A 57671-nucleotide genomic window follows, 5' to 3' on the forward strand; every position below is an offset into this window, starting at 1 on the left:
AGGCGCCGCCCAATCTTGTGGACGCCGAGTACGCCCTGCTGATCGGCGCCGGCATTGACGACTGGGGCGGTGTCTCGCCGCTGACTCCGGACCATGTCAACCCCGAGCGTCCCTGGCCGCATATCGATGAACTGGCCGCGAAGACCGCCGAGTCCGGTTTCGAGCTGCGTGAACGCCTCACGATCTACCCGGAGTTCATCCAGCGCGGCGAGCCCTGGCTCGATCCACGGCTGCTGCCGCATGTACGGGCGCTCGCGGACCCGGAGACCGGCCTCGCGCGCGAGGTGAACCCGGCCGGGCTGCCCTGGCAGGAGCCGGACGAGGGCTTCACGGCGAGCGGCCGGACCGATCTGCACCGCACCATCGACACCGAGGGCCGCACCGCCGACCGCCGTGACGACTTCGACGAGGTGTACGGCGACTGGGAGGCGCTGCGCGAGGCGGCGGCGCCCGGCATGGTGCCCTCCCGTATCGACACCGACGTACGGACAGCCCTCGCGCAGGCCGCCGACGACCCGACGAAACTCACCGACGACGAGGCGCTCGCCCTGCTCCACGCGGACGGTCCCGCGCTGGACGCGCTGACGCGGATCGCCGACGAGCTGCGGCGCGATGTGGTCGGCGACGATGTCACGTACATCGTCACGCGCAATATCAACTTCACCAACGTCTGCTACACGGGCTGCCGTTTCTGCGCCTTCGCGCAGCGCCGTACGGACGCCGACGCGTACACGCTCTCCCTCGACCAGGTCGCCGACCGCGCCGAGCAGGCGTGGGAGGTGGGCGCGGTCGAGGTCTGCATGCAGGGCGGTATCCATCCGGATCTGCCGGGCACGGCGTACTTCGACATCGCCCGCGCGGTGAAGAAGCGCGTCCCGGGCATGCACATCCACGCCTTCTCGCCGATGGAGGTCGTCAACGGCGCCTCGCGCACCGGTCTGTCGATCCGCGAATGGCTGACTGCCGCCAAGGAGGCCGGACTCGACTCGATTCCCGGCACGGCGGCGGAGATCCTGGACGACGAGGTCCGCTGGATCCTCACCAAGGGCAAGCTCCCGACGGCGACCTGGATCGAGGTCGTCAAGACGGCCCATGAACTGGGCATCCGCTCCAGCTCCACGATGATGTACGGCCATGTGGACCAGCCACGCCACTGGCTCGGCCACTTCCGTACGCTGGCCGCGATCCAGCAGGAGACGGGCGGCTTCACCGAGTTCGTCACCCTTCCCTTCATCCATACCAACGCACCCGTCTATCTGGCCGGTATCGCCCGTCCCGGACCGACGGACCGTGACAACCGCGCGGTGATGGCGATGGCCCGGCTCCTGCTCCATCCGCACATCACCAATATCCAGACGAGCTGGGTGAAGCTGGGCACGGAGGGCGCGGCGGAGATGCTCCGCTCCGGCGCCAACGACCTGGGCGGCACGCTGATGGAGGAGACCATCTCCCGGATGGCGGGCTCCAGTTACGGCTCGTACCGCTCGGTGAAGGACCTGGTGGCGATCGCCGAGGCGGCGGGCCGTCCGGCGAAGCCGCGCACGACGCTGTACGGCGAGGTCCCGGAGGAGCGCGTACGCACGGCGGCGGCCTCGGACGGCCATCTGCCGCAACTGCTGCCGGTGCTGCCCGCGTAGCTCGCGGGGCTGCGGGCCCGGGGCCGCAGGGTCGCGGGCCCGGGGCGGCTGCGGGGCCCGGGGCGGCTGCGGGGCCCGGGGCGGCTGCGGGGCCCGGGGCGTCCGTGCCGGTCCGGGCTGTCCGAACTGCCTGTACTTCCCCTTGTACCGAAGAACGACGGCCGCTGAAAACCGCTCGGTCGGTGTCAGTGGCGGTTGTTAGTCTCCTGGTCCCGTCAAGATCGGCGGGGCCTCACAGGGGAGGGGACACGTGGCCATGCGCAGGCGTGGAAGACGCTTCACGACGGGATCACTCGTCGTGGCGGCGGTTTTAGGGGCTCAGGGGACGGCGGTGGCGGCTGTCGCGGCGGTCGCGGCGGAGAATCTGCCGCCGCGACAGCCGGTCCTGGCGGATCTGCTCACCGACTCGAAGCCGTGTGGCGCGGGGGAGCCCAGGACGTATGTCTCCGGCGCGCCGGTGCTCAGCGCGGTGCTGTACGACCCGGTGGAGGACGACCGGCCTGCGGAGGGCAACCGGGTCAAGGGGCAGTTCGAGGTGTGGTGGCAGGGCGCGGACGGCGCCGAGCAGCGCCTGACCTATGTATCCAACGCGCGGTCTTCGGGAGACGTCACCCGCTGGCAGCTTCCGTCCGACATCCCGGCGGACACCGTCGTCTCCTGGCGGGTCCGCGCGGACGACGGTACGGCCGTGTCGCCCTGGAGCTCGGACGCCGGGGGATCGGTCTGCGAGTTCGTCCGCGATGCGGTGAGTCCCCAGAGGCCCGTGGTGCGTTCGGACGAATACCCGGACGACGACACATGGTCGGACGGCGTCGGCAACTACGGCACCTTCACCGTCGATTCGCCCTCCGACGACGTGGTGGAGTACCGGTACAACTTCACCGGTGGCCCGCTCAGGACCGCGAAGGCGGAGACCATGGGCGGTCCTGCGGCCATCCGGTTCCTTCCGCCGAGCGAAGGCGTGTACGTGCTGGAGGTCTCCGCCATCGACCGGTCGGGACGCAACGGCCCGCCGGCCAACTATGTGTTCCGGGTGGGCGACGGTCGTATCCCGGTCGCGCGGTGGAAGCTGGCCGACGCGGTGGGTTCCGGGACGGCGGTGGCCGAGACCGGCCCGGCCGCTCCGGCCGGCGCGGGTGTCACGTTCGGCGAGGCCGCGCCGGACGGTACCGCTCTGACCTCCACGGCCCGGCTGGACGGCACGGGCGACGGCTTTCTCACGCCCGGCACGCCGGTCGTCGACACCACGAAGACCTTCGCGGTCGGCGGCTGGGTACGCCCGGAGCGGCTGGACGGGGACATGACGGTCGTCAGCCAGGACGCGGGCACGGCGCCCGGGTTCACACTCGGAGCACGGACGGAGGACGGCTCGTCGGAGGACGGCCCGTCGGACGACGGAGAGTCCGCCTGGTCGTTCGCGTACGGCGGCGCCCGGGTGTCCGGAGGCACGCCGCAAGCCGGCGAGTGGGCGTACGTCCTCGGCCAGTACGACGCGGAGACGGGCATGACGCGGCTGTATGTCAACGGCCAGGAGGTCGGTGAGCAGCAGCGGGCGACCGCAGTGGAGAGCGCGGGGGACCTCCAGATCGGCCGGGCACGAGGCGCGGCCGGCTACGGCGACCGCTGGCAGGGCGAGATCGGTGACATACGCGCGTACGACCGGGTCGTGGTGCCCGAGGAGGTGGCCCGGCTCGCGCACCGTACGCCGCGGCTACGGGGTCACTGGTCGCTGGAGAGCGCGCAGGACGGCGCCAGCCCGGAGCTCTACGGTGGCGCACCGCTGAAGCTGGGCGCGGGAGCGACGATCCACCGCGGTCCCGACGGCTCCTGCCTCCCGGAACTCGACCCGGACTGCCCGGCGGTCGAGTACGCGCTCGTCGGTGACGGGCATCTGGTGCTGGACGGCGACACAGGCTTCGCCGCCACGGACGCTCCGGTGGTCGACACGGACGACAGCTTCACGATCGGTGTCGTCCTCAAGCTGGCGGACAGCGAGCCCGAGCGTCCGATGACCGTGCTGTCCCAGGGCGGTGCGAACGGCGACGCCTTCAAGGTGCGCTATGTGCCGTCGACGTACACCTGGGAGCTGGTGATGTCTCACGCGGACGAGCACGGTTCCGCGGAAACGGTCGTGGGACAGCAGGCGGGATGGCCGGACGACACCGTGAGACTGGCCGTCGTCCACGACAACGCGACCGATCAGATCAGGCTCTATGTGAACGGCTCCGTCAACGCCGACGCGACGGCGACCTTCCGTCACCCGTGGAAGAGCACCGGCGGGCTTCAGGTGGGACGGGCTCACACGGCCGACGGCTGGGGAGAGTATCTGCGCGGTGCCGTGGACGAGGTGCACGCTTTCTCCGGTGTCCTGAGCGGGACGGAACTCAACCAGCTCGGCTTCGGAGGGGAGCCCTGCCTCTGCTGAGGGATTCCCACTGAGGCGGGCGGCCGTTCACCCGCGCACCGCCACGGGTGAACGGCCCACGCCCGGCTGCCCTCGACCGGCTCCCGCCTGGCCCCGGCCCGGCTTGTCCGTGTCGGGCTGCCCGGCTCGTTCGGGTCAAGTGCCGTGCCAGACTGACGCCATGGGAGCCACGCGACCGTCCATGCAGGAGCGGATACGGCGGCGCAGGCGTGCGGCCTTTGTCGGGCGGCGGCGGGAGCTGGCGTTGTTCCGGGAGAATCTCGATCTTCCGCCGGACGACGAGCGGCACCGGTTCCTGTTCCATGTCCGGGGCAACGCGGGAGTCGGCAAGACCTCGCTGGTACGGGAGTTGGAGCAGCTCGCCCGGGAGCGCGGGGCGCTGACCGCGTATACGGACGAGGCCGTGGCCGGTGTGCCGGAGGCGATGGCCGCGATCAGTGAGCAGTTCGGGCGGCAGGGCAGACCGCTGAAGGCGCTGGACCGGGTGCTCGCGAACTACCGGCAGCGGCGGTTCGAGGTGGAGTCGGCCGCGATGTCGGTTGGCCCGCCTGCCGAAGCCGCCGGGCCGTCGGCCGGTTCGCGGGCCGTCGCTGCGGCCGGGCTGGCCGGGCTGGGCATGGTGCCGGGCATCGGCGCGCTCGCGGGCGCGGCCGATCCGGCGCAGGTGGCCGAGGGCGCGGACCGGTTACGGGCGGCGGTCGCGGCGCGGTTGCGCGGCCATGAGGACACGGAGCTGGTGCTGTCGCCGCTGCGGGTGCTCACTCCCGTACTGGTCTCGGAGATACGGCGGGTCGGCGCCGACGCGCCCTGGATCGCCCTCTTCTTCGATACGTACGAGCGCACCGGACCGTATCTGGACATCTGGTTGCGCGATCTGATCACGACCGAGCGGTACGGAGCGCTGCCCGACCATGTCGTGGTCACGCTCGCCGGACAGCGCCGGCTCGACCTCGGCTGCTGGGGCGACTATCTGGACGCCGTGACGGATCTGCCTCTCGATCCCTTCACGGAGAGCGAGGCGCGGCGGCTGCTCGCCGACAAGGGCGTCGTGGACGAGCCGGTCGTACGGGATGTGCTGCGCCTCTCCGGCCGGCTGCCCGTCCTTGTCTCCACGCTCGCCAGCAACCGGCCGGCCGGCTCCGGCGATCTGGACGATCCCAGCGCGACGGCCGTGGAGCGTTTCCTCAAGTGGGAGCGGGATCCGGCCCGTCGGGCGGTGGCCCTCGCCTGCGCCCTGCCGCGCCGACTGAACGAGGACATCCTGCGGGCGGCGGTCGGCGAGCGGGCGGGGGAGCGGGCGGGGGAGCGGGCCGGGGACGCGGAAGGGCGGGCCGGTGACGGGCAGGCCGGTGCGGGACGGGCTGGTGAGCGACGGGACTTCGCCGGTGAGGACGAGGCGGCCGGGCTCTTCGGCTGGCTCTGCTCCCTGCCCTTCGTCAGCGGCCGGGCGGACGGCCGGGTCCACTACCACGATGTCGTACGGGATCCGATGCTGCGGCTGCAACGCGCCACCTCCCCGCAGCGGTGGACGGCGGCGCACACCAGGCTGGCCGAGGCGTTCGCGCGCGAGCGCGAGGCGGCCGACGCCGGACTCGGGCCGGGCGAGGAAGCCGGGAGGCCGAGCGAAGGGATCGGTCCCGACCGGCGATGGGCCCAGGAGAGCTGGCGCGAGTCGCGCCTCGAAGAGTCGTACCACCTGCTCTGCGCCCGGCCCGGCGCCGCCCTGCCCGCCGTGCTGCGCGACGGGATCGCGGTCTGCCGGCTGGGCCCGGTGGAGGTACGCCGCTGGGCGCGGATGCTCGCCGACGCGGGCCGGGACAGCGGTTCGGAGCCGATCGGCGCCTGGGGTACGGACTGTCTGGCGGCGCTCGCGGACGAACGGCGGTACGCCGTCGACGTACTGGCCCTGCTGCTCGCCCGGGCCGAACTGACGGACGAGGACCGGACCGCCGCGTACACCGCCCGTGGCTGGAACCACTTCCGCGCCGACGCGCACGAGGAGGCCCTCGCCGACTACGGCCGGGCGCTGGTCCTCGATCCCGCGCATGTGCCCGCGTACCACGGCCGCGCGCTCACCCACCGGGCGCTGAACGACTTCACGCACGCCCTGGCCGATCTTGACCGCGCCGAGGAACTGGCTCCGGGGACGGCCTGGGTGCCGCGCGAGCGAGGCGAGACGTACCGCAGGGCGGGCAGGTACGAGGAGGCCGTCGCCGAACTCGACCGCGCGCTCGCACGCGACCCGCGCGATCCGCTGATCCTGGGCAGCCGGGGACAGGCCAAGTTCCAGCAGGGCCTTGAGCGCGCGGCGCTCCAGGACTTCGACCGCGCCATCGAGCTGTCGGGCGACTACATCTGGGCCCTGAGCCGCCGCGCCCATGTACGCGGCCGGCTCGGCGATGTCGCCGGAGCGCTGGCCGACCTCGGCCGCGCCGAGCGGCTGGCTCCGGACATGGCACGGGTCCTGGGCGAGCGCGGAGAGGTGTACCGGTTCGCCGGACGGTACGAGGAGGCGGTGGCCGAGTACACCCGAGCGCTCGCCCTTGACCCCTCGTACACCTGGGCGCTGGGCAGCCGCGCCATGGCCCTCAAGGCCCTGGGCAGAACGACCGAGGCCCTGGCCGATCTGAACCGGGCACTGACCCTGGACCCGGCCTACGCCTGGGCCGCCGCCCGCAGAACGGAACTCCTGACGGAACTGTCCGGGAACGGCGAGGCTACGGGCGGTACGGCCACGGGTACGGGCGCCAGCTCGGCCGGCACCACATAACCGCCGCGCAACTGAGCCACCGAGGCCCGAACCCGGAGCTCCCGGGGAGCCGAGAGCCGGGTCCGGCCCCGGGACTGAACGGGAGCCCCGGGGCCGGGCACTGGCCCTGGGCCCGGAGCCTCAGGGGCCCGGGCCAAGATCCGAGGGGCGGGCACGGGCCCCAGAGCCCTCGGGCCTGGAACCGGGGCCTGGTTCGGGCCGGGCCCGGAACCCGGGACCGAGCCGCGCGCGGGCCCGGGGCCTCTGGGCGCCAGGACTCGGTGCCCGCCGTCCGGCCGGGCGCGGCTCCGGCCCGGCAGGGGGTCGGCGCCCGAACGGTCCGGCGCGCCGCGCCCGAACGGTCCGGCGCGCCGCGCCCGGACGGCCGGCCCGTCCGCAGGCCTCGATGGCAAAAGTGATCTCACGGGCGACCGGTCCCATACCGACCGGACTGCGCCCGTGATCCCTCCGCGCGCCCTCAACTCCCTGTTCCCGGTCGACTACAGTGCTGCGCAGTCTGCGGAGTCGCTGCGAGGCTCATGAGGAGGGAGGGACTCGTGAGCTCACCGTCCGGGGCCGTCTGGGGCCGTGCCGAGCAGCAGGACTTCCGGAGCAGAGTGCGGGGCTCGCTGCTGGGAGGAGCCATCGGGGACGCCCTCGGCGCGGGCGTCTCGGCCCTCACCCTGGAGGAGATCAGGGCCGCGCACGGCCCCGACGGCGTCACCGACTTCGTTCCTGCGTACGGCCGCCGAGGCGCCATCACCGCCGCCACCCAGCTCACGCTCTTCACCGTCGACGGACTGATCCGCGCCCAGGTCCGCAGGGACACCGGCGCCTGGCATCCGCCGACCGATGTGCACCGCGCGCATCTGCGCTGGGCCGCGACCCAGCGCGACTGGGGCCCGGACGTACGCCGCAAGGACAACGGCTGGCTCGCCCAGGAGGAGTGGCTCTACGCCCGCCGCGGCCCGGCCCTCTCCTGTCTCACCGGCTTCGGCGACGACATCATGGGCACGCTCGACAAGCCCAAGAATCCCACCGCGCGCGACGCGGGCGCGCTGGTGCGGTCCGCGCCCTTCGGGCTGCTCGTCGGCTGGGAGCCGCAGCTCGTCTGCCAGCTCGCCGTGGAGTGCGCCGCCCAGACGCACGGTCACCCGGCGGCGTATCTCTCGGCCGGCGCCTTCGCCGTGATCGTGCACGCGCTGGCGTGCGCGGAGAGCCTCGACGCCGGCGTACAGCGCGCCCTCGCCCTGCTCGCGCCGCGTCCCGGGCACCAGCCCGTCACCGAAGCCCTTCAGCGGGCGCTCGGCACCGTACGGCAAGGGATTCCGGGCCCCGGACGGATCTCCGCGCTCGGCGACGGACGCGCCGCCGAGGACACGCTCGCCGTCGCCGTCTACTGCGCGCTCGTCAGCGAGGACATCCGCCACGGGCTGCGCCTCGCCGTCAACCACGACGGTCCCTCGTGCGCCACCGCCACGCTCTGCGGCTCCCTGCTCGGCGCGCTCCACGGCGAAACCGCGCTGCCGCCCGCCTGGCTCGCCGAACTGGAGGGCCGGCCCACGCTCCTCGAAATCGCCGACGACTTCGCGATGGAGATGACCCAGGGCCCTGCCCTGCACAGCCCTGGCGTCACCGCGTCGGGCTGGCTGGTCCGCTACCCGCGCGGCTGAGCGCCCGTACGGATCCGTACGTATACGGAGCAGGCCCGGCGGCACCAACACGTACGGGCGTACAGGCCCGCACCGCACCCGTACGCCCGTATCCGCCACGCGTCACCGGCCCGACCGGCCCGGGTCCGACCAGCCCGGATCGGCCCGAGCCTGCTCAGCCCGCTCAGCTGTCCGAGCCCTCCCGGCCCGGGAGCTTCGCGTCCGTCGGCTCCGCCTGCGCCGGCACCCGCAGCGACGCCGCCGTCAGGCCGGAACCGTCGCCGTCGCCCTGGCCGTTGATCCGCGCCAGCAGCACATCGCGCTCGTCGCTGGGCTCCGGCTTCAGGAAGCCGATCACGATGTACAGCACGAGGGAGACCGCGAGCGGGATCGAGACCTGGTAGTGGAGCGGCACACCGCCCTCGACGTTCCAGTTGATCGGATAGTTGACCAGCCAGAAGGCCAACAGCCCCAGCGCCCAGCTCGTCAGCGCCGCCGTCGGACCCGACCTGCGGAACGGCTTGAGCAGGCCGAGCATGAACGGGATCGCGATCGGACCCATCAGACCGGCCACCCACTTGATGACGACGGTGATGATGTCCTTGAAGGTCGGCGAGTTGACCTGGGTGGCGACCGCCATCGACAGCGCCAGGAACGAGATCGTGGAGAGCCGGGCCGCCAGCAGCCCGGCCCGCTCGGACCAGCTGCGCGCCGACTTCGACAGAGTGGGCGCGATGTCCCGGGTGAACACCGCGGCGATGGCGTTGGCGTCCGACGAACACATTGCCATGGTGTGCGAGAAGAAGCCGACGATGACCAGGCCCAGCAGACCGTGCGGCAGGAGCTGCTCGGTCATCAGGGCGTACGAGTCGGACGCGTCCGGCTTCTGCGCCTTCACCAGCAGCGGCGCGCACCACATCGGGAAGAAGAGGACCAGCGGCCAGACGAGCCAGAGGATCGCGGAGAGCCGGGCCGAGCGGGTGGCCTCCCGGGCGCTGGCCGTCGCCATGTAGCGCTGCGCCTGGTTCCACATACCGCCGTTGTACTCGAACATCTTGATGAAGAGGAACGCCAGCAGGAATGTCACGGTGTACGGCCCGGCCGTCGGGTCGGCATGGCCCTCGGGCAGCTTGTCCCAGACCGTCCACAGCGCGCTGAAGCCGCCCAGCTCGCCCATGACGGCGACCAGCATCGCGACCCCGGCGAAGAGCTGGATGATGAACTGGCCCAGCTCCGTGAGGGCATCGGCCCACAGCCCGCCGACCGTGCAGTAAATGCCGGTGATGACACCGGTGATGAGGATGCCCTGGTTGAGGGAGATGCCGGTGAAGACGGAGAGCAGGGTGGCGATGGCGGCCCACTTGGCGCCCACGTCCACGATCTTCAGCAGCAGTCCCGACCAGGCGAGGGCCTGCTGGGTCTTCAGGTCGTACCGGTTCTTCAAGTACTCCAGCGGGGACGCCACATGCAGCCGGGAGCGCAGCCGGTTGAGCCGAGGCGCGAAGAGCTGAGCGCCGATCCCGATCCCGATGGCGATCGGCAGCGACCAGGTCACGAACGAGGTGACACCGAAGGTGTACGCGATGCCCGCGTATCCGGTGAACATCACCGCGCTGTAGCCGGACATGTGGTGCGAGATGCCCGACAGCCACCAGGGCATCTTGCCGCCGGCGGTGAAGAAGTCGCTGACATTGTCTACACGCTTGTGCGACCAGAGGCCGATCGCGACCATCACACCGAAGTATGCGATGAGCACGATCCAGTCGAGGCTGTTCATGTGCCCCCTCCAGGGGTCCGCCTTGTGAACGATCGATGCTCTTCGTCAGTACGTCCGGTCAGCGGTGCCCCGTGCGGGAGCGGGGACTTCGGGGATTGAACCGCCTGGCGCTGCGGTGGGTCAAGGGTTTCTCCGGTCATAAATGTGAACTCAGATCAGAAAGCCGAACGATTTTACTTGTTCTTGACCTTCCTGGGCGTTGTCGTGATCGTGACGACGACCACACGATGAGCGAGCACTTCGTCAGGCTCCGGGCATGGCCCGGACATCCGGACATACGGAAATGACCGCACGGGATGCGGGTCCCCTGCGGTCGGGAAAGGAGCTGGGAAACGAGGCGGGAGGAAGGCTGGCGCGGAGTGGGCGCCGAGCGGCTCCGGACATGGCCGAGCCCCCTCGGCCAGGACGGCGGACCGGTCGAGAGGGCTCTATCAGTGGTGCGGGTGCGGAGGCAGGGCGTTGAGCGACCTCAGCCGAGGTCGAAAGCGCCCTTGTTCATTTCCTGCACGAAGGCATTCCACGACGTGGGCACGAAGGAGATCGAGGGGCCCTCGGGCGCCTTCGAGTCCCGGACGGCGATGGACTGGACGACGGGGGACCTGACCTCTACGCAAGCGCCGTTTCCGCCGGAGTACGAGGACTTGGTCCACGAGTCCGTAGCGCCCTGAAGAATTGCCATGTTCGCTCCGGTTCAGCGAGTGGTGGGAAATCGCGCCAACATCTTTGCTGGCATGATCGACGCTACTCGCCTCACTCGATGGGCGGGGCGGGCGTTCACTCGTCCTGGTGGCTTCTCCGTCGAGGCCTTACGCGCCAAGGCAGTTGAGGTGTACGGTGCCCGCGCTCCGGGCCGGGGCGGCGCGGGGCGGTGCGGGGCGGCGCCCCGTAGGGTCCCGAAGGCCCCGAACGAGGGGTCCCGCACGAAGGGTCCCGAAAGGTTTCAGCGGGCGTATTCCTTGGCGATCTCCGCGATGAACTGACGGGTCTGATCGACATTCAGGGCTTGGGCGCGCAGATGCTCGTACATCACGCTGTACCGCTGCACATCATTGGCCTTCTCCAGATAGAGATCGCTGGTCACGCCCTCGATGTAGACGACGCTGGAGTCCGAGGCGTCCGGGAATTCGAGAACCGCGTAATGCCCGCTGATCCCGGGATGCGCGCCCATGTCGAAGGGCAGCACCTGCACGGTGACATGCGGGAGCTGCGACTGTTCGACGAGATGCTCCAACTGCTCGCGCATGAGCTGCCGGTTGCCCACGACCCGGCGCAGCGCCGCCTCGTCCACCACGGCCCAGAGCCGCAGCGGGTTCTCCGTGGAGTTGATCCGGTCCTGGCGCCTGAGCCGTACTCCCACGCGCTTCTCGACATCGGGTGCCGCCGACTCCGGCAGCGCGCCGTTGATCAGTGCCTCGGCGTACGGGCGGGTCTGGAGCAGTCCCGGGACGACCTGCGGCTCGTAGACGCGCAGCGAGGCCGCGTCCGTCTCCAGGCCGATGTAGACGCTGTACGGGATGTCGCCGAAGGCATGCCACCAGCCCTGCTGACGGGAGTCCTTGGCCATTTGCATCAGCGAGTCGACGATGCGGTGGTCCTGGACCTCGTACACCCCGCAGAGATCACGGACATCGCGCTGGCTGATGGAACGGCGGCCGTTCTCCAGGCGGCTGATCTTCGACTGCGAGACCAGCAGCCGCTCCGCCACCTCCTCGGCCGTCATGCCCTTGAGTTCACGGAGCCGGCGCAACTCCTGTCCCAATCGGCGTCGCCTGACGGTGGGGTTGACGTTGGACGCCACGGAAACTGCACCTCCGACTGCGTAGCTGTACGTATCTACTGCTCAGCAGACTGCCACCAATGGTCCCAACTGCGCTGGGAAATGGCCACAGAGGCAAATGCGCCGTTGTGCGCCCTCGGCTGTGCCGGACCTGTCACCGGCCTCTCGCCGGCCCGTCGTCGGCTTGTCGTCGGTCTGTCGCCGGCCCGTCGCGTCGGCCGGTCCGGGCTGTCACAGGGCTGTCACGACGTCGCTACGGGGCCGCTACGAGTCCGCGAGAGGGACGCGCGGGACGGGGGCGCGGGACAGGGGCGCGGACGGCGCGGAGGCCGGGAGATGGCCGTCAGGCGACCGCCAGGGGGCTGTCAGGAGGCGACCGGGGGGCGTCCAAGGGGCCGCCGGTGATTGCGAGGGCGTCGGCGCGGGGCCAGGGGGCCGTGGGTCGTGGGTCGTGAGGGGCCCGGACGCGGCGCGCGGGGCAGCCTGTGAAGTCAGGCTGCCCCGCGCGTCTCTATGCGGCTCCCGAACCGGCTCTGGGGACGTCGGTGCGACGGCGTTCGGTGGTTCGGTGATGCTTGTGCAGTTGTCCTCGGCTGCCGTCCGTCGGCGGTTCAGTGCGCCGCGACGCGGGCCATGCTCCCGCGGTGCGGCTGCATCGGTACGCCGGCCGGCCGGCCGCCCTGGGCGCTGGGTGGGGCGCCCTGGGCGGGGTTACGGCGCTGCTGAGCGCCCACGCCGTTCTGGACGTCCATCACGGCGTGCGCCACGAGACCGCCCATCGGGTCGTGCCGGATCAGGTCCCGGAGCCGGGAGCGCGACGAGCGCCCTTCGTTACCGGGATAGAGGTGCTTGCCGAGTCCGACCGCGTGGGCCAGTGCGGCGAGCGCCGCGGTCCGCGGGTCCGGCGGTACGCCGGTGCGGATCGCACTGTCCAGCCGGGCCCTGATTTCCCGGCTGATCGCTGTGTCCGTCGCCTGATAGCGCGTCGTCGGCAGCACTCCGCACATCTGGCCCGCCACGGCATGCACCATGCCGCACCGCTCCAGATGCGAGAGATAGGTCTGGCGCAGCCCCAGTCGGGGCCCGCCAATCCAGTGGACGGCCCGGACCGGGCTGCCGCGTCTGCGCAGCAGCTCCAGTGCGGAGTCCAGAGTCGGATCTCCGGTCGGCCGTGGCATCACCACGGCGATACGATCCCCGTCAGGGGCTATCCGTCCTGCCAGAGCCAGCTCCACTAGCTGTGCTCCGGCCAGGCCGAGGTCGAGCGACTGCGGCTGCGCTGTGGTACCCGTGGCCGGGTCCAGAGCGAGCAGCAGAAGCTCCTCCGGAATTGTTCTGCGGCTCCTGCCCATCCATGCCTCCCCGCGTGGATGAATGACAGGGTGACCCCTCTCACATTGGTCTGTCGAGAGTGCCTGGGTGCTTTGTGCGGGAACCGTTATGTATGTCGTTCTCGTCTAGCACCGGGGCCGAGGTCCCAGAGCAGGACACTGGCAGATGGTTCGGACAGTCCGGTACGTCGGATGAGACACGAAGGAGACACGGTGGCGGGCGAGTCCCCCGGCAAGTCGGAGCAGCGGAATTCCTCGGGGGAGACGGCTCCGGGTGAACGTGACCCGAGGCTCGCGGTCTTCCGAGAATCGTCGCCGGAGGCGAGGCCGTCGGCCGTCGCAACCGCAAATCGCACGGAGGAATCCGAGGACCGGGACGCCCGGCGGTCCGCGTCTCCCGACCGCACGCTGACTCTGACGTCAGGGACCGCGCCTAGGCCCGTCGCGCCGACCGAATCCGAGAAGCCTGAGAAGGCCGAGGACGGCAAGGACGAGACCGAGGCGCCGGACAAGCCTGCCGGTACCGCCGGCCGTGACGTCCAGGACAGCTCGGACTCCGCCAAGGGCTCCGGTGCCGCTGCCGGAGTTGGTGCCGACGCTGGTGCTGCTGTCGCTCCGTCAGGGAGTGGCGAGGGCGGGGACGGTGACACTCCGGCGGCCGACAAGGCCGAGCTGAAGAGCGAGGGCGCACCCACGCGGTCCCGCCCGGCCTGGGCCAAGGGCGACGGCGAGGACCGGAAGAGCGACGGCGAGGACAAGAAGGCCGACGGCGGGGACAAGCAGGCCCACGGGAAGAGCGACGGGAAGAGCGACGGGAAGGACGACGGCGGGAACGGGAAGAAGGGCGAAGAGCCCGTCGACCAGCCGACCGCCGTCTTCAAGGCGCTCCCACGGGAACAGGTCGATCAGCCCACCACCATGCTCAAGCTGCCTCGCGAGCTGAAGGCGAAGTCGTCCACGGAGCCGTCCCCCGAGACGTCTGCCAAGGCGACCGCCGGCCCGACCGCCGGCTCGACCACCGAGCGGAACGCCGAGCCGTCCGCCAAGGCCGCCACGGCCGGTTCGACCGCCGCGCCGGCCGTCCAGCCGTCCGTAGGGCCGACCGTCCAGCCGTCCGCCGTGCCCTCCGCCGAGCAGGCCAGTACGTTCGTACCGCTGCGCAGGACCGACGTACCGCTGCCGCCCGCCGAGGCCGAGCGGACCCGGCAGCAGCCCATGCCGCCGCTGCCGCCGCTCGATCTGCTCGCCGAGCTGACCAACACTCCGCCGCCGCCCGAGACTCCTGTCCGTACGGCCGTCCGGCGGGTCAAGATCTGGACGCCGCTCGTCCTGCTCCTGCTGATCGTCTTCGCGGTCGTACAAGCCCTGCGGCCTCTGCCCGCACCCGGGCTGACGCTCTCCGGCGACCCGACGTACACCTTCGAGGGCGGCAAGCTCGATCTGCCGTGGCCCGGCGAGGGTCAGGGCGGTGTCGAGGTCGAGGGCGTCGGCACGATCGGTATGTACGGCGAGCAGAAGCCCGCGCCGATCGCCAGCGTCGCCAAGGCCATGACCGCCTATGTGATCCTCAAGGACCACCCGATCAGCGGCGACGAGGTCGGCCCGAAGATCACGGTCGACAAGCAGGCGGGCGAGGAGTCCGACCGTCCGGACGAGTCGACGGCGCCGATAAAGGAAGGCCAGCAGTTCACCCAGAAGCAGATGCTCCAGCTTCTGATGATCCCGTCCGGCAACAACGCGGCGCGGCTGCTCGCCCGCTGGGACGCCACGTCCGAGGAGGCCTTCGCCGAGAAGATGAACGCCGCCGCCAAGGACCTCGGCATGACGAACACCACGTACACGGATCCGAGCGGCCTGGAGGCCAGCACCGTGTCCACCGCCGCCGACCAGCTCAAGCTGGGCAAGGCGGTCATGCAGAACGATGTGTTCCGCGAGATCGTGAACACGCCACAGATAAAGATCCCGGGCGTCGAGCCGATGATCTACAACAACAACCGGATCCTGCTGGAGCCGGGCGTGAGCGGAATCAAGACCGGTTCCTCGACGCCGGCCGGCGGCAATCTGCTCTGGACCGCGGACACGATCATCGACGGCAAGAGCCGGCGGATCGTCGGTGCGGTGATGGGCGCCCAGCAGGGTGCCACGCTGGACGACAAGCTCCAGCTCTCGATCGACAACAGCCTCAAGGTGATCAAGGCCGCCCAGGAGGGCGTCACCTCCGCCGCCGTCGTCAAGAAGGGCGAGGTCGTCGGGTATGTCGACGACGGGCTCGGCGGCCGTACGCCGGTCGTCGCGACGAAGGACCTGAGGGCGGTCGGCTGGGCCGGTCTCGAAGTGAAGCTCAAGCTGGGTGTGGGCGCCGGCGGGCAGGTTCCGCACTCGGCGGAGGCCGGCACGGTGGTCGGCGAGCTGACCATCGGCTCGGGCACCGGCAAGGTCTCCACGCCGGTCGCGCTCCAGAAGGACCTGGCCGAGCCCGGCTTCGGCGCGAAGCTGACGCGTATCGGCTGAGCCGCGGCTCTGCCCGTACCACCCGAGGAGGGTGTCCGCACCGGCGTGAGGTGTTCCTTACGGCGCCGGTGGGGGCACCCTCCTCGGCCGTTGTCACGTGCTAGCGTCCCGAAACGGACATCTGGCCGAACGACATATGGCGGCCAGGCAACTGCGGGACGTGGGGACGGCGTCCTCGCAGACGACGAACACGCCGAACAGGGCGGCATGCCGGAGGGCGGTCGGGGCCGGTACACCGGGCGGGTGGGCAGACGGACGGTGAGACGGACGGACGGTGAGACGGAAAGACGTGGAGAGCCGCAGTGACGACCACTGAGCCGACGCACGCCGACGGCGACACCACTCCCGGGGAGCCTCCGGGAGACCGGGCCCCGGAAGAGGAAGGGCCGCGAATAGGGCTGCCCGCGCCGGAGAACGGCGCGGAGCCGACGCCGACGCCGGCTCCGGCGCGGGGAACTGAGCCCGGTACGGAGCCGGAGCCTCGGCCGAGGTCCGGCGCGGAGTCCCGTCCGGAGCCGGTGGAGCCCGGTACGGAGCCCGGTACGGAGCCCGGCGCGGCGAGCGGCCCGGCGAGCGGCACGGAGTCCCGGTCCGAGCCGCAGAAGTCCCGGCCGGAGCGTCGCGGGTCCGTCGATCCGGAGCCCTGGCCGGAGCCGATGGAGCCCGGCTCGGAATCCGGCCCGGAGCCCCAGCCGGCGCCTTCCTCCGGGCCCCACCCGGCGCCCCACCCGGCGCCCAGTGCCGGGCCGCGCGCGTGGGTGGAGCGGCATCCGGTCCTCTGCACCACCCTGGTCGCCGCGGCCGTCCACGTACTGTGGTTCGTCTTCTTCGCGAACAGCGGCGGCGACATCGCCGCCCAGGACGCCTGGGCCGAGTTCGTCGGCCGCTATCCCGACTCCGCGTACAACCTCGCCTGGTACGGCGGCATGCATCCCGTCTCGTACAGCGTGGTCTCGCCGTATTTGATGTCCGTCCTCGGTGTCCGTACGACGATGATGGTCGCCGGGACCGTGTCCGCCGCGCTGACCGCGCTGATCCTGGTCCGCGTCCGTGCCGTGCGCAATCCGGTGGCGTGTTCGGTCGCCGGGATCTTCGCGTTCCTCTGCAACGCCCTGTCGGGGCGGGTGACCTTCGGCCTCGGTGTGATGTTCGCGCTCGGCGCGGTCGCGGCGGTGTTCTGCTGGCCGCACCGCTGGCGTACGAAACGCTGGGCCAAGGCGGTCGCCGCCGCGCCGCTGGCCGGTCTCGCGACGGCGGCCAGCCCGGTGGCAGGACTGTTCCTCGGAGTCGTCGCGGCGGCGCTCTTCCTGAACAAGCGGCGCCCTGGAGCGTACGCGCTCGGCCTCGCGCCGGCGGCCGTCGTGGCGCTCTCCGCGTGGCTGTTCCCGTTCTCCGGGACGCAGCCGATGTCCGTGGGGACGGCGTCGCTGCCCTTCCTGTTCGCGGTGTCCGTGTTCGTGCTCGTACCGAAGGAGTGGCGTACGGTACGGGCCGCCGCGGCCGTCTACGGCATCGGCGTGCTGCTGACGTATGTGATCGACTCGCAGATCGGGTCGAACGTGTCGCGGCTCGCCATGATCATCGGCGGTGTGGTGCTGTTCGCGGCCCTGCCGTACACCCTGCCGCGCAGCCGCCGCAGATACGCCCTGCTGATCGCCTTCGTCGGACTGAACGTCTGGATCGGCTTCAAGGGTGTGGACGACATGGTGCGTACGGCGCCGACGGCGTCCTGGGCGCGTGAGCTGGCGCCGCTGGTCCACCAGTTGCAGCAGGCGGGAGCGGAGAAGGGCCGGGTGGAAGTGGTCCCGGCGCGAAGCCACCGCGAGGCCTCGGCGCTCTCGCCGTACGTCAATCTCGCCCGCGGCTGGAACCGGCAGGCGGACATGGAGCGCAATCCGCTCTTCTACGACGACACCCTGACCGCCGACAGCTACCGCGGCTGGCTCGACCGCTGGGCTGTGCACTACGTCGTACTCCCCAAGGGCAAGCCCGACTCGGGCGCCGGGCTGGAGGCGGCACTCGTACAGCGCGGCCAGCCCTATCTGGAGCACATCTGGGGCGACGCCAACTGGCAGCTCTTCGCCGTCAAGGACCCCAAGCCGCTGGCCGACCCGCCGGCGACGGTGGACCGCGCGGGCGCGGGCGAACTGACGATCCACGTGAAGTCGGCGGGCCGGGTGCTGATCCGGATCCCGTACTCGCCGTGGCTGGGGCTGGTGGACGGGAACGGCAAGAGCGTCGTGCCTCCGCAGGAGACGGAGGCGTCGAAGGCGGACGAGGACGGCCCGAAGGTCTTCACCAACCCCAACGGCTGTCTGATGAAGGCGGAGGAGACGGTGGAGGGCGACGAATGGACCGAACTCCTGGCCCCACGCCCGGGCGTCTACCGCCTGGCGGCGCCGTACCAACTGCCACGGGGGACGGCGTGCCCGGAGGAACTGAGGTAGGACGTCCTCCAGTACGCCGCGACGGCGTCCCCGGGCCGAGGTCAACTCAAGGTCGGCGAATCGTCGGCTTCTGCTGCCGGGCGCCCTCGCGATCCCCCATAGTGAGGCGGCATGAGGTGCGAACGGTGCGGGAGTGGCCGGGGAGGCCCGCTGCCGGGCATGGCCTGTCCGGTGTGCGGTGCCACCGGCCGTGCCGTCACCGGTCGGGCCGCCACTCGTACCGCCGCGGGCGGCTCCCATATCGGTATCCGCCCCGGGGCGCCAAGGCATGCGGCGTCCACGGCGTTTTCGGCGTCGGCGGCGGCCTCGGCCGATGTCTCCCACGTCTCCCAGTCGCGGAGGCGCGTGCGCGTAGTGGCCACGGCGGCGGTGCTCGCCCTCGGCTGTGTGGGTGCCACGGTCGTGGCGGTGGCCGGTTCCGGCGGCGGGAGCGGCGGGAGCGCGGTGGAGGACACCGAGGTCGCCGGCGTACCGACCGGATTCGGACCACCGCAACTGCCGGGCCTGGGCGGTACGGGCGAGCCGAGCGGGAGTGAGGGCGAGGCCGAGGGCGATGGGCCTTCTCCGGACGATGACGGGACCGCTCCGTCCGACACGACCGCCGGGTCCGATCCGGACGGCGGCTACACCGCCTGGGCAGGTCCCGGCTGCGCGACCGGCGAGTACCGCGAGCACGGCCGTTTCGAGAACGGCGACGCCGCCTGGTACACCGTCACCTCCGGCGGACACCAGGGCGACACCTGCGACGGCCGGTTCTCCGCCGTACCGATGTCCGGCAGCCCGGACCACGACCGCGGCTCGACCGCGGTCTGGTCCTGGAAGCTCGGCAAGGGCTACGCGAAGTGCGCCCTCGCCGTCTACGTACCGGACAGCGGCCGGGACCGCGACACCGCCGGCCATCCCACCGTCTACCGCGTGCTGACCGATCCGGCGGACACCACGTCCGTGTACGCGGCCTTCGGCGTACGCCAGACCGCGCACCGCGGCAGCCTGGTGAGCGTGGGCAGCTACCGGGTCGAGGGCGAGTCGTTCTCGGTACAGCTCCTCGACCGGGGACGGGACTGGGGAGGCGTGGAACGGTACGGCGCACACCACGCGGCGGCCCAGATGAAGGTCGACTGCGCCTGACGCGCCGGGTCCCGCCGCAGGAGCGCGCCGGGACCCGGCGCTTCTCATTGAGTCTGACGTCTGAGGTCTGAGGTCACTGACCGGGGTGGGGCGGGGATGGCGCGTTGCCGACGTACGCCATCGAGCCACCAGGGCCGCTGAGTCGCTGAGTGCCGACTCGCCGGGTGCCGAGTCGCCGACTCGCCGAGTCAGCGAGTCAGCGACCGAGGGCCTTGGCGAGCTGGTCCTTGCTCATCGACGAACGGCCTTCGACACCGCGCTTCCTCGCCTCGGCGTACAACTGGTCCTTCGTCGGTCCCTGCGCACCGCTGTGGGACCGCTGCCCACCGCGCTGCGAGGCGGACTTCGGGTCACGGAGGGCGGTACGGCTCGCCGTCTTCGCCTCTCCGGAGCGCGCCCGCTCCTTGTTCACCGTGCGCGACGCCATCTCCTTCGCCCGGCCTGCGGGCATTCCCTGGTGTTCCGCGCTCTCCTTGATGTGCTCGTACTGACGGTCCCGCTTGGGACTCGAACCTCGCGGCATGGCACTTCTCCTTGAACCAGGCTCCGCCCCTCGTGGGCCGAGCGCGCTCGGCATCGGCGCGTACCCGCTGAACCACGGTCCTCACATCCGGACCGCCGCGACACGCCCGCCGTTCCCACTGCACGCCCGGAACCGGCCCGGCGCGACACGAACTGAGCCGTACGGGCGACAGGGCCGGTTCAGCCACTTCAGCCGGTTCAGCCGGCGCTCCGGTCTTTGACTTCGACGGTCAGATCTCGCCACGACATCGCCAACCGCACCAACTCGCCCGCCGTCAAGCCGTCATCCGTCAAGCCGTCATCCGTCAAGCCGCCCGTCGTCAATCCGCTCGCCGCACGCAGAGGCTCGTCCGGGCAGAAGTGAACAACCGTCCCGGTCGTGCCGTCACCGGCGACGGGTTCCAGACCGGTCACGGGAACGCCGTGTTCGTAGCGCTGAGTCCAGGCTCCGTCCTGGCGGCGGTTGGTGTGGACGAGCCATTCACTCAGTGCCGCGACGACGGACATGCCCCGGCGCGGATGACGGTCAGGAAGCAGTTGCGCCTCGGGGAAGTCGAAGAACCGAAGGTCTTTCGATGCCATGATCGGCTTCTTCACGGCCCGGCCGTGCTCGTCCAAGCGCGTGTCCGTACCTCGCCCGTCATCCGCGACGGACACAGAACCGTCGGGGAGCAGAGTGACGACACAGCGTCCTCCGTCGTTGCACTCCGCCTCGTCGGCCGCGTACGCGTCGACCTCAAGGATCAGATGCCCAGCACCGCCAGGTGCGAACGCGACGGGATTCCGCCGGATGCGCGCGAGGTGGTCCAGATCCACGGCGCCGGCCCAATCGTGCGTCGTGTTACGCCAGGAGGCCCTTGAAGTGTCCACCTGAGAAGTATCCAACCGGCCGCGCCACGGCGCGTGTCGGCTGTCCGTGGTGAGTGAACGGCCGGTCTCGCCGTCAGGATCGGCGTCTCGCCGCCAGTACCGGCGATCTTCTGGAGGGCGCCGGGGCTCAGCCCGTACGGTGGCTCTGCGGAGGCCGGACGAGCGCAGGGGGCTTGGTGGAAGCGGAGTTGGCGGCTTTGGCCGTATCGGGTGCGACGGCTCTGGTCGGGGCGCTGGTCACCGACGGCTGGGCCGCGCTGAAGTCGCGGGCCGCCGCGCTCATGAGGCGTGGCGGCGGCCAGGAGGGCGACGAGGCGCTGCTGCGTGAGCTGGAGGAGCTTCGCGCGCGTCTGCCGCGTCCGTCGGCGGCGGTTACGGCGTCAACGGCGGAAACGGAGCGACGGCTGCGCGACCGGCTGCTCAGGCTCCTTGCCGACGAGCCGTCAGTTGCGGGCGAACTGCGGGCGCTGATCGGCCAGACGCAGGAGACGGTCATCAACCACGGCACCATGGTGGTGACCGAGCAGGCTCATGTGTCCTCGTCCGTCGTGCACCACAACTATTTCGCGGCCCCTGCGGCCGTACCGGTGCCCGTGCTGCCTCGTATCGTCGCACCGCCGGTCCGGCACTACGAGAACAACGAGCGTCTGCTCCAGCGGATGGACGAGACATGGGCGGCCTGCCGGGCAGCCCGCGTCCAGGCGCTGATGTATGTCGTCGGTGTGCCCGGTATCGGCAGGACCGCCCTGACACACCGCTGGCTGGACCGGCGCCGCGACGAACTGACGGGGCCTCAGCTCCACGCCTCCCTCGCCAGGGACGTATGGGGAAATCCGGCCGCTCCCATGGCGGTGCTGGAGCGCTGGTTCCGCGAGCTGGGAGTGCCGGCGCAGGACGTGCCCGCCGATCCCGACAGCCGTACGGCGTACTTCCGTACGCTCACCGCGAACGGCCCGGTCGTGGTCCTGCTGGACGATGTCGTGCTCGCCTCGCAGGTCATTCCGCTGCTTCCGGGATCGCCGGACAGTGCGGTGCTCATGACCAGCAACATCATCCTTCCCGGTGTGATCGGCGGTCTGGACGCCGAACTGCTGCGCATGGAGCCGCTGGAGCATCCGCACGGCAGGCGTCTGCTGGCCAAGGTCGGCCGGATGGGCGACGACACGGCGGAGTACGCGGCATACGCGACGGAACTGGGCCAGATCGCCGACGCGTGCCAGGGTCATCCGCTGGCCCTGCGCGTGGCCGGCGCGCAGCTCGCCGTCGGACATCCCGGCAGGATCCAGGAGCTCGCCCGCGAACTCACGGACCGTGCCACGAGGTTGAGGGCGCTCGACATGGACGACGAGCTGTCGGTGACCGTCGTCTTCGCGCCGGCGTACCGCGGCCTCGCTCCCGAAGCGGCCCATCTGTACCGGTGTCTTGGATTGCATCCCACGGCCGACTTCGACATGGACGTCGTACGCGCCGTGGCGCCGGGAGGCGAGGCTGGGGCCGGGGGAGCGGCGGACGTGGACGCGGAGGGGGGAGCGCTCAGGGCGCTCAGGGCGCTCGTCCTGGCGAACCTCGTCGAACAGACCGGTCCCGGGACCTACCGTATGCCCCACGCACTCATCCATGACCACGCCCTCGCCTGCGCCCGCTCCGACATGGCGGAGGAGGACCGCGAAGCGGCACTGGACCGGCTGCTCCAGAGCTACGTGGACATCGCGGAGCGCGCGGACACGGCCCTGTCCTCGCGCTACCGGCACGATCCGACGGGCGCGTACGCGGCTCATGCCGCTGCCCGTGCCGCAGCCCGTGTCTCTGCTTCGGTGGAGGACATGGAGGACATGGAGGACAGGGCGGCGGTGCTCGCGGGCCTGGAACGGCGGCGTGACGCGCTGCGGTACGCCGTACGCCTGGCCTGCGACACCGGCCGGTACGAGATGGCCTGGCGCCTGGCGCAGGCGCTGTGGACGTTCTATCTCCGGTGCGGATATCACACCGACTGGATCGAGACGTATACGTGGGCGTGTGACGCGGCTCAGGAATGCGGCGACCTGACAGCCCTCGCCCGGATGCGTTACGGGCTCGGCTTCGCCCATCTGGACCGGTGGAGCGCGGCCGAGGGAGATCCGCGGGCCGCCCGCGAGCGGTTCGAGCAGGCGCTCGATCTCGTACGGCCTCGGAACGGCCCGGCGGCGGAGGGACAGCGGCGTACGACGGAGGGACAGCGGCGTACGGAGTCCAGTGTCCTGGAAGGCCTCGGCCTGATGGAAAACCGGTTGGGCAACGCCGAACAGGCCCTGGAGAACCTCACGGCCGCGCTCCGGGCGCTCGACGGGATCGACCATCCGCGTGGCCGTGCCCTGCTCGCCTTCCACCGTGGTCCCGTCCTCACCTCCCTGGCGCGCCATGACGAGGCCGCCGCCGAACTGCTCTCCGCCCGCGCGCAGTTCGCGGCCCTGCCGGAGCCCGACCGTTACAACGAGGCGCGGGCGCTGGCCCGTTACGCCGAGGCCCGGCAGGCCGCCGGACAACCTGCCGAGGCCCTGCGGGCCTTCGACGAGGCGTCCCGGCTCATGAGCGAGCACGGTCCCGCCTACCAGCAGGCCGTCATCCTGCTGCTCCGCGGCGATCTGCTGTACGGCGAGGGCGACGGCGACCGGGCAGCGGTCGACTGGAGCGCGGCGGTCGACTTGTTCCGGCAGGCGAGGAGCCCTCGGGCGGAAGAGGCGGAAGGACGGCTTACGGGCTTACGGGCTCCAGGACAAGGCGATTGAGGACACAGCGACTCAGGAACGCGGCGATTCAGAGCTCAGCAGTTCAGAACACGGCGATTCAGAACACGGCGATATCGAGCAGCCCAGGTTCCGCTTCCGGCCCGTCGCTGACGGACACCTGAACGCGGGCCGGTTCATCTCCGCCGGGCCCGGACACCGTACGGTCGTACGCTACCGAGGCCGCGATCGCGGCCGACGCCCACCACGGGCGTCGGCCGACCCAGCGGGCGCGCCGCCGAACGCCCTTGCGCGGCAACGCGAGTACGCCGTCGTCGGGCTCCTCGACCGCGAGCAGCGCGCATCCGGGAAATCGCGCGGTGACCTCCGCCGCGTCCTCCCAGCTCCGCAGGTCACCGGCGGGACGGGAGCGGCCGTACGGCATCAGCAGCACATCCGCCGACCGGGACCACCGGCTGTCCGGATCGTCGATGTCGGCGACCAGATGCGCTTCCGCGAGGTGCCGTTCCTGGCCGCGGCGCTGCGTGGCCGCGTGGTAACGGCGTACGGTGGCCGCGCCGCCGGCACCGTACGCGCGGTCCGTGCCGTCCGCCGCACGGACCGAACGGACCGAACGGACCGAACGGACCGATACGTACATCGCGGGCGTGACCGGGGACAGCGGCCGGACCTGGGCCGGGACAGGGACCGGTACGAGGCGCGGGCCCGCCGTGGCCGCCGGTTCGGGCAGGGCGAGCCGTTCGTAGAACAGCTTCCGCAGCAGCGCGGCGGCTTCGCCGGGACGCGAGGTGACGGTGGCGCGCAGGCGCTCCACCTCGGTGTCACCGGGCTGGGCGGCCATGGCCTCGTGGAGCTGTGCTGCCAGTGGCCGATGCGACGACATGCGCGGCAGCACTTCGCCGAGACGTGCCATCGGTGAGTCAGGAGCCACCTTGGACGCGGCGAAGGAACCGAGAAGGGTGGGGATGCCCAGGGACACTCCGTACATCGTCAGCGAACCGTGATCGCCGACGAGTCCGTCCGCGGCCAGGAGCGCGGCCTTCCAGGTCTCGGTGTCCGGGACGGGAAGGAGCAGACCGCAGTCCATGAGCGGGGCCAGCCAGTTCTGGACCTGCCATGCGCCGTGGCCGTACCAGGCGTTGGGATGGACGGCTGCCAGAACGCGGTACTCATCAGCTGGAAGCTCGGCCAGCACACGGCGGAGAGCGTCCGTCCCGTCCCGGTCCGACGCCAGTATCGAGCCGCCTCCCCAGGTGGAGGAGACGACGATCAGCTTCTGGCCCGGCCGTATGCCCAGCGCCCTGCGGTAGTCGTCACGGAACGGTCTGCTCGCCCACAACTGGTCGTAGCACGGATCACCGGCCACCACGCTCACCGGGACGGCCTCGGGACAGCTCACCGCGAGCCGCTCGCGCTGCTCGTCGTGGGACAGCACGATCGCCGACGGAATCAGACGCCCGTCATGCATCAGCCATTCCGGCGTCAGGCCGAAGGCTCCCGGCTCCCGGCTCCCGGCTCCCGGCTCCCGGCTCCCGGCTCCCGGCTCCCGGCTCCCGGCTCCCGGCTCCCGGCTCCCGGCTCCCGGCTCCAAACGCTTATTATATCCCGCGCCGTGGGGAGCGTTGATCGGTGCGGTCCGCAGATTGTGCAGATCGCCGCCACGACTGGTGGCCACGGCGATATCGAATTTCTCCTCCTTGGCCTGGCCCCAGGGTATGCACAGCATTCCTCTCGCCGTAAGGAATTCGAAGGTGCCGCCGTCGAGCGCCGATGACTCGGTGCAGCTGAATACGGTCTGGACTCTCTTGTCGCCTTCGAAAACGGTAAGCAGATCGAGCAGCCGGGTCGCGGACGTGATGTTGTGCACGATTCCCAGGACCGTGCGCTCGGCCGCGACGCTGACCCACCGCCCGCTGTCCTTAGCCAGCGGCAACGCCGGCGCCGACCGCTGCCCTCCCTCACCCTGCATACCTCAGCCCTTCCCGCCCACGGTCACTGGCCAAGACGATAGTTCGCCGATGCGCCCGTACAGCGAGCAGCCCCGCAGCCGAGGTCCTCAGCAGGTGTTTCAAAGTCGGTTCCAGGTTTCCCCAAGGTCTCCCGGGAAGAGTGGTTCTCGCATCCAGCGAATACCAGCAGCAATCAGCAAGTAGCACCGGAGGAGAGACCTATGTACATCCGTCGTGCCCTCACCGCCACCGCCGTCGGTAGCGCCCTGGCGCTGGCCGGCATGGCCGCACCGAGCTCAGCGGTCGCCGCCGCCAAGTACCCGGGCCAGGCCAAGTGCCCTACGGGCGACTATCAGCTCTGTATCGACGGAGGCCCTGGCGGTTTCACCATCAGCGGCAAGAAGTTCTCCGGCCACGACAACGCCATCCTGCTCAGGAATGTCAAGAACGTCACGGTCTCCGGGAACCAGTTCACCAACCTCAGTGGCTCCACCGGCTACGCCGGGGTCCATGTCAAGAACTCCTCCGGCATCGTGATCAAGAAGAACACCTTCTCCAACTTGCGCAACGGCGGCAACATGCACGGGATCTACCTGGTCAAGACCTCGGGCAGCAGCATTACCGGCAACAAGTTCTCGTCGATCACCGGCGATCCGGTGCGGATCAGGGACGGCAGCAAGAACAACACCGTCAGCGGAAACACCTTCACCGGCTCCGGCCAGTACGGGCTGTTCAGCGAGTGGGGCCGGCTGGAGAAGGGCGAGACCTGCGGCAGCGGCAACGTCTTCAAGAGCAACAAGTACAAGAGCGGCGGCTACGGCGGCAAGAAGATCTCGCTGATCAAGTGGGGCGGCAAGGGCGGAGGCAGCACCGGTCTGAAGCTCACCTGGGGCAACTGCAAGAAGGCGAGCATCACCAACAAGGGCGGCAACACCAAGCTCTGAGCGTGTGGTTCGACGCCGGGCAGCGGCCGGGTGGCGCGGCAGCCCATGGCTGCCGCGCCAAAGATGCGTTGCTTCCTCAGACCGTTCCCGGGGCGTCAGGTTGTGGTGCAAGTGACGGTTGGCCAGGTCCGATTGCCGTTGTGCTGGATGGTGACGCCCCAGTTGTTGCCGCTGCCGTTGGGTTTGGCGGTCAGTACTTGGGTACTGGGATAGGCGGCGTTGATGTTCCAGGTGGAGAGGATCTTTGCCGGGGACGGTACGTTCATCGTCACGGTCCAGGTGTTGGAGCCAGAGACCGAGACGTTGAGGTTGTACCGGTCGTTCCACTGCTGTCCGGCGGACAGAGTCGCGGTGCATCCGCTGCCACCGCCACCGCCACCGCCGCCATCACCACCACCGGCGCCGTCGGGAGCCACGGCGCGGCCGGTCTGCGGAGAGATCATTCCGGCGCACAGGCCGCGGGCCGCCAATCCCTGGGCGATACGCGGGATCGCCGCGACCGTGTTGGCGGGCCAGTCGTGCATGAGGATGATCTGGCCGTTGGTGAGCCGGCCGGCGGCCTGGACGATCGCGTCGGTGCTGGCGTTGTTCCAGTCCTGCGAGTCGACGTCCCAGATGATCTCGGTGAGGCCGTACTTGGCCGCGACCGACTTCACCGTCGCGTTGGTCTCACCGTACGGCGGCCGGAACAGCTTCGGCGTGCCGCCGCCCGCGCCCGCGATGGCCTGCTGGGTCCGGGAGATCTCCGAGTCGATCTGCGCCTGGCTCTGCTGGGTCAGGTGGGGATGGGTGTAACTGTGGTTGGCGACCCACATGCCGGCGTCGACCTGGGCCCGGACCTGGGACGGATTGGCCGCCGCGTACTGGCCCTGGTTGAACATCGTGGCCCGCAGCCCGTTCTGCCTGAGCGCGTTGAGCAGGCTCGACGTGGTGGCGGACGGGCCGTCGTCGAAGGTGAGCCCGACGTACCCGTTGCAGGCGGCGGCTTGCGCGGGGGCGGCGGTGTTGACGGTGAGGGCGCTCGCCGCGGCCAACGCTACGACGGCCAGTCTCGTGACCAGGTTGCGTAAGGAGAGATGTGCTCTGGCTTTCATGAGGAGTGGTCCTCCAGCCTGGGGTGGGGGATTCGGGGGTCGGTCAGGATGCGCTGCACGAGACTGTGGGCCAGGTTTGGTTGCCGTTGTGCTGGATGGTGGCGCCCCAGTTGTTGCCGGTGCCGTTGGGTTTGGCGGTGAGTGTCTGGGCGTTGGGGTAGGTGGCGTTGATGTTCCAGGTGGAGAGGACCTTCGCCGGGGACGGTACGTTCATCGTCACGGTCCAGTTGCTGGAGCCGGTGACGGAGACGTTGAGGTTGTAGCGGTCGTTCCACTGCTGTCCGGCGGACAGGGTCGCGGTGCATCCACCGCCGCCACCGCCCCCACCGCCGCCGCCACCTGAACCGGCTTCGCCCACGGTGATGTTGGAGTTCCCGCTGCTCTGGTAGCCCTCGGTGGCGAGGATCATGTAGTTGAAGGTGCCCAGGCTCATACCGGCGCGGGCCCAGGCGTCGAAGTGGTTGCCGGTGGTGATGGTTCCGCCGGTCCTCTTCGACTGCCTGACGCTCCAGTACTGGTTGAAGGTGCGGATGCCCTCGATGGACGGGGCGTTGTAGCGCGTCGTCTGGTAGATGTCGTACGTACCGCCGTCGCTGGTGACGGTGCCCTTGTACGTTCCCGTGGGCCGGTACGTGCCCCAGTTGTCGACGACGTAGTACTCCACCAACGGGTTCGTCGACCATCCGTAGAGCGCCAGATACGCGTTGCCGGACGGGTTGAAGGTGCCCGAGTAGGTAACGGTCCGGCGTCCGCCGGTGCTCCAGCCCTTGCCGGCGACGAAGTTTCCGGTGTTGCTCCATGAGGTGCCGTAGTTGCCACCGGAGCCCAGATTCATGGAGACCGACCCGGGTGAGTCGGTCCAGAACGAGTAGTAGTAACCGTTGTTGGTGCCGGTCTGGTTCGTGGTGACGACCGTATCGGCGTTGGCGGTGCCGGGCATGGCCAGCGCGGCCACGGCGACCAGCAACAGGGTGCAGGCACTGCTGATGAGCAGCCTGAAGCGACCGGCCAACTCGAACCGACCACGCCTTCGGCGCGTCGTGCGTGCGGGTGCGTCGTTCATGTGCGTGCTTCCTCCTCGTCCTCGTAAGGCCGATGGGGGCCAGGCAGCGTGACACGCGCTTGCGCAAGGTTGTCGGGGCCCGGAGCCAGGTCACGGTGGCGGCCCACATCGACAGTGGTTGAGCTCTGCCAACGGCGACAGTGTTGGTCTGTCCATGTCGACTGTCAATAGTTTCGGCACTGAATGCGAAATATTCGCGGAGCCTGACGTGACATCGGCGAGCGTTCCCGCTGCTCAAAGGCCCTATGTGACCGGTTGGACAGGGGTGAAGGCGGAAGCGTCATGTATCTCAAGATCGTAATTCGGGTAGCTGCTTCGAAATGTTTCGAAGATTTCTCGGATCACGCCGAGGAGAAGCGCAGGGAGGGGAAGCACGGCCGGCTTCGGGGTTCTGTGTTGGCCCGGGACGCTAGGTCACGTCGATGCCGTACTCCTGGACCAGTTCCTCCAGACCGCCCTGGTATCCCTTGCCGCCGATGACGAAGTCCCAGTCGCCGCTGGAACGGCGGCGGAAGGACCCGAGCACCAGGGCGGTTTCGCTGGGACGGCCGTCGGAGACTTCCAGCCGGTCCAGTTGGGTTCCCGCAGAGTCCAGCAGCCGGATACCGCCGGCGTCCTGGACGGTGCCGTACAAGTCGCGGACGGCTGTCGGGGGCACGGTGTTGCGGTAGCGCTTGACCTGTACGACGATCTTGCCGCCGCGGATCGGGGCCGGGTCCAGCGCATCGACGTCCACACCGCCGTCGTTGGAGCGCTGGGTCGTCACGGCCTGCATGCCCATGGCCCGGAACAGATCCGCGACCAGGGACTCGAAGGCGATGGGATCCATCTCGTACAGATCCGGTTCCTCGTCTCCGCCGTGAGTGACGACGCCGTTGCCGATGTCTTCGGGAACCCGGCCGGGCCGCACCGTAGCGCCCTGGTCGGGGCGGGACGACAGCTGGCCCCGGAGGCCGTCCACCAGGCAATCGACAGCGTTCACCTGCTCCAGATGCAGCCCGGCGAAGATCGCACGCGACGCCATGACCGTGGCCAGGAACATGTGCGCCCGTCTGCCGGTCGCCGGGTCGTGGTCGTCCACGAAGCCGTTCAACGCGACGGAGTCCAGCGCGCCGAACTCGTCCGCCGCGAAGAGATCGTGCAGAACCAGCAGGAGACACTGCGCGAGCACATCCCGGTACAGCGCGCGGCGCTGCGCCACCGGCCGAGCCGTCTCCTTCTCCTGATCGGCGCTGGGCATATAGCGCACCGACTTCATCTCCGGGACGACGTCGTACTTGGGCAGCTCCCAGTTCAGCACCAACTGGCGTGCACCGGAGTCGTACGCGGCGGACACCTGACGCGGGAGATCCTCCGGCCATGCCGTCGAGGCGTAGAGAGCAGCGGAGAAGTACTCCACCGTGGCCTCGGAATCACCGTTGCGAAGCCCCGCCGTCATCTCGGCGATGCCGGCGTTGTGCCGACGGATCTCTCCCAGCTGGGCATCGGCCCATTGCCGGTACTGAAGCTGGTAGGCGGCCAACTGCTGCTGACGCTGTGCTTCCGCGGCCTGCGCTGCCTGCCAGTCACGCTCGAACCGGGACCGCGCTTCCGCCTGCGCCTGAGCTCGCCGGGCAGCCGTCCAACCGCCCTGCGGTTGGTACTGGTTCGGATCAGGCATCCGGATGGGATGGGCGAGCTGTCCTGGGGAGAAGGTCTCGATCTGCTCGGGCCGGGCCAGTGCGCCGGCCCTGAAAGCCGGAGCCCGGCATCCTGCCGCCAGCAAACCCTGCAACGACTCGACCCGCGCGTCGAGTTCCTCCGTCCTCCGCCTGGCATCCGCCTCGCGCTGCTGCCGGTACGCCGCCCGCTGCTCACGATGGCTGCGCGCCAGCTCCCGCTGGTAGGCACGCTGTTGCCGTTCCTGATCCCGCTGGTACCTCGCTTGCGCCTCCAGCTGGCGTTGCTGTTGGCGTTGCGCCTCAGCCCAGATACCGACCAACCCATTGGAACGACGACTCATGCGCTACAGGCCCTCCCCACCAGAGACTTGGCGTCCACGCACCAGGCCCTGGCCCCATAACCAGCAGTAATGAGGTGACTCCAGTCGGCAACCATCAACTCGCCCATCCACTTGCCACATATGGTCGATGTCGCCTCCGGGGCACTTGGCGTCTACTTCCCGACCCGATCTGCCAGGGGGAACCGTGCCAACTACCTGGGATTCACCGCCCTCTTCTTTCGGGTGGGTCGACGGATGAGGCGACGGTGCCTGCGGTCTACGGCACGGCGCGCGCCACCCGCGAACGGGGCCACCGCATGCCGGGTCGGCGACCGGGCCGACGAGGCGCCCTGCCGTCCTCAGACGACCGCCGACACCTACGCCGAATATGAAGGCCACCGCACCACTGGCACCTATGACCGGGATACGAAGCGAATCGACATCACGTTGCGCCGGTCGCCCGACTACCTCGTTCGCAGGGGAAGCCTCGGACCATTCGCCAGGCTGGGGCGAGCTGCTGCTCTACTGGTCTGAAGGCCGCCGACTGACATGTCAGGCTTCGAGTGCCGTGAGGTGTCGCCGGGCTGTGGCCCATACGTCTTCGAAGTCCTTGAGGGCCAGAGGCTCCTCGACATGCCCCTCCCACTCGGTGACGGGCGACTCGGCAGTGAAGCCGTACCAGGCGTCATCATCCTCAACCGACGCGGCCACGATGGGGCGCAACGCAGGTCCTTCGAGTTCGACCTGCCGGCTCACCCATCCGTCGTCGCCGACCTCGAAGTAGAACCAAGTGTCTTCTTCGTCCCAGTAGCTGCGGAACCATCTTGTCACCGGCTCATCCTGGCTCACGGGTGTCGTACCTCGGTACCTCCACGGTCAGTCGAACTAGACGACGAGCCGTACGTTCTCCGCGCCGTGCAGTTCACCCAGTGTTCGTATCACCCTTCACCCTGATCTGGCACCAGGCTGACATCGCGCGTCAGGCCCTGGCGGGCGACATCTGGGACACCGAGAAGGGGCTCACCTACCTCGAGGAAATCGTGCATCTCCTCGAACGCTTCGGCGTCACGGTCGACCTTTTAGGAGGGGACGGCTTTTAACCTGCGGAAACGGCGGCCGTAGGGTCCCCGGTCTGGGAAAATACCCCTCCGTAGTTCTCGCGCGTTCGCGGGGTTTCCCGGCCTCATGTGTGCTGAATCTGTTCTGGGCTGACCGCATGATGACGACCTCTTGCCGCAGGTCGCGAGCGCGCGGCGCGACAAGGGGGAGGCGCAGGCCGAAGAAGCCCGTGGGGACTTGCGCTATGTAATTGAAGGTATATACCGTTGATTGCATGACGGAGTGGTGGGAGATCGAGATCGAACCCGAGGTGCGGGATTGGCTGGAGCTGCTTCCGTTCCGCCTTTACCGGCGTGTGGAGGACAAGACGGACCGTCTCTTGGACGAGCCGACGACGCTTGGTGAGCCGTACTCGCGTCACCTGGGCGGCAAGCTGCGTGAGCTGCGCTTCGAACTGGACGGCGAGGCCGTGCGCATCCCGTACTGGCTCGCTCCCGGGCAGCGGATCGTTCTGTTGACGGTGTTCCGTAAGACGAGGATGCGTGAGGCGGCGGAAGTCGAGCGTGCGCAGCAGGTCCAGAAGGTCTGCGAGGCCGAGCACGGCCGAGCTGAGCACACCTACGATCGGCGCAAGGAGAGTTGATGAATCACAGCACGTGGAGGACGCGCCGGGCCCGGCAGCTTGCGGGTGAGACGGTGGAGTACGACCAGGAGTACGTAGACGCGCGGCTGGCCGGTGATCTTGGGCAGGCGGTCTACGACCGTCGGATCGAGCTTGGCCTGTCCCAGGCCGAACTGGCCGAGCGGGCCGGGATGACGCAGCCTCAGGTATCCCGGATGGAGGGCGGCGATACCGTGCCTACTCTCCCGCTGCTGCGACGCCTGGCCAAGGCCCTGGACGGCACCCTGAATCTGGCCATCGACGAGGGTGACTCCCACGTCACCTTCACCCCACACGCCGCCTGAAACCGATCCCCGCCCGGCCCGTCGAGGCCTGTTGCGTGGCTTGGGATCATCCAGTGGTGAGTTGCGTGATGCGGTGCGGGGCGTGGTGGCGAACTCACTTCTTCGGTCGCCCTGGGGAGGGCCTTGGCGAACCGGTGAGCGAGGTTGCGCCGCTGACCCGGCAGTGCTCCATCATCGGCTTCAGCCCTCCCTGGGAGGAGCCGCTTTCTGGTGGCGGCGTGCCAGATCAGGACAAGGAGCGACGGAATGAACCTCGACCGCCCAGCACAGCCCTCCCAGAAAGCCACGGTTACGTGGTGGAACATGGGTGACGTGCCGAACGCGCTCGACCCTCCGCCAATCGCCGATTGGGCGAGCTACGTCGACGTGCCATCCGCGCTTGAAGCGCTGGATGTCGAGGAGTGAGGCGATACCGAGCAGCGCGCCGGAAAGGTGGCCAGACGTGGGTCTGGCCCGGCCTAGGCGCTGTGCCGCACGTACGAAGGCCCTCCCGTCCGACGGACGGAAGGGCCTCTGACCAGGTGTTTCTCTGTGCCCCCGGCAGGATTCGAACCTGCGACACCCGCTTTAGGAGAGCGGTGCTCTATCCCCTGAGCTACGAAGGCAGGGGTTTGTGGGAAACCTTGTCGAGGACCCGGTGGGTGGGTCTTGACCCGGTTTGACAAACCCGGTGGTCGGAGAGGTTCTGGACGGCTGGTGCGGCGGGAACCTGGGCGGCCACTGACAGGGTAGCGGATGTGTTGGGCGGCGCGCTTATCTGTTGGGGGTGGGTGGGCGGGGGTGGGGGAGGGAGCGGTAGAAGGTGAGGTGGTGCTGGGCCGCGGTGGGCCAGGTGTGGCGGGCGGCCAGGGCTTGGGCTGCTGTGCGGCGGGTGGGGGTGTGGGTGTCGGGGGTGAGGGCTGCGGCCAGTTCGGTGGCCAGGGCGTGGGGGGTGGCGGCGAAGCGGGCCGCCTCGGCGAAGACCTCGCGTAGGACGGGCAGGTCGCGGACTACCAGGGGGACTCCGGCGGCCAGGGCTTCCATCGCGGCGAGGCCGAAGCCCTCCTTGAGGGAAGGGAACGCGAAGGCGGACGCGGCGGCGACCAGTGGTGGGAGGTCGTTCTCCGGGACCTGGCCCAGGACGACCGGTTCGAGGCCGAGTTCCGTGGCGCGCGTCTCCCAGCGGGCGCGGTAGTCGCGGTAGTCGAAGAGCGTCTCGCCGCCCGCGATCACCAGCCGTACGTCCGGGTGGTCGGCGCGCAGCAGCGCGTACGCCTCCAGGAGGTCCAGGGAGCCCTTGCGCGGCTCGATCCCGCCGACGGTGAGTACATAGCGGCCGAGGCGGGAGCGCCAGGCTTCGCGGGCCGCCGGATCGGTGCCGGCGAAGCGTTCGTACGCCACGCCGTTGGGGATGACCTCCGCCTTCAGGCCCCAGCCCGCGGCCAGTTCGTCCGCGACCGACCGCGAGACACAGATATGGGCGTACGGCTCGACGACGGCCCGTTCATGGCAGGCGGCGAGTTCGGGCGTGGTGAACTGGTCGAGATGGTGGACGGTGCGGACACAGCGGTCCACCGCGTTCGCGCTGATGCAGTCCTGGGCGTGGACGATGTCGTACGGCGACGGGTCGAAGGCCTCGCGCAGCGTCGCGATGGAGCGCAGGATCCGCTCGCCCACGGTCTCGTCCGCGGGCCCTTCCGGGAACGGCACGATCCGTACGCGTACGCCTGGATCGACCGCACGGAAGAAGCCCGAGTCGCCGCCCCGGCCCAGCGACCAGACGGTCACGTCCGCTCCGGCCGCCGCCAGTGCCTCGGCGAGCGCCAGCGTGTGTACGACGCCGCCGCGCGGCTTGGTGGAGTAGCTGAGCAGGGCGATCTTCATGAGGGAGTCTCCGGGTACGACAAGGGGATCTCCCTGGACTGCGGAGGGATCTGTCTGGACTGCGCGGGGATCTCCCAGACCTCCTCCAGGTCGGCGGAGGGTCCGTGCTCCGTTGCGTACGGTTGCGGCGCACTTGCGTGCTGTTCCGGGACGCTTGCTCGCCGTTCCGAGGCGCCGCTCGCCGGTCCCGTCACCCGATACGCCGACGGGCGGCGCTCATCCAGGTGGCGCAGTACTCGGCGGGCGCGGTCGATCTCCGTGGCTACGTCCACCTCCGCCACGGCCAGGCCCGCCTTGGCCCAGGTCCGGGCGAGGATGTCGCCGCCCGGGCCCACGACCTTGGACTGGCCGAGGAAGCGCATGCCGCCCATAGCGCCGGTCTGGTTGGAGGAGGCGAGGACGACCTGGTTCTCGGCGGCGCGCGCCTGGTCGTACAGGTCGAAGAGCTTGGCCTGGCGGTCCTGGGCCATGCGCGGCGCGCGGTTGGTGATGCTGGTGGGCCAGGCGGAGAGACAGGCGAGGATCTCGGCGCCGTCCAGGGCCAGTGAGCGGGCGGACTCGGGAAACGTCTTGTCGTAGTCGATCAGCATGCCGATCCGGCCCACCGGAGTGTCGAACGCGGCGAAACGGTCGCCCGGCGCGTACGCGGCGACCTCACCGGCCGGCAGGTGCACCTTGCGATGGCGGCCGAGGACGCCGTCGCCGCTGACGCACACGGCCGCGTTGTAGTGCTCGTCGCCGCCGTCCTCGCAGTAGCCCACGCACACCACCATCTCGGCGGCGAGCCGGGCGACCCGGAGGATCAGCGGATCGTCCGGCTTCAGGGCCGGCGGGAGCGCCTCAGGATCGGGATGGCGCAGATCGGCCAGATAGCCGCCGAGCGCGGCGTCGGGCAGGACGAGCAGCCCGGCGCCCGAGCGGCGCGCGTCATCGATGAGCTTGGCGATACGGGCGAGATCGAACTCCAGGTCACGGCCGAAGTGGGCGGCGGCGGCCGCGATCCGGACTGTGGTCATCGTTCGTTCACCGCTCCTGCGTTCATGCGACGGCCGCTTCCGCGTATGTGTACGTGTACGTCTCCGGACGCCGGTCGCGCAGATGGCCCATGGAGCGGCGAGCGGTCTCCAGGGCCTGGGCGACGTCGAGTTCGGCGATCGCCAGGCCGGCTCCGACACCGGTGTCGGCGAGGATATCGCCGCCGGGATCTACGACCTTGGCGCTGCCGACGAAGCGTAGCGACCCGAAGGTACCCGACTGGTTCGAGGAGACCCATACGATCTGGTTCTCCAGGGCGCGGGCCCGGTCGAAGAGGTCGAAGCGGCGCTTCCAGCGGTCGTTCACCAGATCGGGAGCGGCATTGGTGCGCGAGCCCGGCCAGGCGGAGACGACCACACCGATCTCGGCCCCGTCCAGGGCCAGCGCGCGGGCGGACTCCGGGAAGGCCTTGTCGTAGCAGATCATCATGCCGATCCGGCCGACCGGTGTGTCGAAGGCATGGAAGCGGTCGCCGGAGGCGTAGCTGGCGTCCTCGCTCAGCGGCTGGTGGACCTTGCGGTGATTGCCCAGTACGCCGTCGCCGTTGACGCAGACCACGCTGTTGTAGCGCCGCCCGTCCGTGCCCGCCTCGCAGTAGCCGGCGACGACGGTCAACTCGCCCGCCAGCGCGGCCAGTCGGCGGATCTCCGGGCCGTCGAGAGCGAGCGCGGGCGGGCCCGCGTCGAGCTCGGAGTCTTTATCGGTGCCGGTGTCGGTGTCGGCAGGAGTGTCGTTTTCGAGGCTGAGCAGATAGCCGCCCAGACAGGCCTCCGGCAGGGCGAGCAGCCGTACGCCCTCGGCGCGGGCCTCCTTGACCAGCCGTTCGGCGACGGCGAAGTCCTCTTCCAGATCGCGGCCGAACTCGGCGGCGACGGCCGCCATACGGAGCGTGCTCATGCGGTCCCCATTCTGGTCACCGCGCCGGCGACCGCGTCTGTGATCTCTCCGTCAGGCCAGCGCAGCCCCACGCCTTGTCCTGCGGTCAGCTCGCCGCACACGGCACCCGTGGCGGGCCCGGCGGGCAGCGGCGCCGCGCCCGGTCCGTCCGTGGTGAGCATCGCGAAGCCCGGGAAGCAGGTGAGCCAGTCGCCCATGGCCGCGGCCCGCGGGCGCGGTACGGCCGCCACGTCGAGTACGGCGCCGCAGCCGCTCGCCTCGGCGAGCATGCCCAGGGTCCCGGCGATCCCGGCCATCGACACGTCCTTCGCCGCGGCGGGCCGGGCGGCGGCCACCGCGCCGGTCATCGCGCGGAGTTCGTCCGTACGGCGGTGGGTGGACGAGTCCCACTGACGGCCCCGGTAACCCGCGCGCCAGCCGCCGCCGAGGTCCGCGGTGAGCCGTACCGCGTGCCCGGACCGTCCGCCGCCACCCGGCACCGGACGGTCCGTACGGCCCAGCGCGGTGACGGACAGGGCGGCCGGTACGCCGAGCTGCGTGTGCCCGCCGAGTACCGGTACGCCGTACGCCTCCGCCGCCCGTCCGAGTCCGGCGAGGATCCGGCCGGCGTGCGCCGCGTCCTTCGCGCCCACGGCGTCGAGCAGTCCGATCGGCGAAGCGCCCATCGCCGCGAGGTCGTTGACATTGACGAGGACGGAGCACCAGCCCGCCCACACGGGATCCCGCTCGACCATGGACGGCACGATCGCGTCGCACGCGGCGATCATGTCCGTGCCGGGTACGGGCGCGCCGTCATCGCCGACGAACCCGGCGCCGCCGAGGGCGGCCCGGTCCCGTCCGGGTAGAGCTCCGTGTAGACCTCCGTCCGCCGATCCACGGAAAGCCGCGAGGAGCGGTCCGAGCGCCGACTTGGTGGCCGCCGTCTGGGCCGCGATCCGTCCGATCGGCCACAGCATCAGTACGTGCGGCACGCCCGCGACCGTGGTCGTACGTACGGAACGCCAGCCGAGCCGTTTGAAGAGCGCCTCGTTACGGACCTGGACGGTCGCGTCGAACCGCAGGACACCCTCGGCCTCCGCACGGGCGCAGGCCGCGCGTACCAGCGCCGCGCCGATGCCGTACGCGCCACGGGCCCGCCGGGCCACGACGAGCCGGCCGCCCTGCCACCAGCCGATGTCGGGACCGTCGCCGACCGGCCCGAGCCGTACGCCGCCCACCACGGTGCCGTCCCGGTCCTTGGCGACGAGGACGACGGTACGGGCGTCGGCGTCCCGGTCGTCCAGGTCATGGCCGGAGAAGAGCCCCTGCTCATGGACGAAGGCGTCCCGGCGCAGCCGACGGTAGGCGGACAACTCGCCAGTGGAGCCCGTTGAGCCAGTGGAACGAGCGGAACAGGCCTCTTCGATACGGAAGGCGGGCTGCCGCGCCAAGGTGCTGCGGTCGCCGAGCAGCGCCAGGATGTCGAACGCGCCGTCTGCCGTACGGTCGGCTCCTCGGTCCGCTGAACGGCCCGCCATCGCCGACGCCGGCGCTGCCGACCCGTCGAGATACATGGACATCACCCGCCCGCCGTCCTCAGCACACTGCACGCCCCGCAGGCCGCACACCCCGCCTTCTGGTCGGCGCCGCTCATCCCGGCCGCGCGCAGCTTCGCCGCGACGCCCTCCGTGACGTACCGCAGCACCTCCGCGCCCGGCGCCCCGATCCCGTCACGGGCCGCGAGCGTGCCGCTCATCGGGCGGAACGGGACGACGAAGGGATAGACACCCCGGTCGATCAACCGGCCCGCGCCCGCGACGAGTTCGTCCGGATCCTCGCCGAGGCCGACGAGCAGATAGGTGGAGACACGGTTGGGCCCGAAGATGCGTACCGCCTCGTCCCACGCGGCCTCGTACTCGGCCAGTGGCACGGTCGACTTGCCGGGCATCCAGCGGCGGCGTACCTCGTCGTCCAGGGACTCGACATGGATACCGATGGCCGTCGCTCCGGCGTCGTGCAGTGCGCGGATCCACGCCAGGTCGCCGGGCGGTTCGCACTGCACCTGGACGGGCAGGCCGGGCACCGCGTGCAGTACGGCCCGGACCGACCGTACGAGATTGCGCGCGCCGCGGTCGGGACCCGCGGTGGTACCGGTGGTCATGACCATCTGCCGGACGCCGTCCAGCCGTACCGCCGCCTCGGCGACCTCGGCGAGCTGCGCCGGAGTCTTGGCCGCGACCGTCGCGCCGGAGCGCAGGGACTCCTCGATGGTGCAGAACCGGCAGCGGTCGGACTCGGCGTAGCGGATACAGGTCTGTACGACGGTCGTGGCGAGCACGTTGGAGCCGTGCAGCCGGGCGATCTCCTCGTACCGGACGCCGTCGGCCGTCGTCAGGTCGTAGAACCTCGGCCGGCGTACGGGAGTGAGGGAGAGCCCGGTGTCGGTCAGGATCCCGGACTCGTCGCCGAGCCAGACCTTGCCGTCGCGGACCGTGTAAGGGCTGTCGGGATTGCGGGGCAGCGCGGCGTTGGCACCGTCGACAAGGACATGGCCGTCGTCGCTGGGGCCCGCGCCGTCCGGCCGCCGGACCTCGACGTCCTGACGGATGCCACGCAGGGCGAGCTCGGCGCGAGTCATGATCCGCACGTCCACCGCGGTACCCGTAGCTGCCGCCGTACCTGCCACCGCCGTACCCGTGGCAGCCGTACCAGTGGCCGCCGTACCCGTCGTATCCGTCGTCGTACTCGTCGTATCGGTGCCAACGCTCACGACGTACCTCTCAGAGCTGGTAGGTGGAGTTGATGATGGCGCCCTTGCGGGCGTAGTGGATGATCGCGTCCTGCACATCGAGCGGATGGGTCGGGATGACGCCCTCGATCAGGTCCTCCTCACGGGCGCCGTGCAGGGAGAGGCCGAAGCGGCAGCAGTAGACCTTGCCGCCCTCGGCGATGAAGGTCTTGAGCTGGTTGTTGATGTTGTGCTCGCCCGGGAAGGCGGAGTTGCCGACGGTCGGGAAACCGCGTGTGGCAAGGCAGTTGAGCGAGCCTGGGCCGTAGAAGTAGATGGCCGCCTCGAAGCCCTTGCGCAGGGCGCGGGTGGCCTGGAGCACGGCGACGAAGGACACCGAGGACTCGTGGGCGATGCCGTGGACGAGGGTGAAGTAGGTCTCGCCGTCCTCGGCGCGGTAGTCGGGGAAGACCTTGGTGGAGCCGTAGATGCTGGAGCCCTCGGGGAGCGAAGGATGCGGGATCTCGGCGAGGGACTTCTGCTCGACGTCGGTGAGTTCCACGGTGGAGGTGGTCTCGGACATTGCTGTCTCCTTCTTCGGTATGGGAGGTGACGGTGAGTCAGTTGTGAGCAGGTGAGCAGGTGAGCAGGTGAGGGCTCGGTCGAGGTCAGTCGTAGAGCGCGGCGAACGTGTCCCGGAAGACCAGTCCGCCGAGTTCGCCGCCGCCGGTCGCCTCGGCGAGCCGGGCGTACTCGCCGGTGAAGTCACCCCACGGCTGGTCGCTGGCGAAGAGCACCCGGTCATGGCCGATACCGCGGCGCTCGATCTCCCGGGCCAGCCAGCGCGGCGTGAAGCCGATGGCCCAGGACAGGTCGGTGTAGACGCGTTTGCCGGACTCGATCCAGTCGAAGAACCGCGAGCCGGCGAGCTTGATGTGGCCGCTCATCCCGCCGCCGAAGTGCACCAGGTGTACGGGCACTTGATCGGCGTACCAGTCCACCAGCCGGCCGACCTCGTCGATGTCCGAGGCGGCGCCCGGCGAGGTGTGGACATGGACGACCAGTCCCTGCTGTTCGGCCGTACGGAAGATACGGTCCAGCTGCGGGCGGCAGGCCGGGTCCGTGGGGCTGCCGCCGAGCAGGAAGCTGAGCTTGAGGGCCCGTACGCCGTCCTCTCCCGCCAGGGCGAGCGCCTGCTCGGTACGGTCGGTGTCCTCCGGGCGCGGGGAGACCCACAGCCCGGCGCGGACGCGGTCGTCGCTCTGGGCCGCCTCGATCGCCAGCTCGTTGAAGAGGAACGCGACGGCGGGATCCGGCACGCCGTAGTTGGGGATCACCAGGGCGCGTTCTGTGCCCTCGGCGTCGAGGTCGGCGAGGAACTGTTTGACGGTGGCGCGGGCGGTGGTGTCCGGGTTGACGGGCGGACCGCCGTAGAAGGGATATGCAGGGAGGACGCCGATGTGGCGGTGTGCGTCGAAGACCATGAGAGGCTCCTGTCGGCCCAGGGTTCTGTCAGCTCGGGGATCTGCCGGCCCGGGGGAAGCTGTCAGCCCACTGGGAGGGCGGAGGCGACGGAGTCCGGCGCGCCGGTGAGCGCGCCGCACACGTCGGCGAGGCGGCGGCTTGCGTCGATGTGGTCCGCGAGGAACTCCGCGTCCCGGCCGACGGCTTCGAAGCGTCCTGAGCCCCAGGAGTACTGCCAGGGCAGGCCCAGGAAGTACAGGCCCGGGACGCTGGTGGCGCCGCGCCGGTGCATCGGATAGCCGCGGCCGTCGAAGGCGGGTATCTCGATCCACCGGTGGTCGCGGGTGAAGCCGGTGGACCAGACGACGGAGGTGATCCCGGCCTCGGCGAGATCGAGTTCGGCGGTGTGCTCGGAGGGCTCCCAGACCGGTACGTACCGTGCCTCGCGAGGCGCCTGGATGCCGTGCGCGGAGATATGGGCGTCGATGGCGTCCTTGATGGACTCGGCCACCGCGTCCGCCCGGTCCAGATTGACCTTCAGATCGTCCGCGAACTCCAGCGTGGTGCCTGCCGTCGTGCCGGTCGTACTTGGCGTGCCTTCCGTACCGGTCGTCGTACGCGCCGTACGGACCGTCGTGCGCGCCGTACTGGTCGTACGCGCCGTACCCGCCGCCGTACCCGGCGTAGCGCCAATGCCCGTCAGCCGCCCGTACAGACGCATTCCGTCGCGGGCGAAGGCCCGCAGGTCTATGTCACGGCCGCCGTCGCGCCCGGTGACGTAGTGGTTGACCCGCATCCGGACGGCGGCGGCATCGTCGAAGCTGTCGATGCCCTTCGCGTAGTGACCCATCTCGTCCAGCCAGGCCACACAGTCCCGGCCCCGGTAGAAACGGGCGACGCGAGGCGCGCTGCCGACGGCCAGATGCACCTGGCGGCCCGCGAGGTGCAGATCCTCGGCGATCTGGCAGCCGGACTGACCGGAGCCGACGACCAGGACGGCGCCCTCGGGCAGCTGGTCCGCGTTGCGGTAACGGGAGGAGTGGATCTGCTCGACGCCCCCGGGCAGGCGCTCGGCCATCCGCGGGACGGAGGGCGAGTGGTACGGCCCGGTGGCGACCACCACCTGGTCGGCGGTGAACTCGCCTTCCGCGGTGGCCAGTTCGAAGCGTCCGCCGACGGCGCGCCGCAGCCCGGTCACCGGCACGCCCTCCACCAGCGGCGGCCGGAAGAAGTCCACATAGTCCTGGAGGTACTGAACGATCTCCTCGCGGACCATGAATCCGTCCGGATCGTCTCCTCGGTACGGGAAGCCGGGCAGTCTGCACTGCCAGTTCGGAGTCACCAGACAGAAGGAGTCCCAGCGGCGCTCACGCCATTCGTGACCGACCTGGTTCGCCTCGACCACGACATGGTCGATGTCGCGTCGGCGCAGGTGGTAGCTGACCGACAGACCAGCCTGTCCGCCGCCGATCACGGCCACCGGATAATGGGCTCCGGCAAGATAGATCTCAGGCATGAAGTCCCTCCATGCGAGGCGCCGAGGTGGTGACACCTCGCCGCTGCTTGTAAGGACAACTTCAGCCAGCACCGATTACCGAACCGAGTCATCCGGAATAAAGCGGAGTTACGGGATCCTCACGGCGGGTGAGTTTCCGTGTACGTGGGGTTGCCTCGGAGGCAAATACCGGACGCGCTTGGGGTAGGGCGGCGCAGGGCGGGCCGCGGCGGCCCGGGCCGGACGAGGGATGAGCCCGAGCGGCTTGCGCCATACGGTCGGTGTCGCTCAAGTCGTGGGCGTGTCATGACCGAAGGAAGGGTGTTCGTCGCTCGCGGGCCCGGCTCGGCTCGGCCGTGGGCGATTTCCGTCCTCGCTAGGAGCATGTATGCGCTTGAGCGCGCGCTGGGCACCGATCGCCCTTCTGCTACTCGTTCCCTTGATCACTGGCGCCGGTACGAGTGGTGACGCCGGGCCCAGGCAGGCTCCCGCTCCGGTTTCGGCTCCCGTTCCCGTGGAGCGTTCCGTCGACGCGATTCCCGGCCAGTACATCGTCACTCTCAAGCCCGCGTTCTCGGCGGCCACGGTGGTGCGGCAGCTCGGCGTCAAGCCCCTGTTCACCTACGGGACCGTGCTGCGCGGGTTCGCCGCCGCCCTCACCGAGGACCAGTTGCGCGCCGTACGGGCGTTTCCCGCCGTCCAGGCCATCGAGGAGAACGCGCGGATCAGCGTCGGCTCGCCGTCGGCCACGGAAGCGCGGTCCATGGCGACGTCCGAGGCGCGGTCCGTACCGACATCCGTCGCAACGCCCATGGCGAGGGCGGTCAGGGCCGAGAGCTGGGGACTGGACCGGATCGACCAGCGGAATCTGCCGCTCGACAACGACTTCACCGTGACCGGTACGGGCCGGGGCGTCACGGCGTACATCGTCGACACCGGGATCGAGACCGCGCACACCGAGTTCGGCGGTCGCGCCACCGTCGGTTTCGACGCCATCGGCGACGGGCGCAACGGGCAGGACTGCAACCTCCACGGCACCCACGTGGCGGGCACCACGGGCGGTGCGACCTACGGCGTGGCGCGCTCGGTCTCTCTTGTCTCCGTCCGCGTACTGAACTGCCAGGGGAAGGGCGACTGGGCCGGCGTCATCGCCGGATTCGACTGGGTCGCGGCCAACGCCAGACAGCCGGCGGTCCTCAACGCCTCCATCGGCGGACCCGCGTCCGCGGCGGCGGACAGCGCCGTCAACGCTGTCGCCGACATGGGTGTCCTGCCCGTCGCCGCGGCAGGCAACGAGTCCCAGGACGCCTGCCGTGTCTCGCCCGCCGGAGCCGCCGAGGTCGTCGCCGTGGGCGCCACCGACAACCAGGACCGCGAGGCCCGCTTCAGCAACTACGGCCGCTGCCTGACGACATACGCGCCGGGCGTCGCCATCGTCTCCGCCAAACTGGGCGGCGGCTCCAGCACACTCAACGGCACCTCCATGGCCAGTCCTCATGTCGCCGGAGTCGTCGCCCTCTTGAAGGAGAAGTTCCCGACGGCCTCTCCGGCCGAGCTCACCCGCCGGCTCATCAGCTCGTCCACCAAGGACGTGGTCCGTCCCATCAGCACGGCCTCACCGAACCGTCTGCTCTACACCGACGGACTCTGAGGGAACCGGGCGGACGAGGGCCGGCCTCAACCAGAGGTCGGCCCTTCTCGCGCCACTGGCGATGAGTTTCCACGAATGGTGGAGTCGTTGGTGTGAACGCGCACGTAGGTGGCGACGAGGATGATGAGGAGAGCGGACCCATGCTGCTCAAGGACAAGACCGCGGTGATCTACGGCGGCAGCGGCGCCATCGGCAGCGCCGTGGCCCGGACCTTCGCACGGGAAGGAGCCCGTGTCTTCCTCGCCGCCAGGACTCCGGCGCCGCTGGAGCGGGTCGCCTCCGAGATCGGGGACGAGGGCGGCGCCGTCGAGGCCGCCGTGGTGGACGCGCTCGACGAACAGGCCGTGGACGCGCACGCCGCCGACGTGGCCGCGCGCGCCGGCGGTATCGACATCTCGTTCAATCTGATCTCGCACAATGATGTGCAGGGCACTCCGCTCGCGGAGATGCCGTTCGCGGACTTCCAGCAGCCCGTCATGACCGCCCTGCGGACGAACTTCCTGACCGCGCGCGCCGCCGCGCGCCATATGATCCCCCGCCGCTCGGGTGTGATCCTGATGTTCGGCGGGTACGGCGACCCGATGCCCGAGTGGAATCTGGGCGGGCTGCAAGTGGCGTTCCAGGCCGTCGAAGCGCTGCGCAGACAGCTCGCCGGTGAGCTGGGACGGTACGGAATCCGCGCGCTGACCATCCAGACGGCCGGGATCGTGGACACCATTCCCGAGGACTTCGAGGGCGGCGCGGCGATCGTCGAGGACACCGTGCGGCGGACGCTGCTCAAGCGGGCCGCGACACGGGAGGACGTCGCGAACGTGGCCGCCTTCGCCGCCTCCGACCGCGCCCGGTCCATGACCGCGACCGCGTTCAACATCACCTGCGGCACGGTGGTCGACCGAGGCTGACCTGGACGGGCGGTCCTGGACGGGGCGGTCCTGGACGGGCGGGTTCGACCGGGGGGCAGCGGTCGAGTAGCGTCGCGGCGGGCTGAGCAGCCCAACTCCCTGGAAACCCAGCCACCTGGGACAGACCCAGCCACCTGGGACCCAGCCGCCTGGAGAGAGGTGCCGAGGTGCCCGAGCCGCACATCCTGACCGCGCCGGGAGCGCCCTTCGCCGTCGTACGGGCCGAGAACGGTTCGCTCATGTACGCCGACGGACCGCGCACCCTGCGCGAGTTCGTGGAGGCGGCCTGGGCCTACGGCGACCGGCCGTTCCTGGTGGCGGAGAGCGGGACGTACACGTACGGAGAGTTCTTCGCCGCCGCCTCCGCGCTGGCGAACCGTCTGCTCGATGTGTACGGGCTGCGCCCGGGCGACCGCGCCGTCGTCGCCATGCGCAACCATCCCGAGTGGCAGATCGCCTTCTGGGCGGCCCAGTTGGCCGGGCTGGTCGCCGTACCGCTGAACGCCTGGTGGACCGAGGACGAGTTCACGTACGCCTTGGACGACTGCGCACCGCGCGTTCTGCTGGTGGACGGCGAGCGGCTGCCGCGCGTGGCGCGCTGGGCCGCGCGCGAGGGCGTCCGGACTCTGGTCTTCCACCACGGCAGTGGCGACAAGGGGGACAAGTGGGACAAGGGCGAGGAGGGCCTGCCCGCGCCCGATCCGTTCACCGCGCCGCCCGACGTCGAGGTACGGGCCGAGGACGACGCCACCATCATTTATACGTCCGGAACCACCGGCCGGCCCAAGGGCGCCGTAGCCACTCAGCTCGCCCAGGCCGGCGCGGCCATGAACCCGCGCTACCACGCCGCCGCCTCCGCCCTCGCGCGCGGACGGATCCCCGGGCAGGGACCCGCGCCGGTCGCGCTGATGACGTATCCCTTCTTCCATGTGGCCGCGTTCACCTGCGTCTACTCGGTCATGGCCGTCGGCGGCACGCTCGTACTGATGCGTACGTGGGACGCGCGGGAGGCCCTGCGGCTGATCCGCGAGCACCGGGTGACGTACTACGCCGGTGTCCCGTCCACCGCGCTCCAGCTCCTGGACGCGGCGGAGGCGGAGTCCGAGACCGAGGCCGGAGCCCAGGCCGGGGCCCAGGAGGCCGGTGCCGGTGCCGAGAACGATGCGCTGGAGACGCTGAACCTGTTCAGCACCGGTGGCGCCGCCGCGCCGCCCGCGCTCGTCGCCCGGCTCACCGCCCGCTACGGCGAGCGCGTCGAGCCACGCAACGGCTACGGCCTGACGGAGACCTGCGGCGGAGTGCTGGCCGTCTTCGGCGAGGAGTACCGGCGCTTCCCGGACAGCGTGGGCCGCCCGACGCCCGCCACCGAGGTACGGATCGCCGGACCGCAGGGCGAGAGCGTGCCGGAGGGCCAGGTCGGCGAACTGTGGCTGCGCGGGCAGGCGCTCGTACGCGGCTACTGGCACGACGAGGCCGCCACCGCAGAGGCCTTCACACCCGACGGCTGGTTCAGGACCGGCGATCTCGCGATGGTGCGCGACGGGCGGATCGCGGTGGTGGACCGGATCAAGGACATGGTCGTCAGAGGCGGTGAGAACGTGTACTGCGCGGAGGTCGAAGCCGTGCTGCACGACCATCCCGAGGTCCTGGACGCCGCGGTGCTGGGCATTCCGCATCCCGTGCTGGGCGAGGAGGTCGTGGCGGTGGTACGGCTCAGAGAGCCCGCCGGTTCTGGTGTCGCTGTGGACGCCGAGGCGCTCCGCGCGCATGTCGCCGCCCGTCTCGCCGCCTTCAAGGTCCCGGCCCATGTGCTCGTACGGGAGGAGCCGCTGCCGCGCAATCCGGCCGGCAAGATCCTCAAGCGCGAGCTGCGGACCGAGGTCCAGAACCTGCTTGTCCAGGACTCTCCAGGGCCGTGACACCCGCACTAGGGCCGTGACACCCGCACCCTGAAGTTCCCGCCCGGCTCCTTCGCCATTACGGTGATCCGGATGTCGTGCTCGCCGTCTACGAAGGTCTCGCCCGGCAGATAGGGCGCGTCCGACAGCTCCGCGTGCACATTGGGCCGCCGGGTGCAGCCGCCGCTGTTCTCGCGGCTGTCCGCGACCGCGATCGGGCCGCGCCCGGTGTCGACCGTCGAGTCCACCCGGTAGATCAGCACACCGGGCGCGCAGACCGCCTCGTCGTTGCCCTCCCGGGTCCGTACCTCCACCGCGTAACCGGACTCCTTGGAGACCGGTACGAAGGTCACCTTGGGCCCGCCCGTCCGCGCCAGCGGCTCCAGCAGATACTCACTGATGCCGGACACGGACGCGCAGCGGATCTGTTCGTCGTCCAGCCAGCCGAGCTTCCACTTGTGCCAGCCCAGCAGATCGTTGTTGGCGCCCCAGTCCTCGGACATGATGTCCCAGTGCCCGACCGAGCTGCCGCCGTCCATGGTGTAGAGGTCGGGCAGTCCGAAGACATGGCCGTTCTCGTGCGGCAGCACGCGGTAGCCGGTCTCGCGGTACGAGCCCGAGCCGTCGTCCTGGCGGCTGTAGACGAAGGACGTGTTGGCGAGCGGTGTGCCGTCGGCCTCGGGCGCGTCCGAGTTGCCGGAGAACGTGACGGACAGGACGGTGTCGAGCGCCGAGGGCCCTGCGTTGGGCGTGACCAGGACATTGACCAGGTCGTACGCGGCGAAGTCCACCCGGCTGTCGGCGGCGGACACGATGTCCTCGACCAGCCGGCGGTAGCCGGGCTCGTACGGCGCTCCGCGCTCTATCCCGTACGCGGCGAAGGAGAGCGGCATCCGCAGCCAGTCCGTCAGCGGGGCCTCGGCCTGGTAGTCGAGCCGCCCGTACGAACTGGTCCTGAACCACTTTGACGTCTTCGGGAAGAACTCGCCGAGCCGGTCGAGCGCCTTTCCCGGGCCCTGTGCGTCCGGGAAGTCGATCATGAGATTGAGCGCGCGGACCGTGCCGGTGGAGGGCGAGTAGCCGGGCGGAGTGGGCAGGCCCTCCGACATCTGTACGGTCGAGGTGGCCGCGATACGGCACGGAGTGAGGGAGGCGTCCCGGCCCGCGGCCACGGAGCCCGCGGAGGCGCGTGTGGGGCCCGGGAGCGTGCCGCTGGCCGTGGTCAGTGCGGCGAGGGTGAGGGCGGTGAGCCCGGCGAGGGCGCCGAGACGATGGGAACCCAGGCGGTGTCTGCCGTGGCCTCTGCCACTGTGACTACCTGTGTGACTGTGACTGTCGCTGGTGGAGCCGCTGGAACTGGTGGAGCCGGTGGAGCTACTGGGACCGCTGGAGCTGCTGGAACTGCTGGAACTGTCGCCACTGGTCGCGTGGCCCGTGTTTCCGGCACTGCCGCCGGTTCTGCATATCCGACGCCTCGGCTTCATGCGGCCGCCTTCGGTCCGCGGCAGTCGGCCGTCCTGACTGCACTCCGTTCGATCACCCTCCGCCGCTCGGCGTGTCGGCGCTCGCTGGGTGCGCCCGATCGTGGGTTCTTTCCTCTGCGGAGGTATTTGTGACGCAGGTCACAAGCGCGATCGAAATAACCGGGGACGGCTTCCCCGTTTGCATCTACGTCCCCAGGAAGCGGGGACGGACCGAGGACGAGAACGAGAACCGAACGAGAACCGAGGGAAGGCCCCGACGTGACCACCGCGACCACCACCGCAGGACCAGAAGCGCGCCGTGCCACCCGGCCACGCGCGGACGCCCTGCGCAACCGGGAGCGGATCGTCGTGGCGGCGCGGGAGCTGTTCGTGGAGTACGGGGCCGAGGCTCCGCTCGACGAGATCGCCCGCCGCGCCGGAATCGGCAATGCCACGCTCTACCGGCACTTCCCCGACCGGTATGCCCTCATCCACGACGTCGTGCTCTTCGTCATGGCCCGCTCGGCGGACCACGCGGAGCGCATCGCCGCCGAGGAGCCCGACCCGTTCACCGCGCTGCGCATCTTTGTGCACACCGCAGCGGACGAGCGGATCGGGGCGCTCTGCCCGATGCTTTCGAGCACGTTCGACCAGGCGCGTCCCGACCTGCACGCCGAGCGTGAGCGCCTCGAAGGCGCGGTCGAAGGGATGATGGAGCGGGCGCGGCAGGCGGGACGGCTCCGCAAGGATGTCGCCGTCGGCGATCTGATGGTCGCGCTGTCCCAGCTCACCCGTCCACTGCCCGGTACCGGCTGCGTCAATATGGACCGGTTCACCCACCGGCATCTCCAGCTCTTCCTCGACGGCCTGGAGGCACCCTCCCGGTCCGAACTGCCCGGCTCGGCCGCGACCCTGGAGGATCTGCGCCGCGCCGCTCCGTGACGCGCCCTGAACCATGAACTCCGGCCCCGGAGGCCCAGCCCGGCGGCCGAGAACCGAAGCCCCTACGGGCCGCCCGGCTGCCCGGGCGGAACCGGCCGCCGCAGAACGTCCGCACCGACGCGGAACGTCCCGTGGTGCCGCCGCCCAGCGGGCGTCCGAGCGATCCCGTATCCCGTCCGGTAGCCCCGTACCGACGGTTTCGGAAGCACTCCCTCACATCCGTCAGATCCGTCAGCTCTCGGAACCCTCAGATCCGTCTGTCCATCACTCGGTCACCTGATGGCTCCAGTGACTCCATGACCTCGTAAGTCCGGCAGCGTCGCCTGTACTTACGTACCGACTTACCGACATTTTCGTCTTTCCGCATCCTTAGGTGGATACCTCCATGTCAAATTCAGCCGCCTCGGCCGAACCGGCCGCGTCAGCGCAGTCCTCGCCCTCGCACTCGTCGTCCGCGTTCTCCGGAGCATCACAACCCGACCCAGGCCGGTGGAAAGCGCTGGTCTTCATCGCCCTCGCGCAGCTCATGGTCGTGCTCGACGCGACGATCGTGAACATCGCGCTGCCCTCCGCACAGCAGGACCTCGGCATATCCGACGGAAACCGCCAGTGGGTCATCACCGCCTACGCCCTCGCCTTCGGCGGTCTGCTGCTCTTCGGCGGCCGTATCGCCGACCTGTGGGGACGCAAGCGCACCTTCGTCGTCGGTCTGCTCGGCTTCGCCGCCGCGTCGGCGCTCGGTGGCGGTGCCACCGGTGAGGCGATGCTGCTCGGCTCCCGCGCGCTCCAGGGCGCCTTCGGCGCGCTGCTCGCGCCCGCCGCGCTCTCGCTGCTCGCGGTGATGTTCACCGACGCCAAGGAGCGCGCGAAGGCGTTCGGTATCTACGGAGCCATCGCCGGTGGCGGCGGCGCCGTGGGCCTGATCCTCGGCGGTGTGCTCACCGAGTACCTGGACTGGCGCTGGACGTTCTTCGTCAACATCCCGTTCGCGATCGTGGCCGCGCTGGGCGCGTACTTCGTGATCCGTGAGCCGGCCGGCGGCCGCAACCGCTCCGCGCTGGACATCCCGGGTGTCGTGCTCTCCACGCTGGGCCTGGTGTCGCTGGTCTACGGCTTCACCCGCGCCGAGTCCCACGGCTGGTCCGACTCCATGACGATCTCGCTCTTCGTCGCCTCCGTCGTCCTGCTGCTGGCGTTCGTCGGTGTCGAGTCCAGGGTGAAGTCCCCGCTGCTGCCTCTGCGCGTGATCGCCGACCGCAACCGCGGCGGTGTCTATCTCTCGCTGGGCCTCGCCATCATCGCGATGTTCGGTCTCTTCCTCTTCCTGACCTACTACCTCCAGGTCGTGAAGGACTACTCGGCGCTCAAGACCGGTTTCGCCTTCCTGCCGATGATCGCGGGCATGATCACGGGCTCGACCCAGATCGGCGCGCGGCTGATGACACGGGTGGCGCCGCGGCTGCTGATGGGCCCCGGCTTCGTGGTCGCCGCGCTCGGCATGCTGCTGCTGACGCAGCTGGAGATCGGTTCCTCGTACGCCGGTCTGATCCTGCCTGCGCAGCTTCTGCTGGGCCTGGGCATGGGTACGGCGTTCATGCCGGCCATGTCGCTTGCCACCTACGGCATCGAGCCGCGGGACGCGGGCGTCGCCTCCGCGATGGTGAACACCTCGCAGCAGGTGGGCGGCGCGATCGGTACGGCGCTGCTGAACACGATCGCGGCCTCGGCCACGACCGCGTACGTCACCTCGCACGCCGCGACCACGAGCAACCGCCAGCTCCTTGAGCTGCGGGCCATGGTGGAGGGCTACTCCAGCGCGATCTGGTGGGCGGTCGGCATTCTGGCCGTCGCCGCCGCGATCGCCCTGACCTTCATCAACACCGGCCGTCCGGACTCCTCGCCGGTCGCCTCGGGCTCCGGTGCCGAGAACGCGGAGGACGCGGCGAAGGTCCCGGTCGTCATGCACTGACGGGTACGTACGAATAGTCGGTATGTACGAATAACCGAAGAAGCGAAGAACGGATCTGCCCTGGTGTCCCGCGGTTCAGCGGCGCCAGGGCAGATCCGCGCCCGTACCTTCCGGCTGAAGGCCCTCCGCCATCACCTGCATGATCTCGCCGAGCTGCTTCACCTGCTCCGGGCTGAGCCGGTCGAAGATCGCCTGGCGTACGGCGGCGACATGGCCCGGCGCGGACTGCTTCAGCACCTCGTTGCCCTGGTCCGTGAGAAAGGCGTTCTGTCCGCGCTTGTCGGAGGGACAGTCCTCGCGCTGGACCCAGCCGTGCTGCTCCAGCCTCGCCACCGCATGGGAGAGCCGCGACCTGGTGATCTTGGCGTCCTTGGCGAGCTGAGTCATCCGCATACGGCGCCGCGGGGCGCGTGCGAGATGGACGAGCAGCGCGTAGTAGATGTGCGGCATCCCGGCGTCGCGCTGCAACTGGCGGTCGAGATGGTCCTCCAGCAAGGTCGTGGCCTGGAGGTATGCCTGCCAGACGCGCTGTTCCTCGTCGCTGAGCCAGCGCGGCTCCTCGCCCGTACCGGCGTCTTTGCCGGTGGATGCCGTGGTCATGTATTCCACTCTACTCATTCTTGAAAGTTAAACTAGACGCGGATAAGCTTGTATGAGCTGAATGCTTGAGGTTTCAAGCGAATTGTGCCCTGAGCGGGACGACCGAGCCGCAGCCGACACAGTCCTGGAGTCGCCATGAACGCCGTCGTGGAGCGTATGCCCGCCCTCTATCTCTCCCATGGGGCGCCGCCGCTCGCCGACGATCCCGTCTGGCCCGCCGAACTGGCAGCCTGGTCCGCCGCGCTGCCGCGGCCCAAGGCGGTCCTGGTGGTCTCCGCGCACTGGGAAGAGGCGCCGCTCGCGCTGGGCGCGACCGGGACCGTCCCGCTTGTCTACGACTTCTGGGGCTTCCCCGAGCACTACTACGCGGTACGGTACGCGGCCCCGGGCGCGCCGGAACTCGCCGACTCCGTAAGGAAGTTGCTGCGCGGCGCGGGCAGGCCCGTGGTGGACGTGCCGGACCGCGGGCTCGACCACGGGGCGTATGTGCCGCTGGTGGAGATGTTCCCGGCGGCCGACATTCCCGTACTCCAGATCTCCATGCCCACGCTCGATCCGCGCGAGCTGCTGGAGATCGGCCGCAAGCTGGCGCCGCTGCGCGACGAGGGCGTGCTGATCGTCGGCAGCGGCTTCTTCACCCACAATCTGGCGGCGCTGCGGCATGTGGGCGAAGGTGTGCCCGGCTGGTCGGCGGAGTTCGACGACTGGGGGACACGGGCGCTGCTGGCGCAGGACGTCGACGCCCTGCTCGACTTCGAGAACAAGGCGCCGGCGGGCCAGCTGGCCCATCCCCGTACCGAGCACTTCGCACCGCTGTTCGTGACGCTCGGTGCCGCGGAGGGCGAGCTGGACCGGGGAAGGAGCGTCATCGACGGCTTCTGGATGGGTCTGGCGAAGAGGTCGGTGCAATTCGGCTGACGCCGTGCGTTGTCACTGAGGAGGGCCTGGGTGAGGCGCGTCTGAGCAACCAAGGCGGGGCATAGGTCGTCTTCCGGGTGGGAGCTTCCGAACGGAGCTTCCGGGTGGGGGTGCGGCGTCGGCGAGGGTGCCGACAGCGAGGGTGCCGCCGAATGTGACGGCCGTCTCATGGAGGCGGCGATCGCGGACGGCGGCGAAGGCGCTGGGGACAGCTGGCGGACCAGCTCTGACCTGGGCTTATGTCCTGCTGTGGGGCTTCTGTCCACCCTGGTCGGCGGCACAGGGTACTGCATGATCAGAAAATGCATGTACGCCATGGGAATTCTGTCCGGATTCCAGTCGTTGTTTCCTTCGGATGCAGGGCACCCGGAAGGGTGTCGCGACCTACTCAGTTCAGTAAGGGAGCTCGCATGGCAACCCGTGCCGTCGCCCGTCGTACCGCCACCGGCGGGACGAAAGCGGCAAGCAGTGTTCGCGCCGGAGGCGGGGAGATCGCCGACCGCGACCTGGTCGGCATGTACCTCGACGAGATCGCGCGTACGCCGCTGCTCGACGCCGCAAAGGAAGTCGAGCTGTCCCAGACCATCGAGGCCGGAGTCTACGCCCGGCAGATTCTCGACGGAGAGGTGGAGAGCGAGGCCGGCGGGGCTTCGCAGGAGGAGCTGGAGGCGCTGGTCGCCGCCGGCGAGCGCGCGAAGGACATCTTCATACGCTCGAATCTCCGTCTGGTGGTGGCCGTCGCGCGCCGCTATCCGCGCAGTGGTCTGCCGCTGCTGGACCTGATCCAGGAGGGCAATGCCGGCCTGGTGCGCGCGGTGGAGAAGTTCGACTACGCCAAGGGCTTCAAGTTCTCGACGTATGCCACGTGGTGGATCCGTCAGGCCATCACCCGCTCCATAGCGGACCAGTCCCGTACGATCCGGCTGCCGGTCCATCTGGTGGAGGAGCTGGGCAGGATCCGCCGTGTGCAGCGGGAGTTCAACCGGGAGAACGGACGGGATCCCGAGCCCGAAGAGGTCGCCGCCGAGCTGGGCACGAACCCGGCGCGGATCAACGATGTGCTGGACTGGGCCCGTGACCCGGTCAGTCTGAACATGTCGGTGGACGATGACGGCGACACCCAGTTCGGTGATCTGCTGGAGGACACCTCCGCGGTCTCGCCCGAGCAGTCCGTGCTGACGCTGCTGCGCAGCGAGGAACTGGAGGACCTGATAGGCAAGCTCGACCAGCGGACGGCATCGATCATCAAGATGCGGTACGGCATCGAGGACGGCCGGGAGCGGACGCTGACCGAGGTCGGCAAGCAGCATGGGCTGACCCGTGAGCGGATCCGCCAGATAGAGAAGCACGCTCTGCTGGAGCTGAAGAAGATGGCGCGGGATACAGGGTTCGACGCGGCGGCGTGAGGTCTTTTCGACGCGGCGGCGTGACGTCGCCGTCCAGTAGCCGTAGTGTCGCCCTTACTCGTACTGTCTCTTCGTACGCACCGGCCGATTCGTCGGCCCCCATAGACGAGCCCCGGCACCAACCCCCCCCAGGTGCCGGGGCTCACCTTTCTCCTCCATCAGCGGCTTTCTCCTTCATCAGTGGCCCGCTTCTCCTCGTCCATCAGTGGCCTCGTTCATCAGCAGCCCGGTCGCTCCGTCGGCGGTCGCGGTCGCCGCGCGCAGGAGTCTGGCTCCCAGCTCGCGCAGACAATCCGTCAGCTCGGCAGGCTGACGCACCGTGAACTCGCAGTCCATGAGTGCCAGTCGCAGCGCCAGCCACTCCAGGGAGTCGGTCGTCGTGGTGCGCAGCCGGCAGGAGTCGGGGCCGGTCGGTTCGGGTGTGCCGAGATAGCCCGGGAGCCGCGCCCGCACGGATTCCACGGGCGCCGCGAAGCTCACCTCCACCTCCGTCCGCGGCTGTCTCCGTGACATCGACCGCCGCAGGAACTGCGCCGCGTCCCCGGTCGGCAGCTCACGCTGGCTGAACCGGGCGCCGGTGGCGAAGGGCTCGCTGATCCGGTCGACGCGGAACGTACGCCAGTCCTCGCGTCCCAGGTCATAGGCCACCAGATACCAGCGCCAGCCGGTGGAGACGAGACGGTACGGCTCGACCTGCCGCTTTGTCTCCGTACCGTCTCCCGAGCGGTAGCCGAAGCGCAGCCGCTCGCCGCCCGTGACGGCGCCGGCCATCACCGTCAGGGTGCGGGGATCGATGGTCGCGCCGTCGCCTCGGGTGACCGGGATCGTGGCGGTCTGGAGGGTGGAGACACGGTGCCGCAGCCGCGACGGAAGCACCTGCTCCAGCTTGGCGAGGGCGCGTACGGAGGCCTCGTCGACGCCCTCGATCGCATGGCCGGCCCCGGCCCGTAGCCCGACGGCGATGGCGACGGCCTCCTCGTCGTCGAGGAGCAGCGGAGGCATGGCGGTGCCGGCGACCAGCCGGTAGCCACCGATGGCGCCCTTGGAGGCCTCGACGGGATAGCCGAGCTCGCGCAGCCGGTCGATGTCGCGGCGGATGGTGCGCGGGCTGACGCCGAGACGGTCGGCCAGCTCGCTGCCGGGCCATTCGCGCGGGGTCTGGAGGAGGGAGAGCAGACTGAGGAGCCGCGCCGGGGTATCGGTCATGCGGTCCATGGTGCGTGCCATCTAGGACATGGACTGACCTAGATGGTTTCTAGCGTGTGGCGCATGAGTTCTACGCCCGCTGTACACGCGAGTTCTACGCCCGCCGTACTGGATACGGCTCCCGAGTCCGCCCATGATGTCTCCGCCACCGGTCCCGGTCCTGGTTCCGGTTTTGCCGACCGCCGTCGCTGGCTGGCCCTGGCCGTCGTCATGACCGCGGCCTTCATGGACCTGGTCGATGTCACCATCGTCAATATCGCCATCCCGAGCATCGAACGGGATTTCGGAGCCTCGTTCGGAGCGATCCAGTGGATCACCGCCGGATACGCGCTGGCCTTCGCCGCCGGGCTGATCACAGGTGGCCGACTCGGTGACATATACGGCCGCAAGCGGCTCTTCCTGATCGGTATCACCGGCTTCACGGTCGCCTCCGCGCTCTGCGGCTTCGCCGCCGATCCGGTGATGCTGGTCGGATCCCGGCTGCTCCAGGGCGCGATGGCCGCGCTGATGGTGCCGCAGGTGCTGGCGATCATCCATGTCACCTTTCCGGCGCACGAACGCGGCAAGGTCTTCGGGATGTTCGGTGCGGTCGTCGGCCTCGGCGCGGTCTCGGGACCGCTGCTCGGCGCGCTGCTCACCCAGTGGAATCTGCTCGGCCTGGAGTGGCGTCCGATCTTTCTGATCAATCTGCCGGTGGGTGTCGCGGGTGTGGTGCTGGGCCGGAGGTTCATCACCGAGTCCAGGGCGCCCAAGGCGCTCAGGCTCGATCTGGTCGGAGTGGTGCTGGTGACCGCGGCCCTGCTGATGCTGATCTATCCGCTCACGCGCGGGCGTGAGCTCGGCTGGCCGCTGTGGGGACATCTGTGCATGGCCGGCAGTCTGGTCGTCCTCACCGGCTTTGTGGCGTACGAGAGGCGGAAGACGCGCAAGGACGGTTCGCCGCTGGTCGAGCTGTCGCTGTTCCGGGTGAAGAGCTTCGCCGCGGGTATCGCCGTACAGCTCACCTTCGGTGTCGCGCTGGGCATCTTCTTCCTGGTCTGGACGCTCTATATACAGATCGGACTCGGCTGGAGCCCGCTGCGGGCCGGGCTGACCGGTGTGCCGTTCTCGGTCGCGGTATCGGTGGCGGCCGGACTCTCCGTACAGAAACTGGTCCCGCGCTTCGGGCGCAAGGTGCTTCAGGCCGGGGCGCTCACGATGGTGGCGGGGCTGCTGCTTTACATCTGGGAGGCCGGGCGGTACGGGCTGGAGATCCGCTCCTGGCAGATGGCGCTGCCGCTTGTCGTGATGGGCCTCGGTATGGGGCTGATCGTGGCGCCGCTGACGGACGCGGTGCTCTCGGGCGTACCGCGCGAGCACTCGGGCTCGGCGTCCGGTCTGATCAACACCACGCAGCAGATGGGCAATGCGCTGGGGCTGGGACTGGTGTCGGTGGTGTTCTTCGGAGTGGTCGACGACCGGCTCGCGGCCGGGGGAGCGGGCGCGGCGGGGGCGGCGTCCGGGGCGGCGTCCGCGATGGGCGCGGCCTTCGCGGACGGGTTCCAGCACGCGCTGTGGTGGGTGGTGGCGGTGCTCGCGGTCATCTTCGCGGTGATGTTCGCGCTGCCGGCCCGGTCGGGGGAGGCCGAGGCGGCTGACGGGACCGTGGTCGGAGTCCAGTAGCGGCGGCGGTCGGCCCTCTCTCTCGTACCTGTCTGTTCCTGTCCGTCCTGTGCCCGGATCTGTTTACTTTCTGGAAATCCTGGCGTAGCGTATCGCCGAAACCACAGGTTCGGGCATGGAACGGACGTAAAAACACATGTACGCACCGGAGCGTCAGCAGGAGATCCTGCGTCTGGCCCGTGAGGTCGGGCGCGTCGATGTCCTCGCGCTCGCCGAGGAGTTCCAGGTCACCGCCGAGACCGTACGGCGCGATCTCAAGGCCCTCGACCGCGCCGGGCTCGTACGGCGTGTGCACGGCGGCGCCATCCCGGCCGGGCGGCTCGACTTCGAGCCCGATCTCGCGGAGCGCGAGTCCACGGCGGCCGACGAGAAGGACCGCATCGCGCACGCGGCGCTCGCCGAGCTGCCGGCGGACGGCAGTGTGATCCTCGACGCGGGCTCGACCGTGGCCCGGCTCGCGGCGGCCCTCCCGCTGGACTGCGGCCTCACCGTCGTCACCCACGCGCTGCCCGTCGCCGCCCGGCTCGCCGACCATCCCGGGATCGATCTCCATCTCGTCGGCGGCCGGGTACGGCACCGTACGCGCGCGGCCGTCGATGCCTGGGCGCTGCGTGCGTACGGCGAGATCCGCGCCGATGTCGTCTTCCTCGGCACCAATGGCTTCTCGCCCGACGGCGGTCTCACCACGCCCGATCTCGCCGAGGCGGCCGTCAAGCGCGCGCTTGTCGGCGCCGCCCGGCGGGTGGTGCTGCTCGCGGACTCGGCCAAGCACGGCCAGGAGCACTTCGCGCGCTTCGGCACCCTCGCCGATGTCGATCTGCTCATCACCGACAGTGGACTCGGCCCTTCGGACACCGCGGCGGTCGAGGCCGCGGGCACCGAAGTGCTGAGCGTCTAGGGCCGGGGAGCGCGCGGATGATCCTCACCGTCACTCCGAACCCGAGCCTGGACCGTACGTACGAGGTCCCGGCCCTCGACCGCGGCGAAG

At 69.9% G+C, this 57671-nt stretch carries 46 protein-coding genes and 1 tRNA gene (2 of these 47 cut by a window edge); 24 read left to right on the forward strand and 23 right to left on the reverse strand.

Features of this window, described 5'->3' with window-relative positions; genetic code table 11:
* The 4 genes from ACFV6H_RS04150 to ACFV6H_RS04165 form a co-directional block, all read left to right on the forward strand.
* Nucleotides 1-1637: the 3' portion of a bifunctional FO biosynthesis protein CofGH gene (locus ACFV6H_RS04150; RefSeq protein ID WP_385538416.1), read on the forward strand. The gene continues 1135 nt to the left of window position 1, outside the view; the window shows 1637 of its 2772 coding nt (coding positions 1136-2772); the start codon falls outside the window, past its left edge; its stop codon occupies nucleotides 1635-1637.
* Between the two features lie 331 nt (nucleotides 1638-1968).
* Nucleotides 1969-4062: a LamG-like jellyroll fold domain-containing protein gene (locus ACFV6H_RS04155; protein WP_385538419.1), complete on the forward strand. Its 2094-nt coding sequence runs from the start codon at nucleotides 1969-1971 to the stop codon at nucleotides 4060-4062.
* A 160-nt stretch (nucleotides 4063-4222) separates the two neighbouring features.
* Nucleotides 4223-6832: a tetratricopeptide repeat protein gene (locus tag ACFV6H_RS04160; RefSeq protein ID WP_385538422.1), complete on the forward strand. Its 2610-nt coding sequence runs from the start codon at nucleotides 4223-4225 to the stop codon at nucleotides 6830-6832.
* A 536-nt stretch (nucleotides 6833-7368) separates the two neighbouring features.
* Nucleotides 7369-8484 (forward strand): ADP-ribosylglycohydrolase family protein, encoded by a 1116-nt coding sequence (locus ACFV6H_RS04165; protein WP_385538425.1) that lies wholly within the window; start codon nucleotides 7369-7371, stop codon nucleotides 8482-8484.
* A 163-nt stretch (nucleotides 8485-8647) separates the two neighbouring features.
* On the opposite strand, the gene ACFV6H_RS04170 is transcribed toward ACFV6H_RS04165, so the two are convergent.
* From ACFV6H_RS04170 to ACFV6H_RS04185, 4 genes are all read right to left on the reverse strand, one after another.
* A complete protein-coding gene (locus ACFV6H_RS04170) occupies nucleotides 8648-10240 on the reverse strand; it encodes a sodium:solute symporter family protein (RefSeq protein WP_384977038.1) in 1593 nt (530 codons plus the stop codon).
* Between the two features lie 469 nt (nucleotides 10241-10709).
* The gene (locus ACFV6H_RS04175) at nucleotides 10710-10919 is read right to left on the reverse strand and encodes a DUF397 domain-containing protein (RefSeq protein WP_093602947.1); all 210 of its coding nucleotides are present in this window, start codon (nucleotides 10917-10919) and stop codon (nucleotides 10710-10712) included.
* Nucleotides 10920-11180: 261 nt separating this feature from the next.
* Nucleotides 11181-12038, reverse strand: coding sequence for a helix-turn-helix transcriptional regulator (locus ACFV6H_RS04180; RefSeq protein WP_093602949.1), 858 nt, complete (start codon nucleotides 12036-12038; stop codon nucleotides 11181-11183).
* Between the two features lie 590 nt (nucleotides 12039-12628).
* Nucleotides 12629-13369, reverse strand: coding sequence for a GPP34 family phosphoprotein (locus ACFV6H_RS04185; protein WP_384779451.1), 741 nt, complete (start codon nucleotides 13367-13369; stop codon nucleotides 12629-12631).
* A 171-nt stretch (nucleotides 13370-13540) separates the two neighbouring features.
* On the opposite strand from ACFV6H_RS04185, the gene ACFV6H_RS04190 reads away from it, so the two are divergent.
* The 3 genes from ACFV6H_RS04190 (at nucleotide 13541) to ACFV6H_RS04200 (ending at nucleotide 19434) form a co-directional block, all read left to right on the forward strand.
* Nucleotides 13541-15859 (forward strand): D-alanyl-D-alanine carboxypeptidase, encoded by a 2319-nt coding sequence (locus ACFV6H_RS04190; protein WP_385538430.1) that lies wholly within the window; start codon nucleotides 13541-13543, stop codon nucleotides 15857-15859.
* A 656-nt stretch (nucleotides 15860-16515) separates the two neighbouring features.
* A complete protein-coding gene (locus tag ACFV6H_RS04195; protein ID WP_385538954.1) occupies nucleotides 16516-18306 on the forward strand; it encodes an MFS transporter in 1791 nt (596 codons plus the stop codon).
* Nucleotides 18307-18651: 345 nt separating this feature from the next.
* Nucleotides 18652-19434 (forward strand): adhesin, encoded by a 783-nt coding sequence (locus tag ACFV6H_RS04200; RefSeq protein ID WP_385538433.1) that lies wholly within the window; start codon nucleotides 18652-18654, stop codon nucleotides 19432-19434.
* 196 nt (nucleotides 19435-19630) lie between these two features.
* Here ACFV6H_RS04200 and ACFV6H_RS04205 read toward each other — a convergent pair whose 3' ends face one another.
* Both ACFV6H_RS04205 and ACFV6H_RS04210 read right to left on the reverse strand, forming a co-directional pair.
* Entirely contained in the window at nucleotides 19631-19957 is a 327-nt protein-coding gene (locus tag ACFV6H_RS04205) for a plasmid stabilization protein (RefSeq protein WP_384977045.1), read from the reverse strand.
* A gap of 197 nt (nucleotides 19958-20154) precedes the next feature.
* A complete protein-coding gene (locus tag ACFV6H_RS04210) occupies nucleotides 20155-20574 on the reverse strand; it encodes a hypothetical protein (protein ID WP_385538436.1) in 420 nt (139 codons plus the stop codon).
* 449 nt (nucleotides 20575-21023) lie between these two features.
* Between ACFV6H_RS04210 and ACFV6H_RS04215 the strand changes: the two genes are divergently transcribed.
* Nucleotides 21024-23591 carry an NB-ARC domain-containing protein gene (locus ACFV6H_RS04215; RefSeq protein ID WP_385538439.1) on the forward strand — a complete coding sequence of 856 codons (2568 nt, stop codon included), beginning with the start codon at nucleotides 21024-21026 and terminating at the stop codon, nucleotides 23589-23591.
* A gap of 58 nt (nucleotides 23592-23649) precedes the next feature.
* Here ACFV6H_RS04215 and ACFV6H_RS04220 read toward each other — a convergent pair whose 3' ends face one another.
* Nucleotides 23650-25518: a hypothetical protein gene (locus tag ACFV6H_RS04220; protein WP_385538442.1), complete on the reverse strand. Its 1869-nt coding sequence runs from the start codon at nucleotides 25516-25518 to the stop codon at nucleotides 23650-23652.
* Between the two features lie 201 nt (nucleotides 25519-25719).
* Between ACFV6H_RS04220 and ACFV6H_RS04225 the strand changes: the two genes are divergently transcribed.
* Complete coding sequence (locus ACFV6H_RS04225; RefSeq protein ID WP_384977052.1) at nucleotides 25720-26442, forward strand: right-handed parallel beta-helix repeat-containing protein; 723 nt, start codon at nucleotides 25720-25722, stop codon at nucleotides 26440-26442.
* Nucleotides 26443-26537: 95 nt separating this feature from the next.
* On the opposite strand, the gene ACFV6H_RS04230 is transcribed toward ACFV6H_RS04225, so the two are convergent.
* From ACFV6H_RS04230 to ACFV6H_RS04245, 4 genes are all read right to left on the reverse strand, one after another.
* Nucleotides 26538-27536, reverse strand: coding sequence for a polysaccharide deacetylase family protein (locus ACFV6H_RS04230; RefSeq protein WP_385538446.1), 999 nt, complete (start codon nucleotides 27534-27536; stop codon nucleotides 26538-26540).
* A 43-nt stretch (nucleotides 27537-27579) separates the two neighbouring features.
* On the reverse strand, nucleotides 27580-28599 hold the full coding sequence (locus tag ACFV6H_RS04235) for a glycoside hydrolase family 11 protein (protein WP_385538449.1): 1020 nt from the start codon (nucleotides 28597-28599) through the stop codon (nucleotides 27580-27582).
* 409 nt (nucleotides 28600-29008) lie between these two features.
* Entirely contained in the window at nucleotides 29009-30601 is a 1593-nt protein-coding gene (locus tag ACFV6H_RS04240; RefSeq protein ID WP_385538452.1) for a restriction endonuclease, read from the reverse strand.
* Between the two features lie 531 nt (nucleotides 30602-31132).
* Nucleotides 31133-31429 (reverse strand): hypothetical protein, encoded by a 297-nt coding sequence (locus tag ACFV6H_RS04245; protein WP_385538455.1) that lies wholly within the window; start codon nucleotides 31427-31429, stop codon nucleotides 31133-31135.
* Between the two features lie 80 nt (nucleotides 31430-31509).
* Here ACFV6H_RS04245 and ACFV6H_RS04250 point away from each other — a divergent pair, with 80 nt between their 5' ends.
* From ACFV6H_RS04250 to ACFV6H_RS04265, 4 genes are all read left to right on the forward strand, one after another.
* On the forward strand, nucleotides 31510-31680 hold the full coding sequence (locus tag ACFV6H_RS04250) for a hypothetical protein (RefSeq protein WP_385538458.1): 171 nt from the start codon (nucleotides 31510-31512) through the stop codon (nucleotides 31678-31680).
* Nucleotides 31681-31913: 233 nt separating this feature from the next.
* Nucleotides 31914-32282, forward strand: coding sequence for a type II toxin-antitoxin system RelE/ParE family toxin (locus tag ACFV6H_RS04255; protein ID WP_385538461.1), 369 nt, complete (start codon nucleotides 31914-31916; stop codon nucleotides 32280-32282).
* A complete protein-coding gene (locus tag ACFV6H_RS04260) occupies nucleotides 32282-32605 on the forward strand; it encodes a helix-turn-helix domain-containing protein (protein ID WP_384977060.1) in 324 nt (107 codons plus the stop codon). Before ACFV6H_RS04255 ends, ACFV6H_RS04260 begins: the two co-directional genes overlap by 1 nt.
* 246 nt (nucleotides 32606-32851) lie before the next feature.
* On the forward strand, nucleotides 32852-33010 hold the full coding sequence (locus ACFV6H_RS04265; protein WP_384977062.1) for a hypothetical protein: 159 nt from the start codon (nucleotides 32852-32854) through the stop codon (nucleotides 33008-33010).
* A gap of 127 nt (nucleotides 33011-33137) precedes the next feature.
* On the opposite strand, the gene ACFV6H_RS04270 is transcribed toward ACFV6H_RS04265, so the two are convergent.
* The 9 genes from ACFV6H_RS04270 to ACFV6H_RS04310 form a co-directional block, all read right to left on the reverse strand.
* Nucleotides 33138-33210 (reverse strand) — tRNA-Arg (locus ACFV6H_RS04270).
* A 148-nt stretch (nucleotides 33211-33358) separates the two neighbouring features.
* On the reverse strand, nucleotides 33359-34468 hold the full coding sequence (locus ACFV6H_RS04275) for an MSMEG_0565 family glycosyltransferase (protein ID WP_385538465.1): 1110 nt from the start codon (nucleotides 34466-34468) through the stop codon (nucleotides 33359-33361).
* Nucleotides 34465-35484: a carbon-nitrogen hydrolase family protein gene (locus ACFV6H_RS04280; RefSeq protein ID WP_385538468.1), complete on the reverse strand. Its 1020-nt coding sequence runs from the start codon at nucleotides 35482-35484 to the stop codon at nucleotides 34465-34467. Before ACFV6H_RS04280 ends, ACFV6H_RS04275 begins: the two co-directional genes overlap by 4 nt.
* Before the next feature lie 22 nt (nucleotides 35485-35506).
* Nucleotides 35507-36400 (reverse strand): carbon-nitrogen hydrolase family protein, encoded by an 894-nt coding sequence (locus ACFV6H_RS04285; protein WP_385538471.1) that lies wholly within the window; start codon nucleotides 36398-36400, stop codon nucleotides 35507-35509.
* Nucleotides 36397-37959: an MSMEG_0567/sll0787 family protein gene (locus tag ACFV6H_RS04290; protein ID WP_385538474.1), complete on the reverse strand. Its 1563-nt coding sequence runs from the start codon at nucleotides 37957-37959 to the stop codon at nucleotides 36397-36399. The genes ACFV6H_RS04285 and ACFV6H_RS04290 overlap by 4 nt, the downstream gene beginning before the upstream one ends.
* Complete coding sequence (locus ACFV6H_RS04295; RefSeq protein WP_385538477.1) at nucleotides 37959-39149, reverse strand: MSMEG_0568 family radical SAM protein; 1191 nt, start codon at nucleotides 39147-39149, stop codon at nucleotides 37959-37961. The genes ACFV6H_RS04290 and ACFV6H_RS04295 overlap by 1 nt, the downstream gene beginning before the upstream one ends.
* Before the next feature lie 10 nt (nucleotides 39150-39159).
* Nucleotides 39160-39690, reverse strand: a complete 531-nt coding sequence (locus tag ACFV6H_RS04300) for an MSMEG_0572/Sll0783 family nitrogen starvation response protein (protein ID WP_384779499.1) — start codon at nucleotides 39688-39690, stop codon at nucleotides 39160-39162.
* Between the two features lie 85 nt (nucleotides 39691-39775).
* A complete protein-coding gene (locus ACFV6H_RS04305; protein WP_385538481.1) occupies nucleotides 39776-40591 on the reverse strand; it encodes an amidohydrolase family protein in 816 nt (271 codons plus the stop codon).
* A 62-nt stretch (nucleotides 40592-40653) separates the two neighbouring features.
* The gene (locus tag ACFV6H_RS04310) at nucleotides 40654-42087 is read right to left on the reverse strand and encodes an NAD(P)-binding domain-containing protein (protein WP_385538485.1); all 1434 of its coding nucleotides are present in this window, start codon (nucleotides 42085-42087) and stop codon (nucleotides 40654-40656) included.
* A 367-nt stretch (nucleotides 42088-42454) separates the two neighbouring features.
* Between ACFV6H_RS04310 and ACFV6H_RS04315 the strand changes: the two genes are divergently transcribed.
* The 3 genes from ACFV6H_RS04315 (at nucleotide 42455) to ACFV6H_RS04325 (ending at nucleotide 46538) form a co-directional block, all read left to right on the forward strand.
* Nucleotides 42455-43717 (forward strand): S8 family serine peptidase, encoded by a 1263-nt coding sequence (locus tag ACFV6H_RS04315; RefSeq protein WP_385538488.1) that lies wholly within the window; start codon nucleotides 42455-42457, stop codon nucleotides 43715-43717.
* 92 nt (nucleotides 43718-43809) lie between these two features.
* Nucleotides 43810-44619: an SDR family NAD(P)-dependent oxidoreductase gene (locus ACFV6H_RS04320; RefSeq protein ID WP_385538491.1), complete on the forward strand. Its 810-nt coding sequence runs from the start codon at nucleotides 43810-43812 to the stop codon at nucleotides 44617-44619.
* 167 nt (nucleotides 44620-44786) lie between these two features.
* On the forward strand, nucleotides 44787-46538 hold the full coding sequence (locus tag ACFV6H_RS04325) for a class I adenylate-forming enzyme family protein (RefSeq protein WP_385538494.1): 1752 nt from the start codon (nucleotides 44787-44789) through the stop codon (nucleotides 46536-46538).
* 8 nt (nucleotides 46539-46546) lie between these two features.
* Here ACFV6H_RS04325 and ACFV6H_RS04330 read toward each other — a convergent pair whose 3' ends face one another.
* Nucleotides 46547-47800, reverse strand: coding sequence for a M6 family metalloprotease domain-containing protein (locus ACFV6H_RS04330; protein ID WP_384779790.1), 1254 nt, complete (start codon nucleotides 47798-47800; stop codon nucleotides 46547-46549).
* 58 nt (nucleotides 47801-47858) lie between these two features.
* Between ACFV6H_RS04330 and ACFV6H_RS04335 the strand changes: the two genes are divergently transcribed.
* From ACFV6H_RS04335 to ACFV6H_RS04345, 3 genes are all read left to right on the forward strand, one after another.
* Complete coding sequence (locus tag ACFV6H_RS04335; RefSeq protein WP_385538996.1) at nucleotides 47859-48038, forward strand: hypothetical protein; 180 nt, start codon at nucleotides 47859-47861, stop codon at nucleotides 48036-48038.
* A gap of 221 nt (nucleotides 48039-48259) precedes the next feature.
* The gene (locus ACFV6H_RS04340) at nucleotides 48260-48922 is read left to right on the forward strand and encodes a TetR/AcrR family transcriptional regulator (protein ID WP_384977083.1); all 663 of its coding nucleotides are present in this window, start codon (nucleotides 48260-48262) and stop codon (nucleotides 48920-48922) included.
* Between the two features lie 385 nt (nucleotides 48923-49307).
* Nucleotides 49308-50891: an MFS transporter gene (locus ACFV6H_RS04345; RefSeq protein ID WP_385538498.1), complete on the forward strand. Its 1584-nt coding sequence runs from the start codon at nucleotides 49308-49310 to the stop codon at nucleotides 50889-50891.
* Nucleotides 50892-50966: 75 nt separating this feature from the next.
* Here the strand turns inward: ACFV6H_RS04345 and ACFV6H_RS04350 are convergent, their stop codons facing one another.
* On the reverse strand, nucleotides 50967-51500 hold the full coding sequence (locus tag ACFV6H_RS04350) for a MarR family winged helix-turn-helix transcriptional regulator (protein WP_370746960.1): 534 nt from the start codon (nucleotides 51498-51500) through the stop codon (nucleotides 50967-50969).
* 126 nt (nucleotides 51501-51626) lie between these two features.
* Here ACFV6H_RS04350 and ACFV6H_RS04355 point away from each other — a divergent pair, with 126 nt between their 5' ends.
* On the forward strand, nucleotides 51627-52409 hold the full coding sequence (locus ACFV6H_RS04355) for a dioxygenase (protein ID WP_385538501.1): 783 nt from the start codon (nucleotides 51627-51629) through the stop codon (nucleotides 52407-52409).
* Between the two features lie 410 nt (nucleotides 52410-52819).
* Nucleotides 52820-53815: an RNA polymerase sigma factor RpoD/SigA gene (locus ACFV6H_RS04360; RefSeq protein ID WP_384779524.1), complete on the forward strand. Its 996-nt coding sequence runs from the start codon at nucleotides 52820-52822 to the stop codon at nucleotides 53813-53815.
* Nucleotides 53816-53992: 177 nt separating this feature from the next.
* Here the strand turns inward: ACFV6H_RS04360 and ACFV6H_RS04365 are convergent, their stop codons facing one another.
* Nucleotides 53993-55021: a helix-turn-helix transcriptional regulator gene (locus tag ACFV6H_RS04365; protein WP_385538505.1), complete on the reverse strand. Its 1029-nt coding sequence runs from the start codon at nucleotides 55019-55021 to the stop codon at nucleotides 53993-53995.
* Between the two features lie 63 nt (nucleotides 55022-55084).
* On the opposite strand from ACFV6H_RS04365, the gene ACFV6H_RS04370 reads away from it, so the two are divergent.
* The 3 genes from ACFV6H_RS04370 to pfkB form a co-directional block, all read left to right on the forward strand.
* On the forward strand, nucleotides 55085-56683 hold the full coding sequence (locus tag ACFV6H_RS04370; RefSeq protein ID WP_385538508.1) for an MFS transporter: 1599 nt from the start codon (nucleotides 55085-55087) through the stop codon (nucleotides 56681-56683).
* Nucleotides 56684-56819: 136 nt separating this feature from the next.
* Nucleotides 56820-57581, forward strand: a complete 762-nt coding sequence (locus ACFV6H_RS04375; protein ID WP_384977093.1) for a DeoR/GlpR family DNA-binding transcription regulator — start codon at nucleotides 56820-56822, stop codon at nucleotides 57579-57581.
* 17 nt (nucleotides 57582-57598) lie between these two features.
* Nucleotides 57599-57671: the 5' portion of a 1-phosphofructokinase gene (gene pfkB, locus ACFV6H_RS04380; RefSeq protein WP_385538511.1), read on the forward strand. 875 nt of this gene lie beyond the right edge of the window; 73 of the gene's 948 nt are visible here — the first part of the coding sequence; the start codon lies at nucleotides 57599-57601; the stop codon falls past the right edge of the window.

Source organism: Streptomyces sp. NPDC059743 (assembly GCF_042732975.1).
GTDB lineage: Bacteria > Actinomycetota > Actinomycetes > Streptomycetales > Streptomycetaceae > Streptomyces.

Coding starts and splice junctions, on each gene's coding strand:
- ACFV6H_RS04300 (WP_384779499.1), bottom strand. CDS start 39,690: ATGTCCGAGACCACCTCCACCGTGGAACTCACCGACGTCGAGCAGAAG.
- ACFV6H_RS04310 (WP_385538485.1), bottom strand. CDS start 42,087: ATGCCTGAGATCTATCTTGCCGGAGCCCATTATCCGGTGGCCGTGATC.
- ACFV6H_RS04195 (WP_385538954.1), top strand. CDS start 16,516: ATGGAGCCCGGCTCGGAATCCGGCCCGGAGCCCCAGCCGGCGCCTTCC.
- ACFV6H_RS04355 (WP_385538501.1), top strand. CDS start 51,627: ATGAACGCCGTCGTGGAGCGTATGCCCGCCCTCTATCTCTCCCATGGG.
- ACFV6H_RS04280 (WP_385538468.1), bottom strand. CDS start 35,484: ATGACCACAGTCCGGATCGCGGCCGCCGCCGCCCACTTCGGCCGTGAC.
- ACFV6H_RS04255 (WP_385538461.1), top strand. CDS start 31,914: ATGACGGAGTGGTGGGAGATCGAGATCGAACCCGAGGTGCGGGATTGG.
- ACFV6H_RS04315 (WP_385538488.1), top strand. CDS start 42,455: ATGCGCTTGAGCGCGCGCTGGGCACCGATCGCCCTTCTGCTACTCGTT.
- ACFV6H_RS04160 (WP_385538422.1), top strand. CDS start 4,223: ATGGGAGCCACGCGACCGTCCATGCAGGAGCGGATACGGCGGCGCAGG.
- ACFV6H_RS04170 (WP_384977038.1), bottom strand. CDS start 10,240: ATGAACAGCCTCGACTGGATCGTGCTCATCGCATACTTCGGTGTGATG.
- ACFV6H_RS04225 (WP_384977052.1), top strand. CDS start 25,720: ATGTACATCCGTCGTGCCCTCACCGCCACCGCCGTCGGTAGCGCCCTG.
- ACFV6H_RS04185 (WP_384779451.1), bottom strand. CDS start 13,369: ATGGGCAGGAGCCGCAGAACAATTCCGGAGGAGCTTCTGCTGCTCGCT.
- ACFV6H_RS04235 (WP_385538449.1), bottom strand. CDS start 28,599: ATGAACGACGCACCCGCACGCACGACGCGCCGAAGGCGTGGTCGGTTC.
- ACFV6H_RS04365 (WP_385538505.1), bottom strand. CDS start 55,021: ATGACCGATACCCCGGCGCGGCTCCTCAGTCTGCTCTCCCTCCTCCAG.
- ACFV6H_RS04370 (WP_385538508.1), top strand. CDS start 55,085: ATGAGTTCTACGCCCGCTGTACACGCGAGTTCTACGCCCGCCGTACTG.
- ACFV6H_RS04205 (WP_384977045.1), bottom strand. CDS start 19,957: ATGCCGCGAGGTTCGAGTCCCAAGCGGGACCGTCAGTACGAGCACATC.
- ACFV6H_RS04360 (WP_384779524.1), top strand. CDS start 52,820: ATGGCAACCCGTGCCGTCGCCCGTCGTACCGCCACCGGCGGGACGAAA.
- ACFV6H_RS04290 (WP_385538474.1), bottom strand. CDS start 37,959: ATGTCCATGTATCTCGACGGGTCGGCAGCGCCGGCGTCGGCGATGGCG.
- ACFV6H_RS04175 (WP_093602947.1), bottom strand. CDS start 10,919: ATGGCAATTCTTCAGGGCGCTACGGACTCGTGGACCAAGTCCTCGTAC.
- ACFV6H_RS04190 (WP_385538430.1), top strand. CDS start 13,541: ATGAGACACGAAGGAGACACGGTGGCGGGCGAGTCCCCCGGCAAGTCG.
- ACFV6H_RS04260 (WP_384977060.1), top strand. CDS start 32,282: ATGAATCACAGCACGTGGAGGACGCGCCGGGCCCGGCAGCTTGCGGGT.
- ACFV6H_RS04375 (WP_384977093.1), top strand. CDS start 56,820: ATGTACGCACCGGAGCGTCAGCAGGAGATCCTGCGTCTGGCCCGTGAG.
- ACFV6H_RS04345 (WP_385538498.1), top strand. CDS start 49,308: ATGTCAAATTCAGCCGCCTCGGCCGAACCGGCCGCGTCAGCGCAGTCC.
- ACFV6H_RS04305 (WP_385538481.1), bottom strand. CDS start 40,591: ATGGTCTTCGACGCACACCGCCACATCGGCGTCCTCCCTGCATATCCC.
- ACFV6H_RS04285 (WP_385538471.1), bottom strand. CDS start 36,400: ATGAGCACGCTCCGTATGGCGGCCGTCGCCGCCGAGTTCGGCCGCGAT.
- ACFV6H_RS04265 (WP_384977062.1), top strand. CDS start 32,852: ATGAACCTCGACCGCCCAGCACAGCCCTCCCAGAAAGCCACGGTTACG.
- ACFV6H_RS04230 (WP_385538446.1), bottom strand. CDS start 27,536: ATGAAAGCCAGAGCACATCTCTCCTTACGCAACCTGGTCACGAGACTG.
- ACFV6H_RS04240 (WP_385538452.1), bottom strand. CDS start 30,601: ATGAGTCGTCGTTCCAATGGGTTGGTCGGTATCTGGGCTGAGGCGCAA.
- ACFV6H_RS04275 (WP_385538465.1), bottom strand. CDS start 34,468: ATGAAGATCGCCCTGCTCAGCTACTCCACCAAGCCGCGCGGCGGCGTC.
- ACFV6H_RS04220 (WP_385538442.1), bottom strand. CDS start 25,518: ATGCAGGGTGAGGGAGGGCAGCGGTCGGCGCCGGCGTTGCCGCTGGCT.